The organism is Acidovorax sp. Root217, from assembly GCF_001428645.1.
Taxonomy (GTDB): Bacteria; Pseudomonadota; Gammaproteobacteria; order Burkholderiales; family Burkholderiaceae_C; genus Acidovorax.
Genome location: NZ_LMIH01000005.1, coordinates 84,306 through 138,159, shown reverse-complemented (window position 1 = coordinate 138,159; position 53,854 = coordinate 84,306). Strand labels below are relative to the sequence as shown.

The following is a 53,854-nucleotide window of genomic DNA, read 5'->3' as shown; positions in this document are numbered from 1 at the left end:
CTGGCGGGCGTGATGGGCGGGCTGGCCACAGGCGCTGGCAGGGGCGCCAGGGGAGCGGCGGCAGGCGCTGTGGGCGCGGACACGGCGGGCGGTGCCGCTCCGGCAACCGGTGGTGCAACGGGCGCTGCCGGCACAGGGGCCTGCGGCGCCGAAGCAACCACTGCCCCACTGGCAGGATCACTGCGCTGCATGGCCCACCAGGTGCCCCCCGCGGCCAGGGCGGCCACGGCCACCACGGCCGACCCGATCACCAGCAGGTTGGCAGAACCGGCCCGGTCAGCCCCCGGGGAGGCGCTCGTCGCGGGCATGGCCTGCGTATGGATACCCGGCACGGCGCCCCGGCCCCGCTCGGCTTCTGCGCGCCGCAGCGCATCAAGGATGTAGGACATGGGGATCAGGCTCCGGTGCGCAGGCGCGGTTCTTTCACGCCGGTGGCGCGGTTGAGCAGTATGAGGGTCAGGGGGCCCGCACGGCCGTCGGGCGTCACGCCCTGGGCCATCTGGAATCGGTGGATGCGCGACTGGCGAAGCGCCGGCGTCATGGGCCGGCTGCTGGGGCCCAGGCCCCCGGCCGCCTTGGAAGCCAGGCGCGCGTCGAGCCAGACTGCCCCCGCCGGACTTTCGGTGATTTCGCCCTTGTCGGGCATGCCGGGCGGGGCGCGCCACAGCGTGACCATGTCGCCGCGCCAGACCTGCGCCAGGTCGGCCAGCGGCACGTGCAGCGTGCGGCCACCGCTCTCCAGCGTGGCCAGCTCCGCATCCAGGCTGCGCAGCACGGCCGATACGGCATTGTCACCCTCCTCCGAGGGGAACAGCGTGAGCAGCACGGGACGGTCGATCTGGCGGATCAGGTTCAGCCCCGCACGGCGGTTGCGGTAGCAGCGCAGTCCGTCGCGCGGCAGCGTGGTGCAGGCGTCCGCGCCATCGGGCAGCGTCGCGCCCCAGGCCGACGCCAGGGCCTGCCAGGCCGACACATCGTTGGACGGCTGCGCCAGCAGAAACTGCTGCAGTCCGGACAAGGCGGCAGGCGCCGCTGCGGCCGATGCCGCAGAGGCCGCTGGCGCCGGTACGGCAGCAGATAGCAAAGCGGGGGCAGAGGCCGCTGCTGCTGGTGGGGTCGACGCGGTGCTGGACGCACTGCGCTGCGGTGCCGCCGCTGGCGTGGCCACTCGCCCCGCCGCACCTGGTGGGCCCTGCAAGGGACGCACGCCCAGGGCCCAGCCGGCAGCAGCCACGATGGCAGCCCCAGCCACCACGCCCACCCCGGCCACCGCCCAGCGGGGCAGCCCCCCCTTGGCGTTGGGAGTTGCGGCAGCCCCCGAGGCAGCCACAGGTGCACCGAAGACCTCGCGCGCGGCCCGCTCGACGATGGCCGTGCTGACTTCACGCGTGCCGGCCGCATAGGCCCCCAGCAGCGCCCGGTCGCACAGCAGGTTGATGCGCCGCGGTATGCCGCGCGACAGCGCGTGCACGCGCCTGAGGGCGCGCCGGCTGAACGGCACCGGTCCGTGCAGACCGGCCACGGCCAGGCGGTGCGCGATGTACTGCTGTGTCTCCTGCGGGCTCAGGGCGTCGAGGTGGAAGCGCGCAATCACGCGCTGGGCCAGTTGCTCCAGCGACGGGCGCGCCACCATGTTGCGCAGCTCCGGCTGGCCGATGAGGATGATCTGCAGCAGCTTGCGCTCGCTGGTCTCCAGGTTGGTCAGGAGGCGCAGTTGCTCGAGCACGTCGGCTTCGAGGTTCTGTGCTTCGTCGATGATGAGCACGTTGTTGCGCCCGGCGGCGTGCGCGGCCAGCAGGGAGGCGTTGAGCGGGTCGATGCAATCCTTTACCGTCTCGTGGCCCGGCACCGCCGCCTTGTGCGGCACGCCGAACTCGTCGCAGATCGAGCGCAGCAACTCACCCACCGTGAGCTTGGGGTTGAAGATGTAGGCCACGTTGCAGTGCTCGGGGATCTGCTCCAGGAAGCAGCGGCACACCGTGGTCTTGCCCGCGCCCACTTCGCCCGTGAGCAATACGAAGCCGCCCCCGGCATCCAGCCCGTACAGCAGGTGGGCCAGGGCCTCCCGGTGCCGCTCGCTCATGAAAAGATAGCGCGGGTCGGGGGCGATGGAGAACGGAGGGTGCTGGAGACCGAAGAACGGGGCGTACATGCCCGTGAGGATACCGCCCCATCGTGAAGTGCCCGGAGATACCCCGCCTGCTGCCGCCGCCAAACCACGGCACCAAGGGGGCAGGGTTTCACCCAAGGGGTAGTTTCCCGTAAATTGTCGTCGGCAAGACAAGACGACGTCAAAGTCGGCCCTAGCATCCCTTCCATCACGCAGCCACAAGGCCGCGCTCCCGGCTGTCACCGGGCGGACACCCCCTCATTTTTTAGGAACCGGAATGAAGACCACGTTTCCGCAATTGCTGCTCAAGCATGCCGCCGAGCGCCCCACGGCTGCGGCCCTGCGCGAAAAAGAATATGGCATCTGGCAGGCCCACAGCTGGGCCGACCTGGCGACGCTGGTGGAGCATGTGGCGGCCGGCCTGCACCAGGCGGGTCTGAAGCGCCATGAGCACATGGTGGTGATCGGTGCCAACCGCCCGCGCCTGTACGCCACCATGCTGGCCGCGCAGTCGCTGGGCGCCATTCCGGTGCCGCTGTACCAGGACGCCGTGGGTGCCGAATGCATCTTCCCGCTGAACAACGCCGAGGTGCGCTTTTGCCTGGTGGAAGACCAGGAGCAGGTCGACAAGCTGCTCGAAATCCGTGAGCAGTGCCCGCAGATCGCCCGCATCTTCTTTGACGACCCGCGGGGCCTGCGCAACTACCAGGAAGAAGGCCTGTCGTCGCTGGATGCGCTGATCGAATCCGGCAAGGCCTTTGCCGCCCAGCACCCGAAGTGGTTCCGTGACGAGGTCGCCAAGGTACAGCCCGAGGACGTGGCCGCGATGTTCTTCACCTCGGGCACCACGGGCAACCCCAAGGGCGTGGTGCACACCCACAGCACCCTGCTCGACCGCGCCTCGGCCGGTGCCGAGTTCGACAAGCTCACCGGCAGCGAAGAGGTGCTGGCCTACCTGCCCCCGGCCTGGATCGGCCAGAACATCTTCAGCTACGCGCAGTGGCTGGCCTGCGGCTACGTGGTCAACTGCCCCGAGTCGGCCAGCACCGTCACCATCGACTTGAAGGAAGTGGGCCCCACCTACTACTTCGCGCCGCCGCGCATCTTCGAAGGTCTGCTCACCAGCGTGATGATCCGCATGGAAGACGCCGGCACCTTGAAGCGCAAGATGTTCCAGGCCTGCATGGCTGTGGCCCAGCGCGTGGGCCCGGCCCTCATGGACGGCGCGCCCGTGGGCGGCCTCGACCGCATCAAGTACGCCCTGGGCAACCTGCTGGTCTATGGCCCGCTGCGCAACAACCTGGGTTTCTCGCGCGTGCGGGTGGCCTACACGGCGGGCGAGGCCATCGGGCCCGACCTGTTCACCTTCTACCGCTCCATCGGCATTAACTTGAAGCAGCTCTACGGCTCCACAGAGACCGCAGTGTTCGTCTGCCTGCAGCCCGACAACCAGGCCCGCGCCGATACCGTGGGCGTGCCCATCCGCGGCGTGGAGATCAAGGTGGCCGAGAACGGCGAAATCCTCGTCAAGTCCGCCGGCCTGCTCAAGGAGTACTACAAGAACCCCACGGCCACGGCCGAGGTGCTCACGGCCGATGGCTGGTACCACACCAGCGACGCGGGCTTCCTCGACGCGCATGGCCACCTGAAGATCATTGACCGCGTGAAGGACGTGGGCCGCATCAAGGGCGGCGCCAACGACGGCGCCATGTTCGCGCCCAAGTATGTGGAGAACAAGCTCAAGTTCTTCCCGCACATCAAGGAAGTCGTGGCCCTGGGCGACGGCCGCGAGAAGGTGTGCGTGATGGTCAACATCGACTTCGACGCCGTGGGCAACTGGGCCGAGCGCCGCAACATCCCCTACGCCGGCTACACCGATCTGGCGCAAAAGCCCGAGGTGTACGAACTGATCCGCGAGTGCGTGGAGAAAGTCAACGCCGACCTGGCCACCGACGCCCTGCTGGCGGGCAGCCAGGTCAGCCGTTTTCTGGTGCTGCACAAGGAGCTCGATGCCGACGACGGCGAGCTCACACGCACCAACAAGGTCCGCCGCGGCTTCATCGCCGACAAATACGGCGTGCTGGTCGAGGCGCTGTACGCCGGGCGCACCGAGCAGTTCATCGAAACCCAGGTCAAGTTCGAGGACGGCCGCACGGGCAGCGTGAGCGCCACGCTCAAGCTGTCGGACACAAAGACCTTCGCATCCGTCAAGGCCGCCGCATGAAACCCGCTCTCTACCCGCCCGAGCAGCAACACCCCACCATGAACCAAAAGAAGATCGGCGACGTCATCCTCGACGTCAAGAACATCAGCCTGCGGTTTGGCGGCGTGAAGGCGCTCACCGACATCTCGTTCAACGTCCGGGAGCACGAGATTCGCGCCATCATCGGGCCCAACGGCGCAGGCAAGAGCTCCATGCTCAACTGCATCAACGGCGTGTACACGCCGCAGGATGGCTCCATCACCTTCCGCGGCAAGACGTTTTCGCACATGAACTCGCGCCAGGTGGCCGAGATGGGCGTGGCCCGCACCTTCCAGAACCTGGCGTTGTTCAAGGGCATGAGCGTGATCGACAACATCATGACCGGGCGCAACCTGAAGATCAAAAGCAACCTGCTCTTGCAGGCGCTGCGCATCGGCCCGGCCGAGCGCGAGGAGATCCGCCACCGCGAGTTCGTCGAGCACATCATCGACTTCCTGGAAATCCAGGCCTACCGCAAGACCCCCGTGGGCCAGTTGCCCTATGGCCTGCAAAAGCGCGTGGACCTGGGCCGCGCCCTGGCCATGGAACCGCAGGTGCTGCTGCTCGACGAGCCCATGGCGGGCATGAACGTCGAGGAAAAGCAGGACATGTGCCGCTTCATCCTCGACGTGAACGACGAGTTCGGCACCACCATCGTGCTCATCGAACACGACATGGGCGTGGTGATGGACATCTCCGACCGCGTGGTGGTGCTCGACTACGGCAAGAAGATCGGCGACGGCACCCCCGACGAAGTGCGCAACAACGAAGACGTGATCAGTGCCTACCTGGGCACGTCGCACTGAACGCGCAGGAGAACAAAACCATGGCATTCTTTCTTGAAACACTCATCGGCGGCCTCATGGCGGGCATGCTGTATTCGCTGGTGGCGCTGGGCTTCGTGCTGATCTACAAAGCATCGGGCGTCTTCAACTTCGCGCAGGGCGCGATGGTGCTGTTCGCCGCCCTGGCCATGGCACGCTTTGCCGAGTGGATCCCCAAGTGGACGGGCATCACCAGCCCCGTGGTCGCCACCGTGGCGGCCTTCATCATCGCGGGCGCCATCATGTTCGTGGTGGCCTGGCTGATCGAGAAGCTGGTGCTGCGCCACCTCGTGAACCAGGAGGGCGCCACGCTGCTCATGGCCACGCTGGGCATCACCTACTTTCTGGAAGGCCTGGGCCAGACGATGTTCGGCAGCGACATCTACAAGATCGACATTGGCATGCCCAAGGAACCGATCTTCGCGCTCGAATCCCTGTTCCAGGGCGGCATCCTGATCAACAAGGAAGACGTGATCGCCGCCGGCATTGCCGCCGCGCTGGTGGTGCTGCTCAGTGTCTTCTTCCAGAAGACCTCCACTGGCCGCGCCCTGCGCGCCGTGGCCGACGACCACCAGGCCGCCCAGTCCATCGGCATCCCGCTCAACCGCATCTGGGTGATCGTCTGGTGCGTGGCCGGCGTCGTGGCCCTGGTGGCCGGAATGATCTGGGGCTCCAAGCTCGGCGTGCAGTTCTCGCTGACCACCGTGGCGCTGCGTGCCCTGCCCGTGGTGATCCTGGGCGGCCTCACCTCGGTGCCCGGCGCCATCATCGGCGGCCTGATCATCGGCGTGGGCGAGAAGCTCTCCGAGGTCTACCTGGGCCCGTACGTGGGAGGGGGCATCGAGATCTGGTTTGCGTATGTGCTGGCGCTGGTGTTCCTTCTCTTCAGGCCACAGGGTTTGTTCGGGGAAAAAATCATTGATCGCGTATGAAATACGAGAGCAATGATTTTTCGAAGGAGGCACAACGCGCAACGCGCGTTGTCAGCGGAGCCGAAGGCGCCGCGTGGCACCGCAGGTGCGCCCCCGTGCAAAAGATCATCGATCGCGTTTAACCCATAACAAGAACCAGCAGGAGACTCCCATGTTTTACCGCGAAAACGGCCAGTTCAAGACCAGCTACCGCTCGGACCAGCAGATCTTCCCGATCGCGCAGGACCGCATCGCCATCTTCCTCATCCTGGCCGTGGCCTTCATCGCCGTGCCCATGCTGGCCAGCGACTACATCTTCCGCGCCATCCTGATCCCCTTCGTCATCATGGCGCTGGCGGCCCTGGGGGTGAACATCCTCGTGGGCTACTGCGGGCAGATCTCGCTGGGCTCGGGTGCCTTCATGGCCGTGGGGGCCTACGGGGCCTACAACTTCTTCGTGCGCATCCCCGGCATGCCGCTGATCCCGGCGCTGATCCTGGGCGGCCTGTGCGCCACCTTCTTCGGCATCCTGTTCGGGCTGCCCAGCCTGCGCGTCAAGGGGCTGTATCTCGCGGTGGCGACGCTGGCCGCGCAGTTCTTCAGCGACTGGATGTTCCTGCGCATCAAGTGGTTCACCAACAACTCCGACTCGGGCTCGGTGTCGGTGAACAGCCTGCAGGTCTTCGGCATGCCCATCGAGAGCGCGACCAGCAAGTACCTCTTTTGCCTGGCCGTGCTGGTGGTGGTGGCGCTGCTGGCCAAGAACCTGGTGCGCGGCGCCATCGGCCGCGAGTGGATGGCGATCCGCGACATGGACGTGGCTGCGGCCGTGATCGGCATCCGCCCGATGTACGCCAAGCTCAGCGCGTTTGCCGTCAGCTCCTTCATCATCGGCATGGCCGGTGCGCTGTGGGCCTTTGTGCACCTGGGCGCCTGGGAGCCGGCGGCCTTCTCGGTGGAGATCTCTTTTCGCCTGTTGTTCATGGTGATCATCGGCGGTCTGGGTTCCATCATGGGCGGCTTCTTCGGTGCGGCCTTCATCGTCGTGCTGCCCATCGTGCTCAACCAGTTCCTGCCGGCGCTGCTGGGCGCCTTCGGCATCCAGATCTCCACGGCCGGCGTGTCGCACGCCGAGCTGATGATCTTCGGCGCGCTCATCGTCTGGTTCCTGATCGTCGAGCCCCACGGCCTGGCCAAGCTGTGGTCCACGGGCAAGCAGAAGCTCAGGCTGTGGCCCTTCCCGCACTGAGCAGGTTCGCTCATGCCCATGCAGCCCCAAGGAAAGTCCCTACTCGCAATCCCCGATGTGGCGCGCCCGCTGGCCGCGTCCACTCGGTAGCTCACCCCGACTGTTTTCCCCCGTGCTTCAACACATTCATTCAAAGGAGACATCCATGAAGCTTTCGAAACTCGTGATCGCCGCTGCGGTGGTTGCTGCAGGTGCTTCGTCCATTGCGACGAGCGCCTTCGCGCAAGCCAAGGAGCAGTTCTTCCCGCTGCTGTCCTACCGCACCGGCCCCTACGCACCCAACGGCGTGCCATGGGCCAACGGCAAGCAGGACTACATCAAGATGATCAACGCCCGTGACGGCGGCATCAACGGTGTGAAGCTGACCTTTGAAGAATGCGAAACCGGCTACGCCACCGACCGCGGCGTGGAATGCTATGAGCGCCTGAAAGGCAAGCCCGGCGTGGCGCTGTTCGACCCGCAGGCCACGGGCATCACCTTCGCGCTGACCGAGAAGGCGCCCGTGGACAAGATCCCGCTGATGACGCTGGGCTACGGCCTGTCGGTTGCGCAGGACGGACAGGCCTTCAAGTGGAACTTCCCCTTCATGGGCAGCTACTGGACCGGCGCCGACATCCTGATCCAGCACATCGGCAAGTCCGCCGGCGGCCTGGACAAGCTCAAGGGCAAGAAGATCGCCCTGGTCTACCACGACAGCCCGTTCGGCAAGGAACCCATCCCGCTGCTGCAGGAACGCGCCAAGATGCATGGCTTCGAGTTGCAGATGCTGCCCGTGACCGCACCCGGCGTGGAGCAGAAGGCCACCTGGCTGCAGGTGCGCCAGAGCCGCCCCGACTACGTGCTGCTGTGGGGCTGGGGCGTGATGAACTCCACCGCCTTGAAGGAAGCGCAGGCCACGGGCTTCCCGCGCGACAAGCTCTATGGCGTGTGGTGGGCCGGTGCCGAGCCTGACGTGCGCGACGTGGGCGAAGGCGCCAAGGGCTACCACGCCCTGGCGCTGAACGGCTACGGCACGCAGAGCAAGGTCATCCAGGACATCCTCAAGCACGTGCACGACAAGAGCCAGGGCACGGGTCCCAAGGACGAAGTGGGCTCGGTGCTGTACACGCGCGGCGTGATCATCCAGATGCTGGCCGTGGAATCGGTGCGCCGCGCGCAGGAGCGCTTCGGCAAGGGCAAGGTCATGACCGGCGAGCAGGTGCGCTGGGGCATGGAAAACCTCGCACTGGACCAGAAGAAGCTTGATGCCATGGGCTTTGGCGGCGTGATGCGCCCCCTGTCCACCAGCTGCGCCGACCACATGGGCTCCAGCTGGGCCCGCGTGCACACCTGGGACGGCAGCAAGTGGAACTTCTCCTCTGACTGGTACCAGGCCGATGAGCAGATTCTCAAGCCCATGGTCAAGGCCGGTGCCGACAAGTACCTGGCAGACAAGAAGATGAGCCGCCGCGAAGCCGCAGATTGCCAGTCTTGATGTGAATGGCGCGCAGGGCACGACGTCCTGCCGCCCTCGCCACGGTGCGGCTCCCCAAGGAGCCGCCAACCGACAGGCTTGCAGCGCACGCCATGCGTGCGCACCAGGCCTGCCGATTGGTCAACCGGTAACGACATATGGAACAAGCTACAAACATCGTTCTCAACGTCAATGGCATCGAAGTCATCTACAACCACGTGATCCTGGTGCTCAAGGGCGTCTCGCTGCAGGTGCGCGAAGGCAGCATCGTCGCCATCCTGGGGGGCAACGGCGCGGGCAAGACGACCACGCTGCGGGCCGTCTCCAACCTGCTGCAGGGCGAGCGCGGCGCGGTCACCAAGGGGAGCATCGAGCTGCGCGGCGAGCGCATCGAGAACCTCTCGCCGGCGGACCTTGTCAAGCGCGGGGTGGTGCAGGTGATGGAGGGCCGCCACTGCTTCGCCCACCTGACCATTGAAGAGAACCTGATGACGGGCTCCTACACCCGCACCAGCAAGGCCGAGATCGCGGCCAACCTGGAGAAGGTCTACAACTACTTCCCGCGCCTGAAGACGCGGCGCACCTCGCAGGCGGCCTACACCTCGGGTGGCGAGCAGCAGATGTGCGCCATCGGCCGTGCGCTGATGGCCAACCCCAGCATGGTGCTGCTCGACGAGCCCTCCATGGGCCTGGCGCCGCAGATCGTGGAAGAGGTGTTCAACATCGTCAAGGACCTGAACACCAAGGAAAAGGTCACCTTCCTGCTGGCCGAGCAGAACACCAACATGGCCCTGAAGTACGCCGACTACGGCTACATCATGGAAAGCGGCCGCGTGGTGATGGATGGCGCGGCCAGCGACCTGGCCAGCAACGAGGACGTCAAGGAGTTCTACCTGGGCGTGGGCGGCGGCGAGCGCAAGAGCTTCAAGGACGTCAAGAGCTACAAGCGCCGCAAGCGCTGGCTGGCCTGAAGCCTGTCTTTGCATTGTTCGCACCCGAAAGCATTCCATGACCGCTGCCCACTACGACGATCTTGAAACCCGCGACCCGAGGGCGCGCGAAGCGGCCCTGCTTGCCGCCCTGCCCGGCCAGGTGGCCCACGCCCAGACAGCATCGACCGCCTTTGCCGGCATCCTGGCAGGCGTTGACGCATCGGCGATCACCAGCCGCGCAGCCCTCGCGCAATTGCCCGTGACACGCAAGCACGAGCTGCTGGAGCGCCAGCAGGCTGGCCGCGCCACCAGTGTCTTCGGCGGCTTCAGCGCCCTCAACTTCGGTGCCGCCATGCCGCGTGTGTTCGCCAGCCCCGGCACCATCTACGAGCCCGAGGGCACGCGGCGCGACTACTGGCGCATGGCGCGCGCGATGTACGGCGCGGGTTTTCGCGCGGGCGAGCTGATCCACAACAGCTTCAGCTACCACTTCGTGCCCGCCGGCTCCATGATGGAGACGGGCGCCCATGCGCTGGGCTGCACCGTGTTTGCCGGCGGCACCGGCCAGACCGAGCAGCAGGTGCAGGCCATGGCCGAGCTGCGGCCGGCCGGCTACATCGGCACGCCCAGCTTCCTCAAGCTCATCGTCGAGAAGGCCGCAGAGATGGGTGTGGCCCTGCCCACCGTGACCAAGGCCCTGGTCTCGGGCGAGGCGTTTCCGCCCTCGCTGCGCGACTGGTTCACCGAGCGCGGCATTGCAGGATACCAGTGCTATGCCACGGCCGACCTCGGACTGATCGCCTACGAGACCAGCGCGCGCGAAGGCCTGGTGCTCGACGAAGGCGTGATCGTGGAAATTGTGCGCCCCGGCACCGGCGACCCCGTGCCCGAGGGTGAGGTGGGCGAGCTGGTGGTGACCACGCTGAACCCCGACTACCCGCTGGTGCGCTTTGGCACCGGCGACCTCTCGGCGGTACTGCCTGGCACCTGCCCCACGGGCCGCACCAACAGCCGCATCAAGGGCTGGATGGGGCGGGCCGACCAGACCACCAAGGTGCGCGGCATGTTTGTGCACCCCGGCCAGGTGGCCGCCATCGCAAGGCGCTTTCCGCAGGTGCTGCGTGCACGCCTGGTGGTCAGCGGCGAGATGGCCAACGACCAGATGCTGCTGCAGGTGGAAACCACCGAGACCGCCGAAGGCCTGGCCCGCCAACTGGGTGATGCCATCCGCGAAGTGACCAAGCTGCGTGGCGAGGTGCAGATGGTGCCGCCGGGCAGCCTGCCCAACGATGGCCGCGTGATCGAGGACGCGCGCAGCTATCGGTGAAACCCGTGGATTCGCGCGAATCCGTTGGACCCATGGGGGATTAATGGAGCAGACCCATATTCCCTATATATAGGCATATTCTGTGCATATGGAACCGGGCTGCTGACCCATTTTGCCAAGCACCTCCAAAATCCTTGGCAAAGGTCAAACCAAGGGAAAACTCTGCCCCGTTTGGGCGCCAGTGTTTACCCTTAATTTGCTACGCTATCAGTAGCAACAAACTCTTTAGCATCGGGCCATTGAAGCCTCTTTTGCTTAAAGTCACTACCCCCCGCATGGTACGTAATTCCCGCAATACTGGCGAAAGGGTCGCTGGATATCATGGCCCGTCTTTTACAGAGGAGCACTCATGAAAAAACTGATCCAACTCGCCCTTGTCGCCGCAGCGGCAGCCGCCGCATTCGGCGCCACCGCGCAGGAATATCCATCCAAGGACAAGACGGTCACCATCGTGGTGCCCTTCGCTGCCGGCGGCCCCACCGACCGCGTGGCGCGTGACCTGGCCGAAGCCCTGCGCAAGCCGCTGGGCGCCAACGTGGTGGTGGACAACACCGCCGGCGCCGGCAGCTCCATCGGCGCCGCCCGCGTCGCCCGCGCTGCACCGGACGGCTACACCCTGCTGCTCAACCACATCGGCATGTCCACCATGCCTGCGCTGTACCGCAAGCTGGCCTTCAGCGTGCCGAACGACTTCGAATACCTGGGCATGGTCAACGACGTGCCCATGACGCTGATCGCACGCCCCACCATGGCGGCGAACAACTACAAGGAGCTGTCGGCCTGGCTCGCACAGAACAAGGGCAAGATCAACCTGGGCAACGCCGGGCTGGGTTCTGCCTCGCACCTGTGCGGCCTGATGTTCCAGAGCGCCGTGCAGATCGACATGACGCCCGTTCCCTACAAGGGCACGGCGCCTGCCATCACCGACCTGATCGGCGGCCAGATCGACCTGCTGTGCGACCAGACCACCAACACCTCGGGCCAGATCGAATCGAAGAAGGTCAAGGCCTATGCCGTGACCACGCCCAAGCGCCTGACCACCCCTCTGCTCAAGGACCTGCCCACGCTGGCCGAGTCGGGCCTGAAGAACTTCGAAGTGACCATCTGGCACGGCCTGTACGGCCCCAAGGGCACGCCACCTGACGTCGTCAAGAAGATCAACGACGCACTCAAGGTGGCACTGAAGGACCCTGAATTCATCAAGAAGCAGGAAGGCCTGGGCGCCGTGGTCGTGACCGACAAGCGCGTGGAACCTGCCGAGCACAAGAAGTTCGTGGTGTCCGAAATCGACAAGTGGACTGCCGTCATCAAGGCGGCTGGCACCTACGCCGACTGATCGACAGCCTGGCCACGCAAGACCGCGTACACAACACTGCGACGAAGCCACCACGCCCCCGGGCCTGGTGGCTTTTTTGCGCCTTCGGGCGCCTGACAGGGTGTGGCGCCGGGTCCATCGGGTGTCGCATTGGAGCGTCGATCTGCGGGTAATCCATCTGCCCCCAATGCAGACGCGCGCGTAGAACAGGGGCATACCATTCGACACGACAGACAAGGACGCACCCCATGGCCCAGCAAGCCCCCCGCCCCCTGCCAAGCAACACCGCAATAGCCACCAAGGTCCAGGCCCGCAACCGCCGCAAGGCCATCGCCATGGCCTTCACGCTGAGCGCGCTCGGCGCCCTGGCCGTGGCCACCGCCAGCGCCCTGCTGCTGCCCCGCGCTGCCCACGCCCAGGCCACCGCCAGCGGCTGGCCCAACAAGCCCGTGCGCATCGTCGTGCCCTTTGCGCCCGGCGGCACCACCGACATCCTGGCCCGTGCGCTAACCCCCGACCTGTCCCGCGCGTTCGGCCAGCAGTTCGTGGTGGACAACCGGGCCGGCGCCGGCGGCAACGTGGGCGCCGAGATCGTGGCCAAGGCCCCGGCCGACGGCTACACCCTGCTCATGGGCACCGTGGGCACGCACGGCATCAACCGCGCGCTGTACGCCAAGCTGCCCTACGACCCCATCAAGGACTTCGTGCCCATCACCCTGGTCGCCGCCGTGCCCAACGTGATGGTGATGAACGTCGACAAGGCCAAGTCCCTGGGCATCGCCAACGTGCAGGATTTCATCCGCGTCGCCAAGGCCAGCCCGGGCAAGTTCAACATGGCATCGAGCGGCAATGGCACCTCCATCCACCTCGCGGGCGAGCTGTTCAAGAGCATGACCGGCACCTTCATGCTGCACCTGCCCTACCGCGGCTCCGGCCCCGCGCTGATGGACCTGGTGGGCGGCAATGCCGACGTGATGTTCGACAACCTGCCGTCGTCCATGGCGCAGATCAAGGGCGGCAAACTCACCGCCCTGGCCGTGACGAGCAGCCAGCGCTCCAGCGCCCTGCCCGACGTGCCCACGGTGGAGCAGGCCGGCGGCCCCACGCTCAAGGGCTTTGAGGCCAGCTCCTGGTTCGGCCTGCTGGCCCCTGCCGGCACCCCGCCCGAGATCGTGAACCGCATCCAGCAGGAGGTCGCCAAGTCCCTGGCCTCACCGGCGATGAAGGAGCGGCTGGTGGCGCAGGGCGCGATCCCCGGTGGCAACACGCCGGCCGAGTTCGCCAGGCACATCGACGCCGAGCACAAGAAGTGGGCGCAGGTGGTGAAGGCTTCGGGGGCGAAGGTGGATTGAGCCTCGCGGCTCCGACACGCCGAGGGGCAGCTGCCAGCAACCCGGCAGCTACAGACTTCCGAAATGCACAAGGCCCGCGCAAGCGGGCCTTCTTGTCTGTCATGGCAGCACCCGACTGCCGTGGCGGTTCATACCCCCCAGACCACGTCCGCCTGCTCCGCCGCGCTCTTGCGCAGCATGTCGATGAAGGGAGCGGCACGCTGGCGCAGTTTCACCGATTCGGCGCGGTTGCCTTGATCGTCTTCATCCTCGGCCTCCTTGCCCTCCTGTGCCGGAGGCTGGGCCTCGCTGGCGGCCACGGCCGCCTCCAGTGCGGAGATGGCGCCGGGGATCTGAGCTGCGGTCACGATGCCGTTGCTTCCCGGAGTCTTGCCGATGATCTCGAGGATCTGGCGGCCCTGGGGTTCGAGCATGATCAGGTCAGCGGCGGCTTTGGACTTGAATTTGTAGAGCATGGTGTGGCAGGTTCTTTCGGATGGCAGTCGTTGTCGTTCGTTTCTGTCGTCGCAGTTGCACTGATTTTTGCTGTCGTCGCTTTTTGTCGATACATGCAGTCCCGCGTGAACGGGTAGCCCGATTGTGCGCCGGGCATCGCCCCGCGTCTTCGTATCCCCATTGGGTCGCATGGGGCTGCGTGGTCAGTATCTGGTGCAAGGCCATTCAGCCCTGCTCGAAGCCGAGCGCACTGCCGGCCAGGTACAGAAGGTACGCACGCAACACCTTATCGCCCTGCACGGCACCATGGTGCCCGGCGAGCACCTCGCGCGCCGCAGGCAACCGCCCCTCCAGCCTGTCAGATCATGCCCACATGGGTTCGCGCACGGTGGTGGCGCAGATCTTCGGCGATGGCAGCGCCCACATTGCCGATCCCGCACGTGGTCAGGGCGACGGGGGCCATGCCTCCCGGCAGCGCAGTCAACCGCCCTTCCAGAGCGTGCAGCAGGTGCTTCATGCCGACCATTCTTGGCCCTGTGCTGCAGTGCGTCAACACCCCACCCGGAGCGCAAAGATCGCCCAAGCGCTTTTTCGGGATGGCCCCATTGACAGTATTTTGTTTAAGCCTAAACTATTTTCCCATGAACATCCTTTGCATTGGCGGCGGCCCCGCAGGTCTGTATTTCGCCCTGCTCATGAAGCAGCAGAACCCGGCACACCACATCACGGTGCTGGAGCGCAACCGCCCGTTCGACACCTTTGGCTGGGGCGTGGTGCTGTCGGACCAGACGCTGGCCAACCTGCAGGCAGCCGATGCCACTACGGCGCGCCAGATCGGCGATGCGTTCAACCACTGGGACGACATCGAGGTGTTCTTCAAGGGGAAGAGCGTGCGCTCGGGCGGGCACGGCTTTTGCGGCATCGGGCGCAAGCGGCTGCTCAACATCCTGCAGGAGCGCTGCATCGCGGTGGGGGTGGAACTGGTGTTCGAAGCCGACGTGCAGGACGACCAGGAAGCCGCCGCGAAGTACAACGCCGACCTGGTGATCGCCAGCGACGGCCTGAACAGCCGCATCCGCACGCGCTACACCACCACCTACCAGCCCGATATCGACCTGCGCCAGTGCCGTTTCGTCTGGCTGGGCACGCACAAAAAGTTCGACGCTTTTACCTTTGCTTTCGAACAGACGGAGCATGGCTGGTTCCAGGCCCATGCCTACCAGTTCGATGCCGACACCTCCACCTTCATCGTGGAAACGCCCGAGGCGGTATGGAAGGCACATGGCCTCGATCAGATGCAGCAGCCCGAGGCGATTGCCTTTTGCGAGCGCCTGTTCGGCAAGTACCTGGATGGCAATGCCCTCATCAGCAACGCCACGCACCTGCGCGGTTCGGCCAACTGGATCCGCTTTCCGCGCGTGATCTGCAACACCTGGGTACACCGCGAAGCCATCGGCGGCAAGCAGGTGCCCATCGTGCTGATGGGCGATGCAGCGCACACCGCGCATTTCTCGATCGGCAGCGGCACCAAGCTGGCGCTCGAAGACGCCATCGACCTGGCCAACGAGTTCGCCACCGGCCTGCCCATAGCCGAGGTGCTGCAGCACTACGAAGCGCGCCGCAGTGTGGAGGTGCTCAAGATCCAGAACGCGGCGCGCAACTCCACCGAGTGGTTCGAGAACGTGACGCGCTACACCGGCATGGAGGTGGAGCAGTTCGCCTACTCGCTGCTCACGCGCAGCCAGCGCATCAGCCACGAAAACCTGCGCCTGCGTGATGCGCAGTGGCTGGAAGGGTACGAGGGCTGGCTGGCGGGCGGCAAGACCGCCGTGCCGCCCATGCTGACACCGTTCAAATTGCGGGATCTCACGCTCAAGAACCGCATCGTCGTCTCGCCCATGGCCACCTACAGCGCGGTCGACGGCGTGCCGCAGGACTTTTTGCTGGTGCACCTGGGCGCGCGCGCCCTGGGCGGCGCGGCGATGGTGATGGTGGAGATGACCAGCCCCACGCCCGAGGGCCGTATCACACCGGGCTGCACGGGCCTGTGGAACGACGACCAGCAGGCTGCGTTCACGCGCATCGTGCAGTTCGTGCATGGCAGCAGCAGCGCCAAAATCGGCATGCAACTGGGCCACAGCGGCCCCAAGGGATCCACCCGCGTGGGCTGGGAAGGCACGGACGAGCCGCTCGAACAAGGCAACTGGCCCCTGCTGGCCGCCAGCCCCCTGCCCTATGGCGACCAGAACCAGCCCCCCACGGCCATGACCCGCGAGGCCATGGATGCGATGACCGCGGCCTTCACCGACAGCGCGCGCCGCGCCGCCGCCTGCGGTTTCGACTGGCTGGAGCTGCACTGCGCCCACGGCTACCTGCTGGCCAGCTTCATCAGCCCCATCACCAACCAGCGCAGCGACGACTACGGCGGCAACCTGGCCAACCGCTGCCGCTACCCGCTGGAGGTGTTCGCCGCGCTGCGCGCCGTGTGGCCGGTGGACAAGCCCATGAGCGTGCGCATCTCGGCCCACGACTGGGCACCCGGCGGCACCACGCCCGACGATGCGGTGGAGATTGCGCGCCTGTTCAAGGCGGCGGGCTGCGACCTGATCGATGTCTCCTCCGGCCAGACCACGCGCAGCGCCAAGCCGGTCTACGGGCGCATGTACCAGACACCGTTTGCCGACCGCATCCGCAATGAGGTGGACATCGCCACCATGGCCGTGGGCGCGATCACCGAGGCCGACCACGCCAACAGCATCATCGCCGCCGGCCGGGCCGACCTGTGCGCCATTGCCCGCCCCCACCTGGCCGACCCGGCCTGGACGCTGCACGCAGCCGCCCAGCTGAGCCCCGTGGCCGCCGCGCACACCGACTGGCCCGTGCAATACCACAGCGGCCGCGACCAGATGCTGCGCGAGATCGGCAAGCAAAAGCAGCTGCAGGCCGCACTGGAGGCGCAGCAAAAGCGCGGCTCCAACGAGGAAGAGGGCTAGGCCATGGACCTCGAAGCCCGACTGCACGGCGCCGCGCCGAGCGAGCACCCCGAGGCCCTGCGCCTGTGGCTGCGCATGCTGACCTGCACGCAGCTGATCGAAAAGCAGGTGCGCGCCGGCCTGCGCGCCCAGTTCGACACCACGCTGCCGCGCTTCGATCTGATGGCACAGCTCGAACGCGCGCCCGACGGCCTGAAGATGAAGGACCTGTCGCGCCGCATGATGGTCACGAGCGGCAACGTCACCGGCATCACCGACCAGCTCGTGGCCGAAGGCCTGGTCGAGCGCGTGGACGTGGAGGGCGACCGCCGCGCCTACTGCGTGCGCCTGACGCCCCAGGGCCGCCAGCAGTTCAACGACATGGCCCGCCAGCACGAGCAGTGGATCGTCGAGGCCTTCGCCTCGCTGGGCGAGCGCGACATCGCCACCCTGCACCGCTTGCTGGGCAGGGTCAAGGAACACACGCAACAACACCCCGTGGAGACAGCAGAATGAAGCACAACATCAGCGCCGGCAATCCGATGCGCGCGCAATTCGAGGCCAAGGCGCCCTACACCGCCCGGCACTTCGCCTGGAGCTTTGCCGACGGCGTGGGCACGGTCACGCTGAACCGGCCCGAGCGCAAGAACCCGCTCACCTTCCAGAGCTATGCGGAGCTGCGCGACTTCTTCTACGCGCTGCGCTTTGCCACCGACGTGAAGTGCGTGGTGGTCACCGGCGCGGGCGGCAACTTCTGCTCGGGCGGCGACGTGCACGAGATCATCGGCCCGCTGACCACCATGACCATGCCTGAGCTGCTGGAGTTCACGCGCATGACGGGCGACCTGGTCAAGGCCATGCGCGCCTGCCCGCAACCCATCCTGGGGGCCATCGACGGCATCTGCGCCGGTGCGGGCGCCATGATGGCGCTGGCCTGCGACATGCGCTACGGCACGGCAGCGGCCAAGACGGCGTTTCTCTTCACCCGCGTGGGCCTGGCCGGCGCAGACATGGGCGCCTGCGCATTGTTGCCGCGCCTCATCGGCCAGGGCCGTGCCTCGGAGCTGCTGTTCACCGGCCGCGCGATGACGGCGCAGGAAGGCCTGGCCTGGGGCTTCTTCAACGGCCTGTACGACGCGGCCGACCTGCTGCGAGAGGTGCAGGAGACGGCGCGTGCGCTGGCCAGCGGCCCCACCTTCGCCCACGGCATGACCAAGACCATGCTGGCCCAGGAATGGGCCATGACCATCGACCAGGCCATCGAGGCCGAGGCCCAGGCCCAGGCCATCTGCATGCAGACGCAGGACTTCCGCCGCGCCTACGAGGCCTTTGCGGCCAAGCAGAAACCCGTGTTCGAGGGAGATTGAGCCATGCACATTGCCACCCCACCGGCGCCCTGTGCGCCCTCCACTGCCCACCTGGCCCTGCCCTTCTTCGACGACGCGCACCGCGAATTGGCGCGCGGCCTGGTGCCCTGGGCCGCAGCCCAGGACGTGGACGAGACCGACGACCGCGCTGCCTGCCGCGACTGGGTACAGCGCCTGGGTGCGGGCGGCTGGCTGCGCTACTGCGTGCCGGCTGCGCACGGCGGCGCTCTGCCCGCGCTGGACTCGCGCGCGCTGGTGCTGCTGCGCGAAACCCTGGCCTACCACTCGCCGCTGGCGGACTTCGCGTTTGCCATGCAGGGCCTGGGCAGTGGCGCCATCACCCTGGCCGGCAGCCCAGCGCAGCAGGCGCACTACCTGCAGGGCGTGGCCAGCGGCCAGCTGATCGCGGCCTTTGCGCTGAGCGAGCCCGAGGCCGGATCGGATGTAGGCGCCATGCGCACCACGGCGCTGCCGGCATCCGGTGGCGCCTACGCCCTCAACGGCAGCAAGACCTGGATCAGCAACGGCGGCATCGCCGACTTCTACTGCGTTTTCGCCAAGACTGAGCCGGACGGCGGCACGCGCGGTATCAGCGCCTTCATCGTCGATGCCACGGCGCAAGGCCTGGACACGTCGAAGCACATCCACGTGATGGCCCCGCATCCGCTGGCCACGCTGGTCTTCTCGGACTGCCAAGTGCCCGCCTCCGCCCTGCTGGGCGAGCTGAACGGCGGCTTCAAGCTGGCCATGCGCACGCTGGACATCTTTCGCGCGTCCGTGGCCGCTGCGGCACTGGGCATGGCGCGCCGGGCCCTGGCCGAGGCCGTGCACCACGCGCGCCAGCGCAAGATGTTCGGCCAGACGCTGGCGGACTTCCAGCTCACGCAGGCGCGCATCGGCGAGATGGCGGCGCTGCTGGACAGCGCCGCGTTGCTGACCTACCGCGCCGCCTGGCTGCGCGACGAGGGCGAAAAACACGGCGGTACGCGTGTCACCGCCGAGGGGGCGATGGCAAAGATGACCGCCACCGAGAACGCCCAGCGCGTGATCGACATGGCGCTGCAGCTGCATGGCGGGCGCGGTGTGGAGGTGGGCAGCAAGGTGGAAAGCCTGTACCGCGATATCCGCTCGCTGCGCATCTACGAAGGTGCGACCGAGGTGCAGCAGCTCATCATCGGCAAGGCCGCCCTGCAGGCGTCCTGACCCGCAAGCACAGAAGGATCACCCCCATGGCCCACCCCAGCGCACAGCCCGACCATTTCGTGCACGACCGCCTGCCCGCACTGCAGGGCCTGCCCACGTTCAACTACGACACACCCGAGCTGCGGATCTCCGACCAGGCCAATCTGGTGCATGCCCTGTTCGACCAGGCCGAGCGCGCCGGCCACGGCGCCCGCCCCCTGCTGCGCGGCCCGCAGCGCAGCTACAGCTACCGAGAGGCGCGCGCCGAGGCCGCGCGCATTGCGGAGCTGCTGACGAAAGAGCATGGCCTGGTGCCCGGCAACCGCGTGCTGCTGCGTGGCGGCAACACCGTGGAGATGGCGCTGGCCTGGCTGGGCGTGGTGCACGCCGGGCTGGTGGCGGTGGCCACCATGCCGCTGCTGCGCGCGGTGGAGCTGGGCAGCATCATCGAGCGGGCCCAGCCCACGCTGGCGCTGTGCGACGGCCGGCTGCTGGCCGAGCTGCAGGCGGCCCAGGCGGAGCACCCGGTGCTTGCCACCACCATTGCCTTCCACACCGCGCCCGATGCGGGCGACCTGCTGGTGCGTGCGCAAGCCATGCCGGGCACCCTGCCGGCCTGCCCGACGTCGGCCGACGATGTGGCGCTGATGGCCTTCACCTCGGGCACCACGGGCGCGCCCAAGGCGGCCGTGCACACGCACCGCGACGTGCTGGCCGCCTGCGAGGCCTGGCCGCGCCACGTGCTGCGCGCCCGGCCCGACGACATCGTGGCCGGCTCGCCACCGCTGGCCTTCACCTTCGGGCTCGGCGGGTTGCTGCTGTTCCCGATGTGGGCCGGCGCCAGCATCTACTTCCCGGACCAGCCCTACACGCCCGAGACCATGGTGCGCCTGATGAACGACGCCGGCGTGACCATCTGCTACACCGCACCCACCTTCTACCGGCAGATGGCGCCGTTCGCGCGCCAGTTGGGCCTGCCCACGCTGCGCACCAGCGTGAGCGCGGGCGAGGCCCTGCCCGATGCCACGCGCCAGCTGTGGAAGGAGGCCACGGGCATCGACATGACGGACGGTATCGGCGCCACGGAGATGTTCCACATCTTCATCTCAGCTGCGGGCGGTGAGAGCCGTGCCGGTGCCATCGGCAAGGTGGTGCCGGGCTACCAGGCCAAGGTGGTGGACGGCCAGGGCAAGGAACTGCCGCGCGGCACGGTGGGCAAGCTCGCCGTGGTCGGGCCCACGGGCTGCCGCTACCTCGACGACCCGCGCCAGGCCAAGTACGTGAAGAACGGCTGGAACTACCCGGGCGACGCCTTCGTGCAGGATGCGGACGGCTACTTCTTCTACCAGGCGCGCGACGACGACATGATCATCACCGCGGGCTACAACGTCGGCGGCCCCGAGGTGGAAGACGCCCTGCTGCGCCACCCGGCCGTGGCCGAATGCGCCGTGATCGGCGTGCCCGACGAGGAGCGCGGCATGGTGGTCAAGGCCTACTGCGTGCTCAAGCCCGGCCACACGGGCGACCCCGCCATGGCCAAGGCCTTGCAGGACCATGTGAAGGCCACCATCGCCCCGTTCAAATACCCGCGCCTTGTGGAATTCGCCACCACCCTGCCGCGCACGGAAACCGGCAAACTCCAGCGTTTTCGGCTGCGCCAGCGCGAAGCCGCTGCGGCAGCAGCCACCCCTTCATCGAACACGACACCATGAACACCCACTTGCAACCCCCTGGCTGGGTCACGCCCAAGGGCTACGCCAACGGCGTGGCCGCGCGCGGCACAATGATCTTCACCGGCGGCCAGATTGGCTGGAATGCCCAGCAGCAGTTCGAAAGCGATGACTTCATCGCCCAGACGCGCCAGACCCTGCTCAACGTGCGCGCCGTGCTCGAAGCCGGCGGCGCCGGCCCCGAGCACCTGGTGCGCCTGACCTGGTACGTGGTGGACCGCAACGAGTACAACGCCCGCCTGAAGGAGTTGGGCGTGGTCTACCGCGAGGTGCTGGGCAAGAACTTCCCGGCCATGGCCTGTGTACAGGTGGCCGGCCTGATGGAAGAACGCGCCAAGATCGAGATCGAGGCGACGGCCGTCATCCCGGACGCCTGAGGGCCGCACAACAGATCCATCTGCAGGGGCTCCCCGAAAGGGTGGCGCCATCCGACATGCAAAGCGCTATGACAAAATGGAATAGCGAAACATACATGGAGGAGATCGCATGCCTTTCAGAAAGACAACATCCCCCCGGCGGATCCTGTCCGCCAGCCTGGCGACTGCCATGCTGCTGGCCCTGGCCGCCTGCGGCGGCAGCGACGACAGCCCATCGGTGCGCGTGCAGGGCGCGGTGGACCGCCCAGGCAACTACGACGCAGCCGCGCTGCAGCGGCAGGCGGCGGTCACGCAGTCCGTCACGTTCAGCAGCGGCAGTGGCTCGCAGTCGCGTACCTACACCGGCGCCACACTCTGGTCGGTGCTGAACGACGCAGGCACCATCCTCGACGCAACGAAGAAGAACGACGGCCTGAACCGCTACGTGGTGGCCACAGGCAGCGACGGCTACCGTGTGGCCTTCGGCCTGGGCGAGATCAACCCGGAGTTCGGCAACAAGGCGAGCGTGCTGGCGTATGCGGAAACGCAGAACGGCAGTTCAGGCCCGCTGGCCAGTGCCGACGGGCCCTTCCGCGTGACGGCGCCGGGGGATGTGAAGGGCGGCCGCTATGTCTCCAACCTCGTACGCCTGGAGGTGCGGCCTTCGGGCTCCACGGCAGCGGGTACGGGCGGCGGCGTGTCGAACAGCTTCGCTGTGTCGGGGGCCGTCACCCAGCCTGCGAGCTTTGACTTGGCCACCCTGCAGACGCTGCCCGCCAGCACGGTCACGGTGGCAGGCACCACCTACACGGGCGTGAATTTGTGGACGCTGCTGAGCAGCACCACGGGCCTGAAGACCGATGCCACCGCCAAGAACCCCACACTGGCCATGGTGGCCGTAGCCACGGGCAGCGACGGCTACAAGGCTCTGGTGTCGCTGGGCGAGATCGACCCGGGCTTTGGCAACAAGGCTGCCCTGGTGGCCTATGCCATCAATGGCGAAGGCCTGGGCGCCAACGGGGTGGCGCGCCTGATCGTTCCTGGCGAGGTGAAGCAGGGCCGTTCGGTATCGAACCTTGTGAGCATCGAGGTCATCACCGCAGCCCCTTGAGTTGCATCAGCGCACCGGCGCACCGCCTGCGGGGACCTGCGCCCCACGGCGTGCCCAGCGCGCCTGGATCGCCTTGCCGTAGAGGATGAACACCAGCGCCGCACCGATCAGCGGCAACGCGGCATACACCCAGCCCGTGAGCAGCTCGCCGCCCAGTGCCACGCCCACCAGCAGGGCCACGGCCGGGTTCACGAACGAATAGCTGCCGGCCAGCGCGGACGAGGTGTTCTGCAGCAGCCACAGGTAGGCGTTGAGCGCCACCAGCGTGCCGAAGAACAGCAGGTACACCCAGGCGGCCCAGGACTTGGCGCTGACCTGGCCGAGTGCACTGACCGGCTCGAAGCACAGCGCCACCACCAGGCCCATGGCCCCGCCCGTGAACCACTGCGCGGCCGAGGCCATGGCCGGCGCCGGCAGGCTCAGCCGGCGCGATGCGTAGGAGCCGATGCTCCAGCACAGCGGCGCGCCAAAGGCCAGCAGCGCACCCAGCCAGGTGGCCGAGAAGTCGCCCTCCATCGCCAGCAGCAGCGCCCCCACCACGCCCAGCCCCAGCCCGATCCAGCTGGTCGCGGGCACGCGCTCACCGCCCCAGCGCGACCACAGCGCCAGCCACATGGGCATGGTGGTGACCACCGTGGCCATCAGGCCCGAACCAATGCCCATCTTCTGCGCAAAGCCCATGAGGTTCATCGCCAGGAAGACCATGCACCCACCGACCACGGCCGAGTTGCGCCACTGCACCGCCGTGGGCAGGGCATGGCCCTGACACAGCGCCACGGCCAGCATGATGGCGCCCGCGCAGAGGAAGCGGATGGCGTTCATCAGCAGCGGCGGCATGGTCTGCACGGCGATGCCGATGGCGAAATAGGTCGTGCCCCAGACCACGTAGACCAGCAACAGGGCGATGGCGATAGCCCACACACGGCGGTTGCCTGCTTGCGCATTGAAAAATGTCGGCATATTCTTCACCTGACCGGAAAATTTATGGAAATCACAGGGATTTCGGAATTTTTACCAAATTCATGCGCTTATGCAAGCAAATATTCAGACAGATGAGATAGACGCCAGAATTATTTCTGCCTTGGGCACCGATGGCCGACGTTCTTACGCCGACGTCGGGGCCGAAGTGGGCCTGTCGACCGCTGCCGTGCATGAGCGGGTGAAGAAAATGCTGGACAAGGGCGTGATCCGCCGCTTCTCGATCAGCGTGGACCATGAGCGCGTGGGGCTGAACTTCACGGCCTTCGTCGCCATCCGCAACGATGGCGGCATCCACTGCCGCGACGTGGCGCCGCGCCTGCGCGCCATGCCCCAGGTGGAGGAGCTGCACAGCGTGGCGGGCGAGTACGACTTCCTGGCCAAGATCCGCACCACGCATGCACGTGCGCTGGAAGACGTGATCTACGAGATCAAGGCGATTGCGGGCGTGGCCCGCACCACCAGCACCGTGGTGCTCAATACCGAGTTCGAGGACCGCCCGCTGGACCTGAACTGGATGAACGACAAGGCGGGCTGATTCTTCAGATGGCGATGCCCGGCAGGGCATTGCGCACAGCGCGCACCAGGCTGTAGACCGTGAGGGCCGAGGTCTTGGGGTTGGCCGCCAGCGGCAGGTTCTCCATCTGCAGCTCAAGGCAGCCGAAGGCACCGCGTGCGATGACGGTATGCACGTTGCGCACCACGCCAGGGTCGGCCACCAGCTCGACCTGGGTGCGGTCCAGCCCCAGCCCGGCCAACGAGACCGTCGCCGCCACGTTGGCGTTCTTCGGGAACTGCCGGGCCGCCTCGCGTGCGCTGCCGCGAAAAATGACCTGTGGCGTCGCCAGGCGGGTCAAGTCGAAGGCCGGCTCGGCCGGCGTGCCCGCCCAGCTCAGCGGTGGCTTGCGCCCCACATAGACCACCTCGTCAAGCCCGCCGAAGCGCGCTGCGGCCAATGCGTCGATGGCGCCGATGGCGCCGGCCACCAGTTGCAGCCGGGTGCCGCCTTCATGGGCCGCCGCCTCCAGCCGTGCGAGCAGATCCGTATCGTGCAGGGCGCCGACCGAGGCCATGGCACAGGGGATGCCGGCCTGCAGGGCAGGCACCACATGGGCCAGCACCGCAGTGTGGCCAGCGCATTCGACGACAAGATCAGGGCGCTGCCCCGGCCCGCAATCCAGCGTGCTGGCCACACGCACATCCGGCGCGATGGCTGTGCACGCCGCCTGCGCGGCCACAGTGGAGCCCGGGGACACGATGACCTGCGCCAGCCGCACCCGATGGTCACTCGCCAGTTCCCGCGCCAGGGCCTGGCCGATGGCACCAAACCCGACCACGGCGAGCCGCAGCGGTGAGTGCACCCGCGTCATGCCGGGGCCGCCGTGTTCGGAAAGCGCTCGGCACAGCGTGCATGCCAGCGGCGCCAGTCGCGGCCCGGGTGCACCTCGCCGCAGTGCGCGCAGCTGCGCTCGGCCGGTGCGCAATCGTAGAAGGCCGAGTAGGTGCGCGGCAGGTCCTCGACGATGCTCGTGAGCTGCAGCTCGCTGCGCACCACCAAGCCGCCGCAGGCCGCGCAGTACCACTCGAAAGCGTCGATGGAGCCCACGGGCCGGCTGCGCTCCACCACCGTGCACAGGCTGCCCGGCTCCGGGCGCTGCGGCGAATGGCGCACATGGGCAGGCAACAGGAAAATGTCTCCCTCGCGCAGGTGCACGCGCTCGAACTTTCCGCGGTCGGCGATCAGCAGCGAGGCGTTGCCCTTGAACTGGTGGAAGTATTCCTCGTAGGGGTCGTCGTGGAAGTCGGTGCGCTCGTTGGGGCCGCCCACCACGGTGCAAACCAGGTCGGCGTTCTGCCATATCTGCTGGTTGCCCACGGGGGGCTGCAGGCGCGCACTGTTGGCATCGAGCCAGTGCTGGAAGTTCAGGGGCTTGCTGTGGTGGTCGTAGGCCACGTCGGCTGGCTGGTAGGGCATGGGGACACTCACTTTCGAAACAGGGAAAACCACCGCACCAGCAGGCGCCGCAGCCTGTGCCACGCAGATGGGGGAGGCAGGTGATCGGCGGAAACGCCCAGCAGCCGGCTGAAACGCTCGAAGAACTCTTCGCTGAGCTTGCGCGAGCTGGCCTCGACCAGCCGGTTGCCGAACTGCGCCAGGCGCCCGCTGAGCTGCACCTGCACCCACCAGTGCAGCACCGTGCCGCCATCGGCCGTGGGCGCAAAGCGCACGCGCGCCGTGCCCTGGCCGCTGCCCAGGGCGCCCGCCTGGCCGACGAAGACCATGGTCAGCGACCGGGGCGGCTGCAGGTCGTGCAGCGTGACATCGCTCTTGAAGCGCACCGACAGCGGGCCCAGGCCGACCTTGACCGTGGCCTCGTAGTCCGTGGGGCTGCGCTGGGCCAGGGCCTCGCAGCCGGGGATGCTGGCCTGCAGGTTCTTTGCATCGAGGATGGCCTGCCAGACCTGGGCCGGCGGTGCCGCCAGCAGCTGCCGGCCGCCAAAGCCATCCTTGGGCGCTGCTTCTTGGCCTGCCTCTGCTGGCGCCTGCCGGACCGCCGGTGGTGCCAGTGGCGCATGGCGCGGCAGCGCCTCGCCCGTGAGGGCGGATACGCAGCGCCGCACGAGCACACCCGCCAGGTGGCAGCGGTAGCCGGCCGAGGCATGCAGGTCGCCCAGCGCCGAGAGGCTATCGGGTGCGACGGCAGACAGGGCTGCCAAGCCGAGTTGGCCGCTGAGCGCCTCTTCGGCATCGGACCAGCGCGTGACGCCCATGCCCAGCCCGGTCACGGCCACGCGCACCTGGCCCGCCCCGGTATGCGCCACGGCCACGCCGACCAGCGCAAAACGCGAGGCCGGCTGCTCGAACTTGAGGTAGTGCAGGCCCGCCATCTGCGCAAAGCGCACCCCGACAATCAGCTCGCCCGATGCCAGCGCCGTGGTGTACAGGCCCTGGAAGTAGGCATCCGCCGCGATCTCGCGCTGCGAGGTGACAATGGTGGCACCCGCTGCCAGCACGCCCCCCGGCCAGCAGGCCGCTGGGTCGTTGTGCGCGAGCGAGCCGCCGAGGGTGCCCATGTTGCGCACCTGCGCATCGGCAATGCCGCCGGCCAGGGCCGCCAGGCCGGGCGCGAAGCCGCGCACGGTGGCGCTGGCCGCGACGCTGGCATGCGTGGCCATGGCGCCGATCCAGAGCGCAGGCGCGCCGTCCGGCCCGGTTTCCACGCGGATATCGCGCAGGCCCGGCACGTCCTGCAGGTCGACCAGCAGCGACGGCGTGGCCATGCCCAGCTTCATCGCGGCCAGCAGCGACTGGCCGCCCGCCAGCCAGGCCTGGCTGCCTTGCGGCGAGGGGGTCATCAGCGCCAGCGCCTCGGCCAGCGAGGTGGGACGCTCAAAGTCCAGTGCGTTCATGCCGGCTCCGCTCCGCGCATCGCGGTCAGGCCTTCGCAGACCGCCTTCACGATGCCCTCGTAGCCCGTGCAGCGGCACAGGTTGCCACCCAGGGCATGGCGCACCCAGTGCGGGTCGATGGATTCGCCAGCGGCCTCGGGCTCGTCGGCCATGGCCACCGCGCGCATCAGAAAGCCCGGCGTGCAAAAGCCGCACTGCAGCGCATGGTGGCGGCTGAAGGCCTGCTGCATGGGGTGCAGCCGGCCCTGTGCCGGGGCCAGGCCCTCGACCGTGCGCACCGCCCTGCCCTGCACCTGCACGGCCAGCACGTTGCACGACTTCACGACCCGGCCATCCACCTGCACCGTACAGGCGCCGCACTGGGCCGTGTCGCAGCCCTGGTGCGTGCCGCACAGGCCCAGCGGGCCGCGCAGGCAATCCACCAGCAGCGTGTTGGCCTCGACCTGCACGCTGCACGCGCTGCCGTTGACCTCTATCCGGACTTCCTGCATGCCCTGCTTCATCCTGTGGTGGTCATCAGGCCAGGCGCAGGCCACAGCCCGCGAAGGCTTCGCGCGTGGCAGCCAGCTCGGCTTCGGTCATGTTCAGCAGTGGCCGGCGCACCGGGCCGCCGTGCTGGCCCAGCAACTCCTGCCAGGCCTTGCCATGCGCCTGCGGCTTGCCGGCAGGCTTGCTGGCGCGGAACGCGGCGCGCACGGGCTCCAGGCTGTCGCGCACCTTGCGCGCCTGTGCATGCTGGCCGGCAAACGCGAGACGGGTGTATTCGTTCATGCGCTGGTCCACCTTGGTCTGCAGCAGGAAGGGAGGCGTGGAGCACAGGTAGAGCTTCCAGTTGAGCTCGATGATGTTCTCCAGCCAATCCTCCTCGGAGGGGTTGCTCACCTGGATCTTGTGGCCGGCCAGTTCGGTCAGGCGCTTGTAGCGGGCGCGGTCGGCGCTGTACTTGATGGCCACGATGTTGGGCAGGTCGGCGATGCGGTTGCACAGCTCGGGGCTCATGGTGTAGCCGCAGTCGGGGTGGTTCCACATGGCGATGCCGATGTCCAGTTGCTCCGACAGGTAGCGGTAGTACTCGTAGATCGTCTCCTCGGTGTCGGCACCGAAGTGCAGCACCGGGCTGTGCACGATCACGTAGTCGGCGCCGGCGTTGGCCGAGTGGCGTGCCAGGTCGAGCACCACGTCGAGGTTGGTGTCGGAGCACGAGGTGATGATGCCGCAGCGGCCGATGCCGCAGCGGTCGCCTGCGGCCTGTGCGGCCTCGACCGACAGGGTGATCAGGCGCTTGCGCTCCTGCACCGACATGGCGAAGAACTCGGCCTGCTTGCCCGCGATGAACAGGCCGCCGAGCTTGAGGTCGCGGATCCAGTGGTCCATGTTCTGGCGCAGCGCCTTCTCGTCGATGCGCAATGCCTCGTCGAAGGGGGTGAGGTTGGCGGCCCAGACGCCAACGAAATGTTCGCGTGCGTATTCCTTGGCTTCAGACTTTTGGTAATCCATGGTGTTTTCCTTTCAAGACATGGGTTCGGTTCATGCAGACTGGCCGCTCATCGCGCGCCAGAACTGTTCGGAGGTGAGGGGAAACTGCAGCGCGCATTCGCCCAGTGGCGCCAGCGCGTCGCGCGCCGCGTTCATCAGCGCGGCCGGCACGCCGATGCAGCCGGCCTCGCCCACGCCCTTGGCGCCCAGCAGGTTGTGGGGGCTGGGCGTGGCAAAGCTCTTGATGTCGATGGCGGACGGCATGTCGTCGGCGCGCGGTGCGGCGTAGTCCATCAGCGAACCGGTCACCAGTTGGCCTGCGCCGTCGTAGACCAGGCGCTCCAGCATGGCCTGGCCCAGGCCCTGGGCCAGGCCGCCGATCAACTGGCCCTTGGCCAGCTCGGGGTGAACGATGTGGCCGGCGTCGTCGACCCAGGTGATCTGCTCGATGGTGGGGCGGCCGGTGTCACGGTCCACTGCCATGCGGGCGATCACGCAGCCATAGCTCCAGGCCTCGCCGCCCGTGAAGCGGCCCGCCGAGGACAGCGGCAGCGCCTCGCCCGCCGCGCGCCGCGCCAGCAGGTCGCGGCAGGCCTGCACGATGGCGCTGCCCGCAAGGGCGGTGCTGCGGCTGGCCAGCGCGCCCACACCGGGGGGGCACAGTGCTGTGTCGCCATAGACCACGGTGATGTCCTGCTCGTCCAGCTTGAGCGCCTCGGCCGCTATGCGCGCATAGGTGGTGCCATGGCCCTGGCCCTGCGCAGGCGATCCCGTGGCCACCGTCACGCGGCCGTCTGCGTGCCAGTCCACGCGCGCCGATTCCCAGCCCACGCCACAGGGCTCGACATAGAGCGCGAGGCCGATGCCCACCACCTCGCCGTTGGCGCGGCGCTGCGCCTGCAGCACGCGCTGCTCCGCGTAGCCGAAGCGCTCGCAGGCGAGCTCCAGCGCGCGCCGGTAGTCGCCACTGTCGAACACCTCGCCGGTGGGCGTGGTGTAGGGCATGTCGGCCGCCTCCACTAGGTTGCGCCGGCGCAGTTCCACCGGGTCGATGCCCGCCGCGCGTGCGGCCTGCTCGACCAGGGTTTCCATCAGCAGCGCGGCCTCGGGCCGGCCCGCACCGCGGTAGATGGTGACCGGCGCCGTGTGCGCCAGGCCTGCACGGCCCTGCACGTCGAGCCGCGCCACGCGGTACGGCCCGGGCAGGATTCGCGCCGTGTTGCGCAGCGGCACGACGGCCGAGAACGGCAGCCAGGCACCGAGCGTGAAATGCAGCTCGGCCTGCAGTGCAGCAAAGTGCCCTTGCGCCGTGACGGACAACCGGCCGGCCAGGCGCGCGCCGCGGCCATGCATGCCGGAGTTGAACTCGTCCGAGCGCGTCGAACTCCAGCGCACCGAGGCACCTAGCCGGCGCGCGGCCAGGGGAATGGCCAGGTCTTCGGGACACAGCGAGGACTTGGCGCCAAAGGCACCGCCCACGTTGCCGGTGATGACACGCACGCGCGCTTCGTCCCAGCCTAGCGCGGCGGCAATGTCGGCCTGCGCGCGGGACGGCGACTGCGTGCCGAGGTGGACCGTGAGGCGGGCCGTTGCCGCATCGGCACCGGCATGCCAGTGCGCGAGCATGCCGCGCGGCTCCATCGACAGGGCCAGCACGCGCGGCACCTCCAGCGCGGCATGGACCTCGCAGGCCACGGCAGGATGGGCGCCCGAGGCTTCGAAGTGGTGCACCACCTCGGTCACAGGGGTCGCACCGTCGAAGTCCAGCACCGGTGCCAATGGCTCGATGTCCAACTGCACGCAAGCTGCGGCCTGCTGCGCCTGGGCCAGCGACCGGGCGAGCACCAGCGCCACGGGCTGGCCGACATAGACCACCTCGCCGCGTGCCAGCGGTTCGATGCGCGGAACGCTGGCCACGGGCAGCAGCGAATTGGGAGGAGGCATGTGGACCACACGGCCGGCCTCCGATGGGGCCACCAGGGTTGCGGCAGTGAGCACCGCCACGACACCGCCAGACTGCTCGGCCGCCTCGGTCGCGATGGAGCGCAGCCGGCCGTGCGGCAATGGCGAGCGCACGAACACCGCGTGCAGCGCGCCCTCGGCCGCCACATCGCCGGTGTACCGCCCACGGCCCGTGAGCAGGGCGGGGTCTTCGCGGCGAAGGGGATGGAAGGCCTGGTTCTGCATGGATCGGATTAGACCGACGCACCCCTCACCGGGCAATCGCATAATTTTGAAAGACTTTGAAGTTTGCCGACACAATCGCGCCATGGATCTTCTGGACAACCCCTCCAACCTCAGCCTGCGCCAGCTGCGCGCCTTCTGGCTCGTGGCGCACGAAGGCACCATGACCCGGGCGGCGGCACGCATGCACCTGACGATATCGGCGCTGTCGATGCTCGTGCGCACGCTGGAGGAAGAGCTCGGTGTGCGCCTGTTCGAGCGCACCACGCGCCGCATCGAGCTGACCGAGGCCGGCCGCCAGTTTTTGCCCACGGTGCGCGACGTGTTCTTCGCGCTCGACTCGGGCCTGCAGACGCTGCAGGAAAGCAAGCGGCGCAAGAGCGAGCGGCTCTCGGTGGTGACCTCGCCGTTGCTGGCGGCCAGCCTGGTGCCCGAGGTCATCGCGCGCTTTCGCGAGCAGTTCCCCAACGTCACGGTGACGCTGGTGGATGCGCCTGTGGACCAGGTCGTTGCCCACGTGCGCGAGGGCAAGTCGGACTTCGGCATCTGCACCGCCGATCTGGCCTCGACGGACCTGGTCTCGCAGGTGCTCTACAAGGACACGCTGGTGCTGGCCTGCAGCCCCGACCACCCGCTGGCCGAGCGGCGCGAAGCCAGCTGGGGCGACCTCACGGACCAGAGCCTGATCCTGCTGACCTCGAACACGGGCCTGCGCCGGCTGGCCGACCAGACCCTGGGCCAGCTCACGCTGCGCCTGAAGCCCGCGTTCGAAGTGGCCAACATCCAGACCGCCGTCGGCCTGGTCGCGGCGGGCCTCGGGGTCTCTGTACTGCCGGCCTACAGCCTGTCGCGGGTCGATGGGCAGCGCGTGGTCTCGGTGCCGCTGACCGACCCCGTGGTGACGCGCGAAATCGTCGCGCTGTGCACCCGCGCGCGGCCATTTTCAATGGCCGCTGAAGCATTCTTGAAGCTGTTCACAAAATACGCGGACCAGAGCACGATTTAGGCGGCTTTTCGATCGGCTTTGCTGGTGTTGCCTCTGTTCAGCAGGGCAACGCACCAGTACAAAAGTAAGGCGCCCTCACATGTCCCGGCGCACACACAAGGAAACCGATCCATGAAACCCCTTTGCAGCGCCAGCCCAACCCAGGCCCCCTCATCCCCCTTGTCCCGCCGCCAGGTCCTGGTGCTGAGCGCCGGCAGCACCGCCGCCTGGCTGCACGCCACGCCATCGATGGCGAACACCTGGCCTTCCAAGCCCATCAAGATCACCACCGCAGCCTCCACCGGCAGCGGGCCCGATGTCTCGCTGCGCCTGGTGGCCGAGCAACTCGCGCGCCGCTGGGGCCAGCCGGTCATCGTCGACAACAAGCCCGGCGGCAACGGCGTGGTGGCCTTCAACGCCACGCGCAGCGCCGCCTCGGACGGCCATGAGCTGATCCACCTGGACAGCAGCATGCTGACCTCCAACGTGCACCTGTACAGCCGCCTGCCCTACGACCCGCAGCGCGACTTCGCCCCCATCCGCCCGACGCTGCAGACCGACTTCTTCGTCGCGGTGGCCAAGGACAGCCCGTTCAAGTCCATCGACGACATCGTGCAGGCCGCCCAGGCGGCGCCGGAGCGCGTCACCTACGGGTCGTGGGGCCTGGGCAGCCCGGGCCACCTGGGCGCGCTGCGCCTGCTGGCCGCCACCAACACGCGCATGACGCATGTGCCCTACAAGGAAATCCCGCAGCTGTTCTCCGCCGTGGCCACCGGCGAGGTGCAGTGGGCGCTGGGCAGCATCGCCAGCGCAGGGCCCATGGAGAAGTCGGGCCGCATCCGCTTCGTGGGCGTGGCGGCAGCGCAACCCTCGCCCTTTGCGCCCGGCGTGCCCGGCATGGCCGCATCGGCACAGGCCAAGGCCTTCGTGGCCAATGCCTGGTTCGGCCTGTTCGCCCCGCGCAGCACGCCCAAGCCCCTGCGCGAGAGGATCGCGGCGGACATCACCGAGATACTCGCCACGCCGGACATTGCCGACCGCTACCGCACGCTGGGCTACAACCGCTTCGACCAGAAGCCCGACGAGTTCGGCGAGTACATTGGCCGGGAGACACAGCTGTGGAGCCGCGTGATCGCCGACGCCAAATTGAAGCTGGACTAGCAAGCGCGCCCGGCAAAAAAATGACGGAGACAAAAAGAAGATGATTGTACTCAAGGACATCAGCTACGTGCGCCTGGGCACGCGCGACCTCGATGGCGCCTGCCGGTACGCCAACGACATCCTGGGCTTGCGCGAAGGGCAGCGCTACGGGCCGCCCCGGCATGGCAAGGCCGTGGGCTTTCGCAGCGATGCGCGCGAGCAGACGCTGGTGTACTTCGACGGGGCCCCTGCGGACCACACGACCGGTTTCGAGATCGCCTCCATGGCCGAACTGCAGTCCGCCGCCGCCGAGCTCGAGCGCCTGGGCCATGCGGTGCACGAGGGCCGTGCCGACGAGTGCGAGCAGCGCCGCGTGCAGGCCTTCATCGGCTTCAAGGACCCGAGCGGCAACGCCATCGAGCTGGCGGTGGCGCCCTTCCACAGCGGTGTGCGTTTCTTTCCGACGCGCGACACGGGCAACACCGGTTTCTCGCACGTGGGGCTGCGCAGCACCGACCCGGCGCGCGACGAGCGCTTCTGGACCACGGTGCTCAGTGCCAAGGTCAGCGACCGCATCGGCGCCGCCCCCTTGCTGCGCATCGACGAGGTGCACCACAAGATCGCGCTGTTCCCTTCGGGCTATGCAGGGGTGCAGCACATCAACCACCAGGTGGCGTCGATCGACGACCTGATGCGCGCCTGGTATCTGCTGCAATCGCGCGGCGTGCGCGTGGTGTTCGGCCCCGGCAAGCATCCGACCTCGGGCGCGATGTTCCTCTACTTCGAGGGGCCGGATGGCATGGTCTACGAATTTTCGAGCGGCGTGCGCATGGTCACCGACCCGGATGCAGCGCCGCGCCAGTTCCCGTTCCACCCGACGTCGTTCTGCATGTGGGGATCGGTGCCCGACATTCCAGAATTCCGCTGATACGGATTTGCCTTCAACCGTCTAACGTCGTTGGTTCGCCTTGCCGTGCCAACGCACTGTCTGCGGCTCCCCGCCTAGCTATACGGCCGAATGCAAATCCGTAGGAAGCGCCCGCCGCCTTCGTCGCTCAATCCGCAGCGGCCACGCGCTCCATCAGCGCCAGGTAGTGCGGCAGCGGCGGCGTGGCGCGGCCGGGCACCTTGGCCAGGTCGTCGTAGCGGCGCAGCCGGATGGCCTCCTGCGCAAAGGCCTGCTCGGCAAACCGGGCACACTCGACCAGGCCGTAGGCGCCGCCCTGCAGCTCCAGGCTGTGCTGCGACGCAGGCGAGAGCGCGGCCCAGTAGTCAGCGTCCACCGCGCACAGGTAGCGCTTGGCATCGACGTGCATGCGGATGGGCTCCAGTACCGCCTCGGGCAGCACGCCGCGCAGGAACGGCAGGGCCACGTACTGGTGCAGGTCGTCGTGGCGCGGTGCACGGGCCTCGTGCTCTGCTGCGGCGGGGGCCAGCAGGTGGCCCAGGTCGTGCAACAGGGCCGCGACGACGGTGGCGGGGGTCTCGCCGGCCTCCTCGGCCAGGTGGGCGCATTGCAGCGCGTGGTCGAGCTGGCTCACGGCCTCGCGGCCATACTGCTTCTGGCCGCGCTCGGTGAGCAGCAGGGCGATGTCGTGCTGGGTCAATGCCATGGGAAGCCTCAGATCATGGTCTTGCGGATGCGCGCCGACACCATGTCGATCAGGCTCACGGTGACCACGATGATGAGCATCACCGCGCAGGTCTCGGCGTACTGGAAGCCGCGGATGATCTCCCACAACACCACGCCGATGCCACCCGCCCCCACCATGCCCACCACCGAGGCAGAGCGCACGTTGGCCTCGAAGCGGTAGAGGGTGTAGGAGATCCACAGCGGGATCACCTGGGGGATCACGCCGTAGATGATCTCGTGCAGGGCGCTCGCCCCCGTGGAGCGGATGCCTTCCACGGGCTGCGGGTCGATGGCCTCCACGGCCTCGGAGAACAGCTTGGCCAGCGTGCCGGTGGTGTGGATCCACAGCGCCAGCACGCCGGCGAACGGGCCCAGGCCCACGGCCACCACGAAGAGCATGGCGAACACCATCTCGTTGATGGCACGGCAGGCGTCGAGCACGCGGCGCACCGGCTGGTTCACCCACCAGGGCGCGATGTTGGACGAGGCCAGCAGCGCCAACGGCACGGCGGTGACCACCGCGAGCGCCGTGCCCCACAGCGCGATCTGCAGGGTGACCAGCATCTCCTGCACGTAGATCTGCCACTGCGAGAAATTGGGCGGAAAGAACTCGGCCGCGTACTGGGCCATGTTGCCCGAATCCTTGATGAGATCGAGCGGGCGCATGTCGGCGCCCTTCCAGGATGCGGCCAGCACCACCAGCAGGATGCCCCAGGACAAGTACCAGGCGAGGCTGCGCTTGGGCGCAGTGGTGCTCGCCAGGGTTGCGAGCGAGGGGGTCAGTGCAGAGGACATGGTGGGGGCTGGCCGGATGCGTTACTTGCTTGTTTGCTTACTTCAGGGAGGCCAGTTGCTGGTCGATCTCGGCCAGGCGGGTCTTCTTGTCGCCATCGGCCAGGGTGGCGTCGGCCTCGATCTTGTTGCGCTTGCCAAACAGGTCGAGCTGGCGGATGGGCATGAGCTGCGCATTGGTCGACGGCTTGAAACCCGAGAGCTTGGAGATCTTCATGACGATCTCTTTCTCGCGCGCATCGGTCTTGGCGTAGTTGTAGAAGAAGTCCTTGATCTTGGCCTTGGTGGCTTCGGGCAGGTCCTTGCGCATCACCAGCGGATCAAGCGCGATCAGCGGCGAGGTCCAGACGATCTTGATGTCCTTGAACTTCTCGGGCTGGCGTTCCTTGATCTTCTCGAGGTTTTCGCTGTTGTTGGTGGCCACGTCGACCTGCTTGTTGGCCACGGCCAGGGCATTGGTCTCGTGGTTGGCGCTGCGCGCAATCTTGAAATGGGTCTTGGCGTCGATCTTGTTCTGTGCAAAGGCGTAGTAGCCGGGCACCAGGAAACCCGAGGTGGAGTTGGGATCACCGTTGCCAAAACTCAGCGACTTGCCGTTCTTGAGCACGTCGTCCAGCGTGGCCAGGGGGCTGTCCTTGTGCACGATCAGGTGCGAGTAGTAGCCCTGGGTGCCATCGGCATTGACCATCTGCGCAAACACTTCGCCATTGGCGCGGTCCACCGCCTCCATGGCCGACTTGTTGCCCAGCCATGCGACCTGCATCTTGTTGAAGCGCATGGCTTCGATGAGGCCGGCATAGTCGGAGGCGAAGAAGGCATTGATCTTCAGGCCCGTCTGCTTGGCCATGTCGTCCAGCAGGGGCTGCCAGTCGGCCTTGAGGTTTTGCGAGGCTTCGGTCGAGATCATGCCGAAGTTGATGTCCTGGGCGAGGGCGCCCGTGGTCATGCCCAGGGCGAGGGCCAGGGCTGCGCACAGTTTCTTGATCATGGATGGCTCCAGAGAGGTGACAACGGTAGGGAAGAGGGAAGCAAAAGACAGAGAAGTTCAGGCGGCCTGGGCCAGCGGCTGGGCTGCCCAGCCGGAAGCCGGCTGCTGCGCCGGTGCAGGCACCACGGCCAGCGGCAGGCTGGCGCCCAGGATCTCATCGGCCTGCACGCCATAGAGCTCGCGCAGCAGCGCCGGTGTGAGGGCGGCCGAGGGGCCGTCGTAGACCACGCGGCCCTGGTGCAGCGCGACCACGCGGGGGCAGTATTTGATGGCCACGTCCACCTGGTGCAGCGAGACGACGACGGTGCTGCCGTCCTCGCGGTTGATGCGCGCCAGGATGTCCATGACCTTGCGCGAGGATTCGGGGTCGAGCGAGGCGATGGGCTCGTCGGCCAGCACCACCTTGGCGCCCTGCACCAGGGTGCGCGCAATGGCGGCGCGCTGCTGCTGCCCGCCCGAGAGGGTGGAAGCACGCTGCGCGTGGCAGTCGGCAATGCCCACGCGGGCCAGGGCCTCCAGCGCCAGGGCGCGCTCGTGCGGGCGGAACACGCGCAGCCAGCCGCGCCATTTCGGCGTGCGGTGCAGCATGCCCACCAGCACGTTCATCATCACGGGCAGGCGGTCGACCAGGTTGAATTGCTGGAACACGAAGCCCACCTGCGAGCGCACCTTGCGGATGTCGCGGTGGATGCGCCCGCCCTGCTGCACGCAGCGGCCGTCAACCTCGATCAGCGAGTGGCTGTCGCCATCGGCCACCACCAGGCCGGCCACATGGCGCAGCAGCGTGGACTTGCCCGAGCCCGAGGCGCCGATGAGCGCCACCATCTCGCCGGCATGCACCGTGAGGTCGATGTCGCGCAGCGCGTGCTTGCCGTTGGCGAAGTGCTTGTTCAGTTGTTCGATACGCAGGGCGATGGGCATGGCGGATTCCAAGTCGTCTATACAAATGCAGTGTGGAAGGCGGCTGTGACAGTGCTTTGACAGTTGCGGGAAATTTGCATGTCAAGCTACGTTCAGAGCACGCGCTGCCCTTCGCGCCAGACACCGCGCACCACGGCCTGCTGTGAGCCATCGGGCAGAACGGCCATGTGCACCTGGACCAGGTCGGCGCGCAGGCCGGGCGTGAGCTCGCCCCGGTCCTGCATGCCCGACGCGCGTGCCGGGTTGCGCGTGACGGTGGCCACGGCCTCGGGCAGCGTGAGGATGCCGTCGTGCACCAGGCGCATCACGGCGCTCAGCAGGCTGCCGGGCACATAGTCGGACGAGAGGATGTCCAGCAGGCCCTGGCGCGCCAGGTCGGCCGCCGCCACGTTGCCCGAGTGCGAGCCGCCGCGCACCACGTTGGGCCCACCCATCACGGTGAGCAGGCCGCGCTCGCGCGCGGCCTTTGCCGCCGCCAGCGTGGTCGGGAACTCGGACATGCCCGCGCCTTCGGCATGGGCCTGCTCGACGTGCGCCACCGTGGTGTCGTCGTGGCTGGCCAGGGCGATGCCGTGGGTGCGGCAGTAGTCCACGAAGTAGGCACGGTGCGGCTCGGCGTACTGGGCCTGCAGGGTGGTGGCATGCTGCACCTGGCGCTCGAACTTCTCGCTGCTCCAGCCCTTCTTGCCGGTGTAGTAGGTGCGCGCCTGCTCGATGTTCTCCCACTGGCGCTGGCCCGGGGTGTGGTCCATCAGCGAGATCAGCGACAGCCGCGGGTGGCCGTGGAAGGGGCCGAACAGGTCGATGGTGTTGGGCGCGGGCAGCTCGCAGCGCACGTGCAGGTGGTGGTCGGCGCGCAGCAGGTTGCGCTCGGTGCAGGTGTCGATGGTGTCGAGCACGCGGTTCCAGGCGCTGCCGCGCAGGCTGTCCACGTCGGCCTCGCCCACGCCCAGCGCGTCGAGCACGGTGGTGATGCCCGCTGCTGCGATCTCGGCGTCGTGTGCCAGCAGGGCCGGCATCTCGGCCCACTGCACCTTGGGGCGCGGCATCAGGTGGCGCTCGAAGTTGTCGGTGTGCACCTCCACCAGACCGGGCAGCAGGTAGTCGCCCCCGAGGTCGATGCCCTGCAGCGCGGCGGTGCCGCCCGAGGCCAGGGAGTCGATGCGCCCGCCCTGCACCGAGAGCGAGCCCTGCACCACCTCGCCGGGCAGCACCATGCGGGCGTTGTGAAAGACCACGCCAGCGCTCATGCTGCCACCCCGCGGAAGTCACCCACGTTCACGCGGCGCGTGGCGACGGCGGCACCCACGTGCGCGTCGTGGAAGATGCCGACCAGCGCGGCGCCGCGCTCCACTGCCTCCCGGACCAGGGCGATCACCGTGTCGGTGTTGGCCGCATCGAGCGACGCCGTGGGCTCGTCGAGCAGCAGCAGGGGCTTGGGCTTGATCATGTTGCGCGCGATGTTGATGCGCTGCTGCTCGCCGCCCGAGAAGGTGGCGGGCGGCAGGTGCCACAGGCGCTCGGGAATGTTCAGGCGGGTAAGCCACTGGCGCGCGGTCTCGCGCGCGGCTTCCAGTGCGTGGGCGTCGTCGCCCGCATCTTCGGCCAGGGGTTCGGCCACCACGTCGAGCGCGCTCACGCGGGGGATCACGCGCAGGAACTGGCTCACGTAGCCCACGGTGTCGCGGCGCAGTTGCACCAGTGCGCGCGGGCTGGCCTGGGTCACGTCCACCGCCGGGCCGCTGGCGGGCTGCACGGTGATGCTGCCCGCGTTGGCGCGGTAGTTGGCGTAGATCATTTTCAGCAGCGTGCTTTTGCCCATGCCCGAGGGGCCGTCGAGCACCACGCATTCGCCCGCGCCGACGGTCAGGTCCACGTTGCCGAGCACGGGCAGCTCGATGCCGTTCTGGTGGTGCAGGGTGAAGCGCTTGGCCACGCCCTTGAGCTCCAGGATGGGGAGGTTGGTGTTCATCATCATGGTTGCAGTACCGAGGAAACGAGGAGCTGGGTATAGGGGTGCTGCGGGTCGTCGAGCACCTGGTCGGTCAGGCCCGACTCGACCACGCGGCCGCGCTGCATCACCACCATGCGGTGCGCCAGCAGGCGGGCCACAGCCAGGTCATGGGTGACGACGATGGCCGCCAGCTGCATCTGCCGCGTGAGCTGGCGCAGCAGGTCCAGGAGGCGCGCCTGCACCGAGACGTCCAGGCCCGAGGTGGGTTCGTCCATGAACACCAGGCGCGGCTGGGTGACCAAGTTGCGCGCGATCTGCAGGCGCTGGCGCATGCCGCCGGAAAAAGCGCGCGGCGCGTCGTCGATGCGGCTGGCATCGATCTCCACGCGCTGCAGCCACTCGGTGGCGGTGGCGCGCAGGCGGCCATAGTGGCGCTCGCCCAGGCCCATGAGGCGTTCGCCCACATTGGCACCGGCGGACACGTCCATGCGCAGGCCGTCGGCCGCGTTCTGGTGTACGAAGCCCCAGTCGGTGCGGGCCAAGAGGCGCTGCTGCGCCTCGCTCATGCCGAGCACGTCCTGCAGGCTGCCATCGCGGCCCTGGAACTGCACACTGCCCGCATCGGGCCGGCTGCGTGCGGCCACGGCGTTGAGCAGGGTGGACTTGCCCGAGCCGGACTCGCCGACCACGGCCAGCACTTCGCCGGGCCACAGGTCAAACGAGGCGTCCTGCAGCGCCACGCGCTGGCCGTAGCGCTTGCTGATGCCGCGCACGCTGAGCAGGGGGGTGGGGGATGAAAGGGTGGCGTCCATGTCAAGGCTCGATCGAGAAACTGAGGCCGTGCTGCGCAAAGCCCAGGGATTCATAGAAGGCATGCGCATCGGCGCGCTTGCGGTGGGACGACAGGGCCAGCTTGTAGCAACCGGCCTCGCGCGCCTGCTGCACGGCGTGGGCCATCATCTGGCGGCCGATGCCCTGGCCCTTGCGGTCGGCGGCGACCACCACGTCCTCGACCACGGCCGAGGGGGCGCCCCGGTGGGCCAGGTTGTGCATGACCAGCAGCGCGTAGGTGCCGACCACGTCGGCATCGGGTTCGGCGCCTTCGCAGGCCACCCAGAGACGGTAGCTCGGGTAGGCGCGGAACTGGGCAAGCATGGTCTTGGCGTCCGCCAGACTGAGCACCTGCTCGGGGCTGTCCTCGATGCCCTGGTACAGGGCCAGCACTTCGTCCAGGTCGGCCTCGGTGGCCTCGCGCAGGGTCACTGTGCTCATGCGGGCGCCCCTTCGGACACCGTTGCCGCTGCGGCAGCCTGGCGCTCCTGGCAGTAGTCCGAGTCGGAACAGACGTGCATGCGCGTGCCCTGGTCGTCGGTGATGACCTCGTCGAGGAAACTGTCGGTGGCGCCGCACAGGGCGCAGGCGCAGTCCCAGCGCTGCACCTCGAAGGGGTGGTCCTCGAAGCCCAGGCTTTCCACCGGCGTGTAGGGCGGCACGGCGTAGATGCGCTTTTCGCGGCCTGCGCCAAAGAGCTGCAACGCCGGGTTCATGTGCATCTTGGGGTTGTCGAACTTGGGGATCGGCGACGGCGCCATCACGTAGCGGCCGTTGACCAGCACCGGGTAGTCGTACGTGGTGGCGATGTGGCCGTAGCGCGCGATGTCCTCATAGAGCTTGACGTGCATCAGCCCGTACTCGGCCAGGCCGTGCAGGGTGCGCGTCTCGGTCTCGCGTGGCTCCAGGCGCTGCATCGGCTCGGGCACCGGCACCTGGTAGACGAGCACCTGGCCCTCGGCCAGAGGGGTCTCGGGGATGCGGTGGCGCGTCTGGATCAGCGTCGCCTCGGTGGTGCGCGTGGTGGTGGCCACGCCCGTGGTGCGCTCGAAGAAGCGGCGGATGTTGACCGCATTCACGGTGTCGTCCGAGCCCTGGTCGATGACCTTGAGGCAGTCGTCAGGCCCGATGATGGCGGCCGTGACCTGGATGCCGCCCGTGCCCCAGCCATAGGGCAGCGGCATCTCACGCGAGCCGAAGGGCACCTGGTAGCCGGGGATGGCCACAGCCTTGAGGATGGCCCGGCGGATCATGCGCTTGGTGCGCTCGTCCAGGTAGGCGAAGTTGAAGTGCCCGTCGGTGGGCGCGGCATCGGCAGGCAGGCCCATCAGCGCGGGCTCGTGGGGCGCGTTCATGCGTCGTCTCCCAGGGTGGTTTCTTCGGAGGGGTTGGCCGCCGCAGTGGCGCGCATGCGGCGCACCAGCTCCAGCTCGGACTGGAAATCCACGTAGTGCGGCAGCTTCAGGTGCTGCACGAAGCCCGAGGCCTCCAGGCTGTCGCTGTGCGAGAGCACGAACTCCTGCATCTGCGCGGGCGACTCCACCGGCTCGCCCAGCTCGTCGGCGCGCAGGGCGCGGTCTACCAGGCTCATGGCCATGGCCTTGCGCTCGCTGTGGCCGAAGGCCAGGCCGTAGCCACGCGTGAACTGCGGCGGCTGGTGCTTGCTGCCCGCGAACTGGTTGACCATTTCGCACTCGGTGATTTCCATGTCGCCGATGGAGATGGCAAAGCCCAGCTCTTCAGGGACGATCTCCACCGCCACCGTGCCCAGGCGCAGCTCGCCCACGAAGGGGTGCGAGTGCGCATAGCCGCGCTGCGTGGAATACGCCATGGCCAGCAGAAAGCCCTCGTCGCCGCGCGCCAGGTTCTGCAGCCGCGTGGCACGGTTGGCCGGAAAGCGCAGCGGCTCGCGCGTGAGGTCCGCGGGGGCCGGGTCGCCTTCGGGGATGGGGCGGGTCTCGATCAGCCCTTCCTGGTTGAGCAGGTCCACCACGCGCGGGGTGGTGGCCGGCGCATCGGTCAGCGGCGCGGGGGGGCCCGCTGCAGCTGGCGCATCGCCCCGGGCCAGCAGCGTGAAGTCGAGCAGGCGCTGGGTGTAGTCGTAGGTGGGGCCCAGCACCTGGCCGCCAGGCAGGTCCTTGAAGGTGGCGGAGATGCGCCGGGTGAGCACCATGCGCGCCGTGTCCAGCGGTTCGGTGGTGCCCAGGCGCGGCAACGTGGCACGGTAGGCGCGCAGCAAAAAGATGGCCTCGACCAGGTCGCCCGAGGCCTGCTTGATGGCCAGCGCCGCAAGCTCGGGATCGTAGACCGAGCCTTCGGTCATCACGCGGTCCACGGCGAGCTTGAGCTGCGCACGGATCTGCGCCACCGAAAGCTCGGGCTCGGCAGTGTCGCCCCGGCGCTGCTCGGCCAGCAGGCGGTAGCTGTTGAGGATGGCGGTTTCCCCGCCCTTGACGGCAACGTACATGCGCTTCAGGCCTCCACGGTGGATGGTTCGATGCAGGTGGTGCGCGGCAGGCCAGCGATGTGGCTGGCCGTGGCCAGCACCACGTCCACCCCGCGCGGGAAGGCGCCGTGGTTGTCGGCCCACTGCGCGCAGAAGTCCTCTGGCAGGCCAGCGACGTGCAGGTGCTGCGCACTGCGGATGCCGGGGCCCGCAAGGCGCCAGGCGCCTGCGCCTTCCACGGCCGGGGCCAGCACCGCCACGTCGATCACGCAGGTGGCGGACTGGTCGGGGTATTCGTCGCTGCCGCACTGCAGGCGGGCCAGGGCGGGCAGGGCATCGCCGGCAGCCACCCAAGCAAAGCGGGCGTCCTCCGGCGCATCCACCAGCACGCAGCCGGTATGAAAGCGCAGCCACACGCCGGCCTGGCTGGCCGCCAGCCGGGGCGAAAGCCACAGCGTGCATTCGCTGTCGAGCAGGGCCAGCAGCACAGCAGCCGAGGCCGCGTGCCCGGTGGCGGGCAATTCGGCATCGTGCACGATGGCGACCGGGGCGCCCGGCTGCGACAGGGCCTGCAGCACGGCGCGGAACACGCCCTGGCTGCCCAGGGCCTCGCTGGAGAAGCCCGCACCCAGGGCGGACAGGGAGGTGGTGGGGGTGGCGCTCATTCCTGGTCCTCGTCGCTGCCGTCGTTGCTGCCGCTTTCGCGGGCCACTGTGAAGAAGTCCACCCGCGTGCTGGCCGTGCGGGCCTGGCGCTCGGACTGCACCTGGGCCAGGTGGCGGCGGAGGGGGTCGAGCAGGCTGGCGTCGAGCCCGGCCTGCCGCGCGGGGTCCTGCAGCAGCGCATCGGCCAGGGCGGCCAGTTGCACCTGGCGGTGCGAGCGGCCGAGCACGTAGGCCACACCCACGGTGGGCTCGCCGCCATCGGCTCCATCCACGTCCACGCGCAGTGCGCAGCGGGTGACCGTGACCTCGCCCAGGTTGAAGCGCTCGCCGGTGCCGCCAGCGCGGCCCTGCACCATCATCAGCCCGGTTTCGGGGGCACGCAGCCAGCGGGCGGGCAGTGCGGTGTGGTCGTGCAGCGCGGGCTCCAGAAGGTCGATGGGCGCACGGGCCAGCAGCGCCATCCAGTGCGCTCGCGAGAGCGGGCGGCCCGGGCCCGGGTTGTCAAAGGCTTGAAACATGGAGGTGGTACTCTTTAAGTTGTATAGACAAATTGAACAACTGGCGCCAGCTTAGACAGCGCGCATGTAGGTTTCATGACAGCCACCACCAGCACACAAGTTCTTGCCAACCCCGCCCCTACCGCACGCACGGCACGCCCGGCACGCGACAGCTTCTGGACCCGCATTGCCGCCGAGCTGGCCGAGGCCATCGGCAGCGGCATCTACCCCCCGGGCCAGCGCCTGCCCTCGGAACATGCCTTGGCCGAGCAGTTCGGCGTGAACCGGCACACCATCCGCCGCTCGCTGGCCAGCCTGTGCAGTCAGGGGCTGGTGCGCATCACGCAGGGCAGCGGCACCTATGTGGAGGACTTCGCGGTCGACCTGGCGCTGGGCAAGCGCGTGCGCCACCAGCAGGGCCTGGCCCAGGCCGGTCTGCGCGGCAGCCTGGTGGTGCTGCAGGAGCAGACGGTGCGTGCCACAGCCGCGCTGGCCAAGGCCCTGCAGGTGCCGGCCCGCAGCCCGCTGCTGCAATTGCGCGTGATTGGCCAGGCCGAGGGCCAGCCGCTGCACGTGAGCGAGCGCTACTTTCCCCTGCCCCGCTTCGAGGGCCTGGCCGCCATGGTGCGCGAGACAGGCTCCATCACCGCCGGCTTCACCGCGCACGGTGTGGCCGACTACACACGGCGCGAGAGCCGCATCACCGCCGAGCTGCCCGATGCTGCCGTGGCCGCCGAGCTGCGCCAGCCCGCCACGCGCCCGGTGCTGCTGGTCGAGAGCCTGAACGTCGACCTGGCCGGCACGCCCATCGAATGGGCGCGCGCCTGGTTTGCGGGCGACCGCGTCAAACTCACCATCACCCATGACGACGAGTAACACCTCCTCCCCCACCGCCGCCCACCACCGCTATGCGGTGTACTTCGCGCCCAACCCCGGCACCCTGGCCTGGCTCGCTGGCAGCCACTGGCTGGGCCGCTGCGCCGCACTGCTGCAGCCCATGCAGCCACTGGACATCCACGGCGTGGCCAGCGAAGAACTGGAGCGCCTGACCGCCGCCCCACGCCGCTACGGCTGGCACGCCACGCTCAAGGCCCCGTTTGCGCTGGCGCCGGGCGTGGACTGGCTCACGCTGCACCATGCGGTGCAGACCCTGGCCAGCAGTCTGCGCCCCTTCGCCATGCCCCCCATGCAGGTGGAGCGCATCGACGATTTCCTGGCGCTGGTGCCCACGCCATCGCACCCGGCCAACGCCGAGATCCAGGCCGCAGCTGCGGCCTGCGTGACGCAGCTGCAGCCGCTGGCCGCGCCGCTGTCGGAAGGAGACCTGGCGCGCCGCCGCGCCGCCGGGCTCACGCCCCGGCAGGATGCACTGCTGCAGCAGTGGGGCTACCCCTTCGTGCTGGAGGAGTTCCGCTTCCACATGTCGCTGACCGGCTCGCTCGCGGCTGCGGATGACGAGACCGTGGAGCTGGTGCAGGACGCAGCCGACCAGTTCTTTGCCGACCTGCCGCCGCTGCGCTTTGGCAGCCTGGCCCTGTTCGCCGAACCCACGCCGGGCGCCGACTTCGTGCTGCTGGACCACCTGGAGCTGGGCGCATGAGCACCACAGCGAAATTGCTGTATTTCATGGGCCCCTCGGGCGCCGGCAAGGACAGCCTGCTCGACTGGCTGCGCCAGCACCTGCCCGCCGGCCTGCCCGTGCAGTGGGCACGGCGCACCATCAGCCGCCCGGCCAGCCCCGGTGGCGAAGCGCATGAAAGCACCACGCCCGACGCCCACGCCGCGCTGCGCGCCGCCGATGCGTTTGCCCTGCACTGGGAGGCCAACGGCCTGGCCTATGGCGTGCGCCATGCCGAGCTGGCACCACTGGCCCAGGGCCGCTGGCTGCTGGTCAATGGTTCACGCGCCTACCTGCCCGAAGCCCTGGCGCGCTACCCGGCCCTGGTGGCCGTGCACATCACCGCCAGCCCCGAGGTGCTGCGCCACCGCCTGCAATCACGGGGCCGGGAAAACGCCGACGAGGTGGAGCAGCGCGTGCAGCGCGCGCTGCGCTTTCTGGCGCCACCGGGCACGGCCGGCATCGAGGTGCGCAACGACACCAGCCTGGACGCGGCGGGCCGGCAGTTGCTGCAGGCCCTGGAAAGGCTGCCCGGCTGGCCAGGCCTGGTCAACGCCCCGGCGGGGTGAAATCCGCCCGCGCCTTGAGCGCCTTCTCGCGCGCATGACAGCCTTCGAGGTGGTCGTTGACCAGGCCCATGGCCTGCATGAAGGCATACACGGTGGTTGGGCCGACAAAGCTCCAGCCGCGCTTCTTGAAGTCCTTGGACATCGCGGTGGAGCCTGGCGAGGTGATGAAGGTGCGCGCCACCTCGCGCGTGATGCGCTCGGGCCGCTCGCCAGCGGCGGGCTCGTACTGCCAGGCGTAGCGCGCAAGCGAGCCGAATTCCTGCCTGAGCTCCAGCACACGCTTGGCGTTGTTGATGGTCGAGACGATCTTGCCCCGGTGGCGCACGATGGCTGCGTCCTGCACCAGGCGCTCCACGTCGGAGTCGGTGAACTCTGCGACCTGCTCGGCATCGAACTGCGCGAACGCGGCGCGAAAGCCCTCGCGCTTGTTCAGGATGGTGAGCCAGCTCAGGCCGGACTGGAAGCCTTCCAGGCACAGCTTCTCGAACAGGCGCCGGTCGTCCGCCACCGGAAAACCCCATTCGCTGTCATGGTAGTGGCGGTACAGCGGCGTGGCCTGGCACCAGGTGCAGCGCGGGCAGCCTGCGTCGTCGGCGAACAGGCCGTCGGGAATCTGGGGGGTGGCAGTGGCTTCGGTCATGGGCAGGATTCTAGGAATTCCATCCGACATGCTGCTGACAGGCCCTAAACTGGTCCACAAGGATATGCCACAGCCATTCGCTCCCCGTTCATTCCGGACCCGCCCCTGGGCCGCCCTGTCGGCACTCACTGCCAGCCTGGCCCTGGCCGGTTGCGCCAGCCAGGGCAATGCCCTCGGCTACTACTGGCAATCGGTGCGCGGCCATGTGCAGCTGATGCGCTCGGCCGAGCCGCTGGAGGACTGGATCGCGCGCACCGACATCCCCCTGCCGCTGCGCGAGCGCCTGCAACTGGCCCAGCGCGCCCGCGCCTTCGCCGTCGCGGAACTGGGCCTGCCCGACAACCCGAGCTACCGCCGCTATGCGGACTTGAAGCGCCCGGCCGCCGTGTGGAACGTGGTCGCCGCGCCGCCCTATTCGCTCACGCTGCACACCTGGTGCTTTCCGGTCACGGGCTGCATCGGCTACCGGGGCTATTTCGACGAGGCGGACGCGAAGGCCGAGGCTGGCCGGCTGGCGCAAGAAGGCCTGGAGGTCGAGGTCTATGGCGTGCCCGCCTATTCCACCCTGGGCTACATGAACTGGGCTGGGGGCGATCCGCTGCTGAGCACCTTCATCGGCTGGCCAGAAGGCGAGTTCGTGCGCCTGCTGTTCCATGAGCTGGCGCACCAGGTGGTCTACGCCAAGGGCGACACGCTGTTCAATGAATCCTTTGCCACCGCCGTGGAGCGGCTGGGCAGCGCACGCTGGCTGGCCCAGCAGGCCACGCCCCAGGCGAGCACCGCCTTCGTGGCCAGCGAGGCGCGCCGGCGCGAGTTCCGCGCGCTGACCCAGGCCACGCGCGAACGCCTGGCCAGGATCTATGCGCAGAGCGATGCACCCGACCGGCAGGCGCAAAAGGCCGCAGCCATGCAGTTCTTTCGCGCCGACTATGCGGCCCTGCGCGAGCGCTGGCAGGCCACGCCGGCCCAGACGGCCGGCTACGACCGCTGGGTGGCCAGCGCCAACAATGCCAGCTTTGCGGCCCAGGCGGCCTACAACGAGTTCGTGCCCGCCTTCGAGGCGATCTTCGAGCGCGAGGGGCGCGACTGGCACCGGTTCTATGATGCGGTGCGTGTACTGAGTGAACAACCCCAGGCACAGCGCCACGAGGCGCTGCGCCAATTGCTACCCAACCAGGAGACCCCCGGTGCCTGACATCCATATCCACCGCGAACACCAACTGGGCTTCAAGCAGGCCCGCAAAGTCGCTTTTTCCTGGGCCGAGAAGGCCGAGGAGAAGTTCGACATGGAATGCACCTACGAAGAGGGCGAGACCGAGGACACGCTGCACTTCAGCCGCTCCGGGGTCAAGGGCACCCTGCTGGTGGATGCCAACCAGTTCGAGATGAAGGCGCAACTGGGCTTTCTGTTCGGCGCGTTCAAGGACCGCATCGAAGCAGAGATCGGCGAGCAGCTCGATGCCCTGCTGAACGCCCCCCCGCCCGCCGCCAAAAAGGCCGCGCCGAAAAAGAAGGCCGCCGACGACGCGAAACCCGCCAAGGCGGCCGCAGCCAAGGCACCGGCCAAAGCCAAAAAGGCCTGAGCCCTCCATGGCCGCGCCCGCGTTCGACACGTTCAGCGACCTGCTGCACACGCGCTACAGCTGCCGCGCCTTTCTGCCTGAGCCGCTGCCCCGCGCCACCACTGAGAGCATCCTGGCCACGGCGCAGCGCACGGCATCGTGGTGCAACGCCCAGCCCTGGCAGGTGCACATCGCCAGCGGCGAAGCCCTGGAGCGCCTGCGCAGCGCCTTCCAGGAGCGCATTGCCAGCACACCGCCGGAGCCCGACCTGCCCTGGCCGCGTGAGTACCGCGGCGTGTACCAGGAGCGCCGGCGCGAATGCGGCTACGGCCTGTACGAAGCGCTGGGTATTGCCAAGGGTGACCGGGCCGCATCGGCGCGCCAGGCGGCCGAAAATTTCAGCATGTTCGGTGCGCCGCACGTGGCCATTGTGAGCAGCGACGAGGCGTTGGGTGTGTATGGCGCGGTGGACTGCGGCGCCTACGTCGCCAACTTTTTGCTGGCCGCGCACAGCCTGGGCGTGGCTTCGGTGCCGCAGGCGGCGCTGGCCTCGTACCCCGGTGTGCTGCGCGAGGTGCTGGGCATCGGCGAGGACCGCACCATCGTCTGCGGCATCTCTTTCGGCCTGGCCGACCCGGCGCACCCGGCCAACCAGTTCCGCACCACGCGGGCGGATCCGGCCAGCAGCGTGGTCTGGCGCGACTGAGCTACAGCCCCGGGGCAGGACAGAGCCTCGCCTGTGACCCCACCGAGCAGCCTGCCGGTCACTGGATCCGCTCCGGTGCCGCTGGGCTGGTGAGGCTTTCGTCGCTTCAGGCAACGGCCTGAAGCCGGTGCGTCGCGCTCTGCACAACAGCCTCACCTGCTCCGGCCTGGCGCAAGGCACCGAACAGGTCCTTGGGGTTGGCCAGATCCGGGATCAACTGGATGCGTTCGCCCACGCCCAGTTCCAGCGCCGCATCGCGCATGAAGCGCAGGGCCGAGAAGTCCTCCAGTGCAAAACCCACCGAATCGAAAATCGTCACTTCGGCATCGCTCGCGCGGCCGGCCTCGCGGCCGGCCAGCACCTGCCACAGCTCGGTCACGGCAAAGTCGGCCGGCATCTGCTGGATCTCGCCTTCGATGCGGGTCTGGGGCGGGTACTCGACGAACACGCGGCCGCGCGTGAGCACCTCGGCCTGCAGCTCGGTCTTGCCGGGGCAGTCGCCCCCCACGGCGTTGATGTGCATGCCGGGCGCCACCATGTCGGCGGTGAGGATGGTGGCGCGGGTCTTGTCGGCCGTCACCGTGGTCACGATGTCGGCGCCGCGCACGGCCTCGGCCGTGCTGCCGCAGACGGTGACCACCAGGCCCGATGGCTGCAGGTTGGCCTGCAGCTTGGCGGTGGCGGCAGGGTCGGTGTCGTACAGCCGCACTTCGGTGATGCCCACCAGATGCTGGAAGGCCAGGGCCTGGAATTCGCTCTGCGCGCCGTTGCCGATCAGCGCCATCACCCGGCTGCCGGGCCGCGCCAGGGCCTTGGCCGCCACGGCCGACATGGCTGCCGTGCGCAAGGCGGTGGTCAGGGTCAGCTCGCTGAGCAGTTGCGGCGTGCCCGTGGCCACGTCGGCCAGCACGCCGAAGGCCATCACGGTGGACAGGCCCAGGCGCGTGTTCTTGGGGTGGCCGTTGACGTACTTGAAGGTGTAGGTCGCGTCGTCGGCAATCGGCATGAGCTCGATCGCGCCATCGGGCGAGTAGCTGGCCACCCGGGCCGACTTGTCGAAGCTCTCCCAGCGCAAGAAGTCCTCGGTGATGTTGGCGGCAATGCCAGCAAGGCAGGCCGCGAGGCCCTTGCGCCGGATCAGCTCCACCGCTTCGGGGGCGCTCAGGTAGAGGGTGGATACGCTGGTGTGGTGGGGGGTGGCGTCGTGTCGCATGGGGTGTCTCCGGTTCGGTGGCATCCAGTGTCCAGCGGGCGCGAGGCAATGTGAATCGGCAAAAATGTACCGAAATGCGCGGTTGATTGTCAAAATGGCAGCCATTGCTCACTTTCTGCATCACCACCATGGATGAACTCGACCGCTCCCTGATTGCACTGCTGCGTGGCAATGCGCGCATGAACGTCGCCGACCTGGCGCACAAGCTCGGTGTCTCCCGCGGCACGGTGACCAACCGCATCCGCAAGCTCGAAGACAGCCAGGTGATCGTGGGCTACACCGTCAAGCTGCGGCCCGAGGCCGAGCCCGACCGCATCCGTGCCTGGATGGGCGTGCTGGTCGAAGGCAACCAGTCGCGCCAGGTGGTGGCCAGCCTGCTGGGCGAGCCCGGCGTGGCCGCCCTGCACGACACCAATGGCCGCTGGGACCTGCTGGCCGAGCTGGAGGCGGGCAGCATGGCCGAGCTGGCGCAGGTGCTCGAGCGCATCCGACTGATTTCGGGCATCCGAGGCACCGAGACCAATATCCACCTCACGACCTACCGCTAGCGGTTGGCAGGCAGTGCTCAGCCGATCTGGCCGCCCAGGCTGCGTGCGGCTTCGAGCACGCTTTTCACGTAGCGCTCGTCGTAGCGGTGGGCCGGCATGGTCAGCGTGACGGCAGCAGCCACCGTGCCATCGGCGGCAAACACCGGCGCCGAGATGCCGGCCACCTCGCTGAGCCGGTCGCCCACGCTGGCCAGGTAGCCGTCGGCGCGGATGCGCGCGTACAGCGCGCGGTCATGCCGGCCGAGCGAGTTGGACAGTGCCGCGTCGAAGGCCACCAGCACGCGCCCGCCCGTGCCCCGGTCCAGCGGCAGCAGGTCGCCTGCGCGGATATGGTCGCGGATGGGGTGCGGCGAGTCCACGCGGAACTGGCACAGCCGCGCATCGCCCTGGCGCACGTGGTAGGCCGCGCTCTCGCCCGTGGCGGCCACCAGCTCGCGCAGCACGGGCAGCACCACCCGGTCGAGCGAGAACGAGGCGGCATACAGCGCATGCAGCCGCCCCACCTCGGGCCCGATGGCATAGCGGCCGTCGTCCAGGCGCTGCACCCAGCGCGCATGCTCGAGCGAGGCCAAGAGGCGCAGTGCCGTGCTCTTGTACAGCCGGGTGCGCGTGGCCAGCTCGGTCAAGGCCAGCGGCCCGTCGCCCTGGCGGAAGGCGGCCATCAGGCTCAGGGCGCGGTCCACGGCAGCCGCGCCGCCCGGGGCGGCATCGGCATCGGCAACGGATTCGGAAACGGCTTTGCGGGGCATGGAGACCAGGGTGCGCGAAGGAGTCGCCCAAGAGAATGAGGTTCTGTCTATTGAAACATTGATGCCCCCACCCGTCCAGCCCGTGCCGCAACGCCCATGAAAAAGCGGCCCGCAGGCCGCTCGGTCAGTCGCGGGGTATGGCCCGGATCAGCTCAGCTCGGTGATCAGGTCGATGTACTGCTGCTTGGCGGCATCGGCCTCGGTGCCCTTGAGCGCGTTCCACGCATCCCACTTGGCGCGGCCCACCATGTCGGAGAAGCTGGGCTTCTTTTCGGTGTTGTCGCCCACGGTGGCCTGCTTGTACAGCGCGTAGATCTTGAGCAGCGTGGCGTTGTTGGGGCGCTCGCTCAGGTTCTCGGAATTGGCTTTGGCGGCTTCGAAGGCGGCATTCAGGTCGGCCATGGGTTGCTCCTTGGGGTTCGAAAGATGGGGGAGGGAAAGAACGGTGTCGGCAATGGTTTGCGGCGTTGTATCTTACGGTCTGCACAAGGCCCTGCGCTGTGCAATCCATAGAGGCAAGCCCCCAAAACAACCACAACAGGTGTACATCCGATGGTGACCCGCATTGCTGCTCCCGACGCCACCCGCCCCGAGGGCATCGCCAACCCGCTGAATGCCGCTGGCGCGGCGGCCCGCAAGGCCGGTGCCACGACGGCCGCCGCAGCGAGCCGTGGCGCCCGGGCCCTGCCGCCAGCGGCGCGCAAGGCCGCTGGCGTGGTGCGCAAGAACGTGCGCCGCGCTGCCACCGGCATGCTGGGCCTGTCGGGCGAGCGCATGAGCAAGGTCGACACGGCCTGGCTGCGCATGGACTCGGGCAGCAACCTGATGATGATCAACGGCGTGTGGACGATGGCCCCCGGCATCGCCTGGGAGGCGCTGTGCGAGCGCGTGCAGCAGCGCCTGCTGCAGTACCCGCGCTTTCGCCAGCGCGTGGTCGAAGACGCGGCCGGGGCCACCTGGGTGGAAGACAGGCACTTTGACATCGCCGCCCACGTGCTGCGCGAGACCCTGCCGCAGGAGCCCGGCCAGAGCATGCAGCGCGCGCTGCAGGACCGCGTGGGAGAGCTGGCCATGCAGCCACTGGACCCGCGCCGCCCGCTGTGGCAGATGCACCTGGTCGAGAACTTCACAGGGGATGACGGCCAGCAGGGCAGCGCGCTGATCGTGCGCATCCACCACTGCATCGCCGACGGCATCGCGCTGATCTCGGTCACCATGTCCATCGTGGACGGCGGTGCCGAGCCGCCCAAGCGCAGCCGCAAGGAGCGCGAGGCCGCCGCCACGGCCGAGGACTGGATCGCCGACGCGCTGATCAAGCCGCTGGCCGGCCTCACCGTGAAGGCACTGGACCTGGCGGGCGACGGCGCGGCGCGTTCGTTCAAGGTGCTGGGCGACCCCGAGAAGGCCATGCAGCATGGCCTGGCTGGCACCATGGACATGGCGCGCGTGGCCTACCAACTGGTGAGCGACGCAGCCGCCCTGGCGCTGATGCCCGACGATTCGCCCACGCGACTGAAGGGCCAGCCCGGCCGGGCCAAGCGTGTGGCCTGGTGCCCGCCGATCCCGCTCGAAGAGGTCAAGGCCATCGGCAAGGCGCTCAACTGCTCGATCAACGACGTGCTGATGTCCTGCGTGGCGGGCGCCATCGGGGGCTACCTGCGCAGCCAGGGCGACGACCCTGCGGGCCAGGAGATCCGCGCCATGATCCCGGTCAACCTGCGCCCCATGGAGGAGGCCTGGAAGCTGGGCAACCGCTTCGGCCTGGTGCCGCTGGTGCTGCCCATCGGCGTGGCCAACCCGGTGGAACGCGTGTACGAGGTGCGCCGGCGCATGAATGCATTGAAGGGCAGCACCCAACCCATCCTCGCGTTCGCGATGCTGGCCGTGGCAGGCCTGATGATCAAGCCTGCGCAGGACGCGCTGCTCAACCTCTTCGGCCGCAAGACCACGGCGGTGATGACCAACGTGCCCGGCCCGAAGGAGCAGCTCACGCTGTGCGGCGCGCGCGTCACGCAGTGCATGTTCTGGGTGCCGCAGTCGGGGGACATCGGCCTCGGGGTCTCCATCCTGAGCTACGGCGGCGGCGTGCAGTTCGGCGTGATCACCGACACCACGCTGTGCCCCGAGCCGCAGCTCATCATCGATGCCTTCGCGCCCGAATTCGACCAGCTCTCGCTGCTCACGCTGATGCTGCCCTGGGGAGATTGACACCTTGCGCTGGCTTGCCGTTTCGGCACTGGCCGTGCCACTGCTGCAGGTGCCCGCCGGCGCTGCCGTGGTGCAGGAACATGCGCAGCGCCCCTACCCTGTGCAGGTGCAGCCCGGGCAGACGCTGCGCCAGGCGCTGCAGTCCGCCACGCCCATCGTGGTGGACGGCCGCCGCTTCCACGGCTACACACGCTGGAATGTGCGCTGGGACTACCGCTGGTGGCGCGAGGCCTCGGGCCGCTGCGCCATCACCGAAGTCAACACGCGGCTGA

Annotated in this window: 56 protein-coding genes (2 of these 56 only partly in view); 29 read left to right on the top strand and 27 right to left on the bottom strand. The window is 68.1% G+C overall.

All coding sequences use genetic code 11. From position 1 onward, the window contains the following. Positions 1 to 389, bottom strand: partial view of a general secretion pathway protein GspB gene (locus tag ASE31_RS02205; RefSeq protein ID WP_057199893.1) — the start only. 418 nt of this gene lie to the left of the window's left edge; 389 of the gene's 807 nt are visible here — the first part of the coding sequence; the start codon lies at positions 387 to 389; its stop codon lies beyond the left edge, outside the window. Between the two features lie 5 nt (positions 390 to 394). Beyond that, positions 395 to 2,152: an ExeA family protein gene (locus ASE31_RS02200; RefSeq protein ID WP_057199892.1), complete on the bottom strand. Its 1,758-nt coding sequence runs from the start codon at positions 2,150 to 2,152 to the stop codon at positions 395 to 397. Positions 2,153 to 2,387: 235 nt separating this feature from the next. Here ASE31_RS02200 and ASE31_RS02195 point away from each other — a divergent pair, with 235 nt between their 5' ends. The 9 genes from ASE31_RS02195 to ASE31_RS02155 all read left to right on the top strand — a co-directional run bounded on the left by ASE31_RS02195 (position 2,388) and on the right by ASE31_RS02155 (position 13,715). Then, positions 2,388 to 4,334, top strand: coding sequence for a long-chain fatty acid--CoA ligase (locus ASE31_RS02195; protein WP_057199891.1), 1,947 nt, complete (start codon positions 2,388 to 2,390; stop codon positions 4,332 to 4,334). 38 nt (positions 4,335 to 4,372) lie between these two features. Further along, positions 4,373 to 5,158, top strand: coding sequence for an ABC transporter ATP-binding protein (locus ASE31_RS02190; protein WP_057199890.1), 786 nt, complete (start codon positions 4,373 to 4,375; stop codon positions 5,156 to 5,158). A gap of 20 nt (positions 5,159 to 5,178) precedes the next feature. Then, positions 5,179 to 6,108, top strand: a complete 930-nt coding sequence (locus tag ASE31_RS02185; protein ID WP_057199889.1) for a branched-chain amino acid ABC transporter permease — start codon at positions 5,179 to 5,181, stop codon at positions 6,106 to 6,108. Positions 6,109 to 6,259: 151 nt separating this feature from the next. Beyond that, a complete protein-coding gene (locus ASE31_RS02180; protein ID WP_057199888.1) occupies positions 6,260 to 7,336 on the top strand; it encodes a branched-chain amino acid ABC transporter permease in 1,077 nt (358 codons plus the stop codon). A 145-nt stretch (positions 7,337 to 7,481) separates the two neighbouring features. Then, a complete protein-coding gene (locus ASE31_RS02175; protein ID WP_057199887.1) occupies positions 7,482 to 8,810 on the top strand; it encodes an ABC transporter substrate-binding protein in 1,329 nt (442 codons plus the stop codon). Positions 8,811 to 8,947: 137 nt separating this feature from the next. Continuing rightward, positions 8,948 to 9,760, top strand: a complete 813-nt coding sequence (locus ASE31_RS02170) for an ABC transporter ATP-binding protein (protein WP_057199886.1) — start codon at positions 8,948 to 8,950, stop codon at positions 9,758 to 9,760. A 37-nt stretch (positions 9,761 to 9,797) separates the two neighbouring features. Further along, complete coding sequence (locus tag ASE31_RS02165) at positions 9,798 to 11,048, top strand: phenylacetate--CoA ligase family protein (RefSeq protein ID WP_057199885.1); 1,251 nt, start codon at positions 9,798 to 9,800, stop codon at positions 11,046 to 11,048. Positions 11,049 to 11,397: 349 nt separating this feature from the next. Beyond that, the gene (locus tag ASE31_RS02160) at positions 11,398 to 12,384 is read left to right on the top strand and encodes a tripartite tricarboxylate transporter substrate-binding protein (RefSeq protein ID WP_057199884.1); all 987 of its coding nucleotides are present in this window, start codon (positions 11,398 to 11,400) and stop codon (positions 12,382 to 12,384) included. A 314-nt stretch (positions 12,385 to 12,698) separates the two neighbouring features. Further along, entirely contained in the window at positions 12,699 to 13,715 is a 1,017-nt protein-coding gene (locus ASE31_RS02155; RefSeq protein WP_157412342.1) for a tripartite tricarboxylate transporter substrate binding protein, read from the top strand. A gap of 128 nt (positions 13,716 to 13,843) precedes the next feature. On the opposite strand, the gene ASE31_RS02150 is transcribed toward ASE31_RS02155, so the two are convergent. After that, entirely contained in the window at positions 13,844 to 14,170 is a 327-nt protein-coding gene (locus tag ASE31_RS02150) for a DUF1840 domain-containing protein (protein WP_057199882.1), read from the bottom strand. A 338-nt stretch (positions 14,171 to 14,508) separates the two neighbouring features. Further along, on the bottom strand, positions 14,509 to 14,667 hold the full coding sequence (locus ASE31_RS32390; protein ID WP_235514229.1) for a hypothetical protein: 159 nt from the start codon (positions 14,665 to 14,667) through the stop codon (positions 14,509 to 14,511). 124 nt (positions 14,668 to 14,791) lie between these two features. Here ASE31_RS32390 and ASE31_RS02145 point away from each other — a divergent pair, with 124 nt between their 5' ends. The 7 genes from ASE31_RS02145 to ASE31_RS02115 all read left to right on the top strand — a co-directional run bounded on the left by ASE31_RS02145 (position 14,792) and on the right by ASE31_RS02115 (position 22,868). Then, positions 14,792 to 17,143, top strand: a complete 2,352-nt coding sequence (locus ASE31_RS02145) for a bifunctional salicylyl-CoA 5-hydroxylase/oxidoreductase (protein ID WP_082603991.1) — start codon at positions 14,792 to 14,794, stop codon at positions 17,141 to 17,143. Positions 17,144 to 17,146: 3 nt separating this feature from the next. After that, positions 17,147 to 17,638, top strand: coding sequence for a MarR family winged helix-turn-helix transcriptional regulator (locus ASE31_RS02140; RefSeq protein WP_057199880.1), 492 nt, complete (start codon positions 17,147 to 17,149; stop codon positions 17,636 to 17,638). Beyond that, entirely contained in the window at positions 17,635 to 18,489 is an 855-nt protein-coding gene (locus ASE31_RS02135; RefSeq protein ID WP_057199879.1) for an enoyl-CoA hydratase family protein, read from the top strand. The genes ASE31_RS02140 and ASE31_RS02135 overlap by 4 nt, the downstream gene beginning before the upstream one ends. Before the next feature lie 3 nt (positions 18,490 to 18,492). Beyond that, positions 18,493 to 19,692 (top strand): acyl-CoA dehydrogenase family protein, encoded by a 1,200-nt coding sequence (locus ASE31_RS02130; protein WP_057199878.1) that lies wholly within the window; start codon positions 18,493 to 18,495, stop codon positions 19,690 to 19,692. Between the two features lie 26 nt (positions 19,693 to 19,718). Next, complete coding sequence (locus tag ASE31_RS02125) at positions 19,719 to 21,383, top strand: AMP-binding protein (RefSeq protein WP_057199877.1); 1,665 nt, start codon at positions 19,719 to 19,721, stop codon at positions 21,381 to 21,383. After that, entirely contained in the window at positions 21,380 to 21,778 is a 399-nt protein-coding gene (locus ASE31_RS02120) for a RidA family protein (RefSeq protein ID WP_057199876.1), read from the top strand. Before ASE31_RS02125 ends, ASE31_RS02120 begins: the two co-directional genes overlap by 4 nt. A gap of 109 nt (positions 21,779 to 21,887) precedes the next feature. After that, entirely contained in the window at positions 21,888 to 22,868 is a 981-nt protein-coding gene (locus tag ASE31_RS02115; protein ID WP_057199875.1) for a molybdopterin-binding oxidoreductase, read from the top strand. A gap of 6 nt (positions 22,869 to 22,874) precedes the next feature. Here the strand turns inward: ASE31_RS02115 and ASE31_RS02110 are convergent, their stop codons facing one another. Continuing rightward, positions 22,875 to 23,828: an EamA family transporter gene (locus ASE31_RS02110; RefSeq protein WP_057199874.1), complete on the bottom strand. Its 954-nt coding sequence runs from the start codon at positions 23,826 to 23,828 to the stop codon at positions 22,875 to 22,877. A 70-nt stretch (positions 23,829 to 23,898) separates the two neighbouring features. On the opposite strand from ASE31_RS02110, the gene ASE31_RS02105 reads away from it, so the two are divergent. Further along, a complete protein-coding gene (locus tag ASE31_RS02105; protein ID WP_007854292.1) occupies positions 23,899 to 24,384 on the top strand; it encodes an Lrp/AsnC family transcriptional regulator in 486 nt (161 codons plus the stop codon). A gap of 4 nt (positions 24,385 to 24,388) precedes the next feature. On the opposite strand, the gene ASE31_RS02100 is transcribed toward ASE31_RS02105, so the two are convergent. From ASE31_RS02100 to ASE31_RS02075, 6 genes are read right to left on the bottom strand one after another with little or no spacing between them, the layout of a single operon-like run. Continuing rightward, the gene (locus tag ASE31_RS02100) at positions 24,389 to 25,216 is read right to left on the bottom strand and encodes an aspartate dehydrogenase (RefSeq protein WP_082603990.1); all 828 of its coding nucleotides are present in this window, start codon (positions 25,214 to 25,216) and stop codon (positions 24,389 to 24,391) included. Then, on the bottom strand, positions 25,213 to 25,821 hold the full coding sequence (locus ASE31_RS02095; protein ID WP_057199873.1) for a 3-hydroxyanthranilate 3,4-dioxygenase: 609 nt from the start codon (positions 25,819 to 25,821) through the stop codon (positions 25,213 to 25,215). The genes ASE31_RS02100 and ASE31_RS02095 overlap by 4 nt, the downstream gene beginning before the upstream one ends. A gap of 8 nt (positions 25,822 to 25,829) precedes the next feature. Then, entirely contained in the window at positions 25,830 to 27,257 is a 1,428-nt protein-coding gene (locus ASE31_RS32025) for an FAD binding domain-containing protein (protein ID WP_162261369.1), read from the bottom strand. After that, on the bottom strand, positions 27,254 to 27,760 hold the full coding sequence (locus ASE31_RS02085) for a (2Fe-2S)-binding protein (protein WP_235514224.1): 507 nt from the start codon (positions 27,758 to 27,760) through the stop codon (positions 27,254 to 27,256). The genes ASE31_RS32025 and ASE31_RS02085 overlap by 4 nt, the downstream gene beginning before the upstream one ends. Positions 27,761 to 27,773: 13 nt before the next feature. After that, positions 27,774 to 28,754, bottom strand: coding sequence for a dihydrodipicolinate synthase family protein (locus ASE31_RS02080; protein ID WP_057199872.1), 981 nt, complete (start codon positions 28,752 to 28,754; stop codon positions 27,774 to 27,776). Between the two features lie 30 nt (positions 28,755 to 28,784). Next, the gene (locus tag ASE31_RS02075) at positions 28,785 to 30,920 is read right to left on the bottom strand and encodes a xanthine dehydrogenase family protein molybdopterin-binding subunit (RefSeq protein ID WP_057199871.1); all 2,136 of its coding nucleotides are present in this window, start codon (positions 30,918 to 30,920) and stop codon (positions 28,785 to 28,787) included. Between the two features lie 82 nt (positions 30,921 to 31,002). On the opposite strand from ASE31_RS02075, the gene ASE31_RS02070 reads away from it, so the two are divergent. The 3 genes from ASE31_RS02070 to ASE31_RS02060 all read left to right on the top strand — a co-directional run bounded on the left by ASE31_RS02070 (position 31,003) and on the right by ASE31_RS02060 (position 33,970). Continuing rightward, positions 31,003 to 31,923 (top strand): LysR family transcriptional regulator, encoded by a 921-nt coding sequence (locus ASE31_RS02070; RefSeq protein ID WP_057199870.1) that lies wholly within the window; start codon positions 31,003 to 31,005, stop codon positions 31,921 to 31,923. A gap of 111 nt (positions 31,924 to 32,034) precedes the next feature. Then, positions 32,035 to 33,063 carry a tripartite tricarboxylate transporter substrate binding protein gene (locus ASE31_RS02065; protein ID WP_082603988.1) on the top strand — a complete coding sequence of 343 codons (1,029 nt, stop codon included), beginning with the start codon at positions 32,035 to 32,037 and terminating at the stop codon, positions 33,061 to 33,063. A 40-nt stretch (positions 33,064 to 33,103) separates the two neighbouring features. Continuing rightward, positions 33,104 to 33,970, top strand: coding sequence for a VOC family protein (locus ASE31_RS02060; protein WP_057199868.1), 867 nt, complete (start codon positions 33,104 to 33,106; stop codon positions 33,968 to 33,970). Between the two features lie 127 nt (positions 33,971 to 34,097). Here the strand turns inward: ASE31_RS02060 and ASE31_RS02055 are convergent, their stop codons facing one another. From ASE31_RS02055 to phnG, 12 genes are all read right to left on the bottom strand, one after another. Beyond that, positions 34,098 to 34,655 (bottom strand): phosphonate degradation HD-domain oxygenase, encoded by a 558-nt coding sequence (locus ASE31_RS02055; RefSeq protein ID WP_057199867.1) that lies wholly within the window; start codon positions 34,653 to 34,655, stop codon positions 34,098 to 34,100. Between the two features lie 8 nt (positions 34,656 to 34,663). Next, a complete protein-coding gene (gene phnE / locus ASE31_RS02050) occupies positions 34,664 to 35,470 on the bottom strand; it encodes a phosphonate ABC transporter, permease protein PhnE (protein WP_057199866.1) in 807 nt (268 codons plus the stop codon). Positions 35,471 to 35,507: 37 nt separating this feature from the next. Then, a complete protein-coding gene (gene phnD / locus ASE31_RS02045; protein ID WP_057199865.1) occupies positions 35,508 to 36,455 on the bottom strand; it encodes a phosphonate ABC transporter substrate-binding protein in 948 nt (315 codons plus the stop codon). A gap of 57 nt (positions 36,456 to 36,512) precedes the next feature. Then, positions 36,513 to 37,376 carry a phosphonate ABC transporter ATP-binding protein gene (phnC, locus tag ASE31_RS02040; protein WP_057200223.1) on the bottom strand — a complete coding sequence of 288 codons (864 nt, stop codon included), beginning with the start codon at positions 37,374 to 37,376 and terminating at the stop codon, positions 36,513 to 36,515. Positions 37,377 to 37,468: 92 nt separating this feature from the next. Continuing rightward, positions 37,469 to 38,626, bottom strand: coding sequence for an alpha-D-ribose 1-methylphosphonate 5-triphosphate diphosphatase (locus ASE31_RS02035; RefSeq protein WP_057199864.1), 1,158 nt, complete (start codon positions 38,624 to 38,626; stop codon positions 37,469 to 37,471). Then, positions 38,623 to 39,354 (bottom strand): phosphonate C-P lyase system protein PhnL, encoded by a 732-nt coding sequence (gene phnL / locus ASE31_RS02030; protein WP_057199863.1) that lies wholly within the window; start codon positions 39,352 to 39,354, stop codon positions 38,623 to 38,625. Before phnL ends, ASE31_RS02035 begins: the two co-directional genes overlap by 4 nt. Continuing rightward, on the bottom strand, positions 39,351 to 40,142 hold the full coding sequence (gene phnK, locus ASE31_RS02025; RefSeq protein ID WP_057199862.1) for a phosphonate C-P lyase system protein PhnK: 792 nt from the start codon (positions 40,140 to 40,142) through the stop codon (positions 39,351 to 39,353). Before phnK ends, phnL begins: the two co-directional genes overlap by 4 nt. Position 40,143: 1 nt before the next feature. Beyond that, positions 40,144 to 40,602 (bottom strand): GNAT family N-acetyltransferase, encoded by a 459-nt coding sequence (locus ASE31_RS02020; RefSeq protein WP_057199861.1) that lies wholly within the window; start codon positions 40,600 to 40,602, stop codon positions 40,144 to 40,146. After that, a complete protein-coding gene (locus tag ASE31_RS02015; RefSeq protein WP_057199860.1) occupies positions 40,599 to 41,516 on the bottom strand; it encodes an alpha-D-ribose 1-methylphosphonate 5-phosphate C-P-lyase PhnJ in 918 nt (305 codons plus the stop codon). The genes ASE31_RS02020 and ASE31_RS02015 overlap by 4 nt, the downstream gene beginning before the upstream one ends. Further along, positions 41,513 to 42,628, bottom strand: coding sequence for a carbon-phosphorus lyase complex subunit PhnI (locus ASE31_RS02010; protein WP_057199859.1), 1,116 nt, complete (start codon positions 42,626 to 42,628; stop codon positions 41,513 to 41,515). Before ASE31_RS02010 ends, ASE31_RS02015 begins: the two co-directional genes overlap by 4 nt. Before the next feature lie 5 nt (positions 42,629 to 42,633). Beyond that, a complete protein-coding gene (phnH, locus tag ASE31_RS02005; protein WP_057199858.1) occupies positions 42,634 to 43,272 on the bottom strand; it encodes a phosphonate C-P lyase system protein PhnH in 639 nt (212 codons plus the stop codon). Continuing rightward, entirely contained in the window at positions 43,269 to 43,790 is a 522-nt protein-coding gene (phnG, locus tag ASE31_RS02000; protein WP_057199857.1) for a phosphonate C-P lyase system protein PhnG, read from the bottom strand. Before phnG ends, phnH begins: the two co-directional genes overlap by 4 nt. Before the next feature lie 75 nt (positions 43,791 to 43,865). Between phnG and phnF the strand changes: the two genes are divergently transcribed. Genes phnF through phnN form a run of 3 tightly spaced genes read left to right on the top strand, consistent with a single transcriptional unit; the run spans position 43,866 to position 45,956 of the window. Further along, complete coding sequence (gene phnF, locus ASE31_RS01995) at positions 43,866 to 44,645, top strand: phosphonate metabolism transcriptional regulator PhnF (RefSeq protein WP_057199856.1); 780 nt, start codon at positions 43,866 to 43,868, stop codon at positions 44,643 to 44,645. Further along, entirely contained in the window at positions 44,632 to 45,369 is a 738-nt protein-coding gene (locus tag ASE31_RS01990) for a DUF1045 domain-containing protein (RefSeq protein WP_057199855.1), read from the top strand. The genes phnF and ASE31_RS01990 overlap by 14 nt, the downstream gene beginning before the upstream one ends. Then, a complete protein-coding gene (phnN, locus tag ASE31_RS01985; protein WP_057199854.1) occupies positions 45,366 to 45,956 on the top strand; it encodes a phosphonate metabolism protein/1,5-bisphosphokinase (PRPP-forming) PhnN in 591 nt (196 codons plus the stop codon). Before ASE31_RS01990 ends, phnN begins: the two co-directional genes overlap by 4 nt. On the opposite strand, the gene ASE31_RS01980 is transcribed toward phnN, so the two are convergent. Further along, the gene (locus ASE31_RS01980) at positions 45,937 to 46,596 is read right to left on the bottom strand and encodes a DNA-3-methyladenine glycosylase I (protein ID WP_057199853.1); all 660 of its coding nucleotides are present in this window, start codon (positions 46,594 to 46,596) and stop codon (positions 45,937 to 45,939) included. The genes phnN and ASE31_RS01980 overlap by 20 nt on opposite strands. Before the next feature lie 64 nt (positions 46,597 to 46,660). Between ASE31_RS01980 and ASE31_RS01975 the strand changes: the two genes are divergently transcribed. The 3 genes from ASE31_RS01975 to ASE31_RS01965 are packed head-to-tail and all read left to right on the top strand — an operon-like array spanning position 46,661 to position 48,864. Further along, complete coding sequence (locus ASE31_RS01975) at positions 46,661 to 47,791, top strand: aminopeptidase (protein ID WP_057199852.1); 1,131 nt, start codon at positions 46,661 to 46,663, stop codon at positions 47,789 to 47,791. Beyond that, positions 47,784 to 48,179: a polyhydroxyalkanoic acid system family protein gene (locus ASE31_RS01970; protein WP_057199851.1), complete on the top strand. Its 396-nt coding sequence runs from the start codon at positions 47,784 to 47,786 to the stop codon at positions 48,177 to 48,179. Before ASE31_RS01975 ends, ASE31_RS01970 begins: the two co-directional genes overlap by 8 nt. A 7-nt stretch (positions 48,180 to 48,186) precedes the next feature. After that, positions 48,187 to 48,864 carry a nitroreductase gene (locus ASE31_RS01965; protein WP_057199850.1) on the top strand — a complete coding sequence of 226 codons (678 nt, stop codon included), beginning with the start codon at positions 48,187 to 48,189 and terminating at the stop codon, positions 48,862 to 48,864. Positions 48,865 to 48,970: 106 nt separating this feature from the next. On the opposite strand, the gene ASE31_RS01960 is transcribed toward ASE31_RS01965, so the two are convergent. Continuing rightward, complete coding sequence (locus ASE31_RS01960; RefSeq protein ID WP_057199849.1) at positions 48,971 to 50,077, bottom strand: ornithine cyclodeaminase; 1,107 nt, start codon at positions 50,075 to 50,077, stop codon at positions 48,971 to 48,973. 128 nt (positions 50,078 to 50,205) lie between these two features. On the opposite strand from ASE31_RS01960, the gene ASE31_RS01955 reads away from it, so the two are divergent. Further along, positions 50,206 to 50,625, top strand: a complete 420-nt coding sequence (locus tag ASE31_RS01955; protein WP_057200222.1) for an Lrp/AsnC family transcriptional regulator — start codon at positions 50,206 to 50,208, stop codon at positions 50,623 to 50,625. Between the two features lie 17 nt (positions 50,626 to 50,642). Here ASE31_RS01955 and ASE31_RS01950 read toward each other — a convergent pair whose 3' ends face one another. Together ASE31_RS01950 and ASE31_RS01945 are read right to left on the bottom strand one after the other, a co-directional pair. Continuing rightward, positions 50,643 to 51,374, bottom strand: coding sequence for an IclR family transcriptional regulator (locus ASE31_RS01950; RefSeq protein ID WP_057199848.1), 732 nt, complete (start codon positions 51,372 to 51,374; stop codon positions 50,643 to 50,645). A gap of 147 nt (positions 51,375 to 51,521) precedes the next feature. Continuing rightward, on the bottom strand, positions 51,522 to 51,776 hold the full coding sequence (locus tag ASE31_RS01945; RefSeq protein ID WP_007860945.1) for an acyl-CoA-binding protein: 255 nt from the start codon (positions 51,774 to 51,776) through the stop codon (positions 51,522 to 51,524). Between the two features lie 150 nt (positions 51,777 to 51,926). Between ASE31_RS01945 and ASE31_RS01940 the strand changes: the two genes are divergently transcribed. Then, entirely contained in the window at positions 51,927 to 53,582 is a 1,656-nt protein-coding gene (locus tag ASE31_RS01940; protein ID WP_057199847.1) for a wax ester/triacylglycerol synthase family O-acyltransferase, read from the top strand. A 4-nt stretch (positions 53,583 to 53,586) separates the two neighbouring features. Further along, positions 53,587 to 53,854, top strand: the 5' portion of a protein-coding gene (locus ASE31_RS01935; RefSeq protein WP_057199846.1) for a DUF922 domain-containing Zn-dependent protease. 296 nt of this gene lie beyond the right edge of the window; 268 of the gene's 564 nt are visible here — the first part of the coding sequence; the start codon lies at positions 53,587 to 53,589; its stop codon lies off the right edge, out of view.

What these genes read in the sequence shown, in the direction of transcription:
- ASE31_RS02200 (WP_057199892.1), bottom strand. Translation starts at nt 2,152, where the DNA reads ATGTACGCCCCGTTCTTCGGTCTCCAGCACCCTCCGTTCTCCATCGCC.
- ASE31_RS02195 (WP_057199891.1), top strand. Translation starts at nt 2,388, where the DNA reads ATGAAGACCACGTTTCCGCAATTGCTGCTCAAGCATGCCGCCGAGCGC.
- ASE31_RS02190 (WP_057199890.1), top strand. Translation starts at nt 4,373, where the DNA reads ATGAACCAAAAGAAGATCGGCGACGTCATCCTCGACGTCAAGAACATC.
- ASE31_RS02185 (WP_057199889.1), top strand. Translation starts at nt 5,179, where the DNA reads ATGGCATTCTTTCTTGAAACACTCATCGGCGGCCTCATGGCGGGCATG.
- ASE31_RS02180 (WP_057199888.1), top strand. Translation starts at nt 6,260, where the DNA reads ATGTTTTACCGCGAAAACGGCCAGTTCAAGACCAGCTACCGCTCGGAC.
- ASE31_RS02175 (WP_057199887.1), top strand. Translation starts at nt 7,482, where the DNA reads ATGAAGCTTTCGAAACTCGTGATCGCCGCTGCGGTGGTTGCTGCAGGT.
- ASE31_RS02170 (WP_057199886.1), top strand. Translation starts at nt 8,948, where the DNA reads ATGGAACAAGCTACAAACATCGTTCTCAACGTCAATGGCATCGAAGTC.
- ASE31_RS02165 (WP_057199885.1), top strand. Translation starts at nt 9,798, where the DNA reads ATGACCGCTGCCCACTACGACGATCTTGAAACCCGCGACCCGAGGGCG.
- ASE31_RS02160 (WP_057199884.1), top strand. Translation starts at nt 11,398, where the DNA reads ATGAAAAAACTGATCCAACTCGCCCTTGTCGCCGCAGCGGCAGCCGCC.
- ASE31_RS02155 (WP_157412342.1), top strand. Translation starts at nt 12,699, where the DNA reads ATGGCCTTCACGCTGAGCGCGCTCGGCGCCCTGGCCGTGGCCACCGCC.
- ASE31_RS02150 (WP_057199882.1), bottom strand. Translation starts at nt 14,170, where the DNA reads ATGCTCTACAAATTCAAGTCCAAAGCCGCCGCTGACCTGATCATGCTC.
- ASE31_RS32390 (WP_235514229.1), bottom strand. Translation starts at nt 14,667, where the DNA reads ATGAAGCACCTGCTGCACGCTCTGGAAGGGCGGTTGACTGCGCTGCCG.
- ASE31_RS02145 (WP_082603991.1), top strand. Translation starts at nt 14,792, where the DNA reads ATGAACATCCTTTGCATTGGCGGCGGCCCCGCAGGTCTGTATTTCGCC.
- ASE31_RS02140 (WP_057199880.1), top strand. Translation starts at nt 17,147, where the DNA reads ATGGACCTCGAAGCCCGACTGCACGGCGCCGCGCCGAGCGAGCACCCC.
- ASE31_RS02135 (WP_057199879.1), top strand. Translation starts at nt 17,635, where the DNA reads ATGAAGCACAACATCAGCGCCGGCAATCCGATGCGCGCGCAATTCGAG.
- ASE31_RS02130 (WP_057199878.1), top strand. Translation starts at nt 18,493, where the DNA reads ATGCACATTGCCACCCCACCGGCGCCCTGTGCGCCCTCCACTGCCCAC.
- ASE31_RS02125 (WP_057199877.1), top strand. Translation starts at nt 19,719, where the DNA reads ATGGCCCACCCCAGCGCACAGCCCGACCATTTCGTGCACGACCGCCTG.
- ASE31_RS02120 (WP_057199876.1), top strand. Translation starts at nt 21,380, where the DNA reads ATGAACACCCACTTGCAACCCCCTGGCTGGGTCACGCCCAAGGGCTAC.
- ASE31_RS02115 (WP_057199875.1), top strand. Translation starts at nt 21,888, where the DNA reads ATGCCTTTCAGAAAGACAACATCCCCCCGGCGGATCCTGTCCGCCAGC.
- ASE31_RS02110 (WP_057199874.1), bottom strand. Translation starts at nt 23,828, where the DNA reads ATGCCGACATTTTTCAATGCGCAAGCAGGCAACCGCCGTGTGTGGGCT.
- ASE31_RS02105 (WP_007854292.1), top strand. Translation starts at nt 23,899, where the DNA reads ATGCAAGCAAATATTCAGACAGATGAGATAGACGCCAGAATTATTTCT.
- ASE31_RS02100 (WP_082603990.1), bottom strand. Translation starts at nt 25,216, where the DNA reads ATGACGCGGGTGCACTCACCGCTGCGGCTCGCCGTGGTCGGGTTTGGT.
- ASE31_RS02095 (WP_057199873.1), bottom strand. Translation starts at nt 25,821, where the DNA reads ATGCCCTACCAGCCAGCCGACGTGGCCTACGACCACCACAGCAAGCCC.
- ASE31_RS32025 (WP_162261369.1), bottom strand. Translation starts at nt 27,257, where the DNA reads ATGAACGCACTGGACTTTGAGCGTCCCACCTCGCTGGCCGAGGCGCTG.
- ASE31_RS02085 (WP_235514224.1), bottom strand. Translation starts at nt 27,760, where the DNA reads ATGAAGCAGGGCATGCAGGAAGTCCGGATAGAGGTCAACGGCAGCGCG.
- ASE31_RS02080 (WP_057199872.1), bottom strand. Translation starts at nt 28,754, where the DNA reads ATGGATTACCAAAAGTCTGAAGCCAAGGAATACGCACGCGAACATTTC.
- ASE31_RS02075 (WP_057199871.1), bottom strand. Translation starts at nt 30,920, where the DNA reads ATGCAGAACCAGGCCTTCCATCCCCTTCGCCGCGAAGACCCCGCCCTG.
- ASE31_RS02070 (WP_057199870.1), top strand. Translation starts at nt 31,003, where the DNA reads ATGGATCTTCTGGACAACCCCTCCAACCTCAGCCTGCGCCAGCTGCGC.
- ASE31_RS02065 (WP_082603988.1), top strand. Translation starts at nt 32,035, where the DNA reads ATGAAACCCCTTTGCAGCGCCAGCCCAACCCAGGCCCCCTCATCCCCC.
- ASE31_RS02060 (WP_057199868.1), top strand. Translation starts at nt 33,104, where the DNA reads ATGATTGTACTCAAGGACATCAGCTACGTGCGCCTGGGCACGCGCGAC.
- ASE31_RS02055 (WP_057199867.1), bottom strand. Translation starts at nt 34,655, where the DNA reads ATGGCATTGACCCAGCACGACATCGCCCTGCTGCTCACCGAGCGCGGC.
- phnE (WP_057199866.1), bottom strand. Translation starts at nt 35,470, where the DNA reads ATGTCCTCTGCACTGACCCCCTCGCTCGCAACCCTGGCGAGCACCACT.
- phnD (WP_057199865.1), bottom strand. Translation starts at nt 36,455, where the DNA reads ATGATCAAGAAACTGTGCGCAGCCCTGGCCCTCGCCCTGGGCATGACC.
- phnC (WP_057200223.1), bottom strand. Translation starts at nt 37,376, where the DNA reads ATGCCCATCGCCCTGCGTATCGAACAACTGAACAAGCACTTCGCCAAC.
- ASE31_RS02035 (WP_057199864.1), bottom strand. Translation starts at nt 38,626, where the DNA reads ATGAGCGCTGGCGTGGTCTTTCACAACGCCCGCATGGTGCTGCCCGGC.
- phnL (WP_057199863.1), bottom strand. Translation starts at nt 39,354, where the DNA reads ATGATGATGAACACCAACCTCCCCATCCTGGAGCTCAAGGGCGTGGCC.
- phnK (WP_057199862.1), bottom strand. Translation starts at nt 40,142, where the DNA reads ATGGACGCCACCCTTTCATCCCCCACCCCCCTGCTCAGCGTGCGCGGC.
- ASE31_RS02020 (WP_057199861.1), bottom strand. Translation starts at nt 40,602, where the DNA reads ATGAGCACAGTGACCCTGCGCGAGGCCACCGAGGCCGACCTGGACGAA.
- ASE31_RS02015 (WP_057199860.1), bottom strand. Translation starts at nt 41,516, where the DNA reads ATGAACGCGCCCCACGAGCCCGCGCTGATGGGCCTGCCTGCCGATGCC.
- ASE31_RS02010 (WP_057199859.1), bottom strand. Translation starts at nt 42,628, where the DNA reads ATGTACGTTGCCGTCAAGGGCGGGGAAACCGCCATCCTCAACAGCTAC.
- phnH (WP_057199858.1), bottom strand. Translation starts at nt 43,272, where the DNA reads ATGAGCGCCACCCCCACCACCTCCCTGTCCGCCCTGGGTGCGGGCTTC.
- phnG (WP_057199857.1), bottom strand. Translation starts at nt 43,790, where the DNA reads ATGTTTCAAGCCTTTGACAACCCGGGCCCGGGCCGCCCGCTCTCGCGA.
- phnF (WP_057199856.1), top strand. Translation starts at nt 43,866, where the DNA reads ATGACAGCCACCACCAGCACACAAGTTCTTGCCAACCCCGCCCCTACC.
- ASE31_RS01990 (WP_057199855.1), top strand. Translation starts at nt 44,632, where the DNA reads ATGACGACGAGTAACACCTCCTCCCCCACCGCCGCCCACCACCGCTAT.
- phnN (WP_057199854.1), top strand. Translation starts at nt 45,366, where the DNA reads ATGAGCACCACAGCGAAATTGCTGTATTTCATGGGCCCCTCGGGCGCC.
- ASE31_RS01980 (WP_057199853.1), bottom strand. Translation starts at nt 46,596, where the DNA reads ATGACCGAAGCCACTGCCACCCCCCAGATTCCCGACGGCCTGTTCGCC.
- ASE31_RS01975 (WP_057199852.1), top strand. Translation starts at nt 46,661, where the DNA reads ATGCCACAGCCATTCGCTCCCCGTTCATTCCGGACCCGCCCCTGGGCC.
- ASE31_RS01965 (WP_057199850.1), top strand. Translation starts at nt 48,187, where the DNA reads ATGGCCGCGCCCGCGTTCGACACGTTCAGCGACCTGCTGCACACGCGC.
- ASE31_RS01960 (WP_057199849.1), bottom strand. Translation starts at nt 50,077, where the DNA reads ATGCGACACGACGCCACCCCCCACCACACCAGCGTATCCACCCTCTAC.
- ASE31_RS01955 (WP_057200222.1), top strand. Translation starts at nt 50,206, where the DNA reads ATGGATGAACTCGACCGCTCCCTGATTGCACTGCTGCGTGGCAATGCG.
- ASE31_RS01950 (WP_057199848.1), bottom strand. Translation starts at nt 51,374, where the DNA reads ATGCCCCGCAAAGCCGTTTCCGAATCCGTTGCCGATGCCGATGCCGCC.
- ASE31_RS01945 (WP_007860945.1), bottom strand. Translation starts at nt 51,776, where the DNA reads ATGGCCGACCTGAATGCCGCCTTCGAAGCCGCCAAAGCCAATTCCGAG.
- ASE31_RS01940 (WP_057199847.1), top strand. Translation starts at nt 51,927, where the DNA reads ATGGTGACCCGCATTGCTGCTCCCGACGCCACCCGCCCCGAGGGCATC.